Annotated in this window: 52 protein-coding genes (1 of these 52 running past the window's edge); 45 read left to right on the top strand and 7 right to left on the bottom strand. The window is 71.5% G+C overall.

Annotated features, from left to right (window positions below):
• The 9 genes from ACH427_RS25365 to ACH427_RS25325 form a co-directional block, all read left to right on the top strand.
• Nucleotides 1-331 carry the final stretch of a YebC/PmpR family DNA-binding transcriptional regulator gene (locus tag ACH427_RS25365; RefSeq protein WP_398872844.1) on the top strand. Its footprint begins 422 nt before the window's first position, so only the last 331 of its 753 coding nucleotides appear in the window; the start codon falls outside the window, past its left edge; the stop codon is at nucleotides 329-331.
• Between the two features lie 147 nt (nucleotides 332-478).
• Nucleotides 479-1,042 (top strand): crossover junction endodeoxyribonuclease RuvC, encoded by a 564-nt coding sequence (gene ruvC / locus ACH427_RS25360; RefSeq protein ID WP_398872842.1) that lies wholly within the window; start codon nucleotides 479-481, stop codon nucleotides 1,040-1,042.
• Entirely contained in the window at nucleotides 1,039-1,668 is a 630-nt protein-coding gene (gene ruvA, locus ACH427_RS25355) for a Holliday junction branch migration protein RuvA (protein ID WP_398872840.1), read from the top strand. The genes ruvC and ruvA overlap by 4 nt, the downstream gene beginning before the upstream one ends.
• A gap of 79 nt (nucleotides 1,669-1,747) precedes the next feature.
• Nucleotides 1,748-2,818 carry a Holliday junction branch migration DNA helicase RuvB gene (gene ruvB / locus ACH427_RS25350; RefSeq protein WP_398872838.1) on the top strand — a complete coding sequence of 357 codons (1,071 nt, stop codon included), beginning with the start codon at nucleotides 1,748-1,750 and terminating at the stop codon, nucleotides 2,816-2,818.
• Nucleotides 2,819-2,981: 163 nt separating this feature from the next.
• Nucleotides 2,982-3,467 (top strand): preprotein translocase subunit YajC, encoded by a 486-nt coding sequence (gene yajC / locus ACH427_RS25345; RefSeq protein ID WP_398872836.1) that lies wholly within the window; start codon nucleotides 2,982-2,984, stop codon nucleotides 3,465-3,467.
• Nucleotides 3,468-3,615: 148 nt separating this feature from the next.
• Nucleotides 3,616-5,415 carry a protein translocase subunit SecD gene (gene secD / locus ACH427_RS25340; RefSeq protein ID WP_398872834.1) on the top strand — a complete coding sequence of 600 codons (1,800 nt, stop codon included), beginning with the start codon at nucleotides 3,616-3,618 and terminating at the stop codon, nucleotides 5,413-5,415.
• A 1-nt stretch (nucleotide 5,416) separates the two neighbouring features.
• Nucleotides 5,417-6,532, top strand: a complete 1,116-nt coding sequence (gene secF, locus ACH427_RS25335; RefSeq protein WP_398872832.1) for a protein translocase subunit SecF — start codon at nucleotides 5,417-5,419, stop codon at nucleotides 6,530-6,532.
• Nucleotides 6,529-7,095 (top strand): adenine phosphoribosyltransferase, encoded by a 567-nt coding sequence (locus ACH427_RS25330; RefSeq protein ID WP_398872830.1) that lies wholly within the window; start codon nucleotides 6,529-6,531, stop codon nucleotides 7,093-7,095. The genes secF and ACH427_RS25330 overlap by 4 nt, the downstream gene beginning before the upstream one ends.
• Nucleotides 7,096-7,272: 177 nt before the next feature.
• Entirely contained in the window at nucleotides 7,273-9,831 is a 2,559-nt protein-coding gene (locus ACH427_RS25325; protein WP_398872828.1) for a RelA/SpoT family protein, read from the top strand.
• A gap of 87 nt (nucleotides 9,832-9,918) precedes the next feature.
• On the opposite strand, the gene ACH427_RS25320 is transcribed toward ACH427_RS25325, so the two are convergent.
• Nucleotides 9,919-11,148 carry a DUF349 domain-containing protein gene (locus tag ACH427_RS25320; protein WP_398872826.1) on the bottom strand — a complete coding sequence of 410 codons (1,230 nt, stop codon included), beginning with the start codon at nucleotides 11,146-11,148 and terminating at the stop codon, nucleotides 9,919-9,921.
• Between the two features lie 272 nt (nucleotides 11,149-11,420).
• Nucleotides 11,421-12,242 carry a peptidylprolyl isomerase gene (locus ACH427_RS25315; RefSeq protein WP_398872824.1) on the bottom strand — a complete coding sequence of 274 codons (822 nt, stop codon included), beginning with the start codon at nucleotides 12,240-12,242 and terminating at the stop codon, nucleotides 11,421-11,423.
• Between the two features lie 183 nt (nucleotides 12,243-12,425).
• Here ACH427_RS25315 and ACH427_RS25310 point away from each other — a divergent pair, with 183 nt between their 5' ends.
• From ACH427_RS25310 to ACH427_RS25295, 4 genes are all read left to right on the top strand, one after another.
• Entirely contained in the window at nucleotides 12,426-13,148 is a 723-nt protein-coding gene (locus tag ACH427_RS25310) for an MBL fold metallo-hydrolase (protein ID WP_398872822.1), read from the top strand.
• An 11-nt stretch (nucleotides 13,149-13,159) separates the two neighbouring features.
• Entirely contained in the window at nucleotides 13,160-14,422 is a 1,263-nt protein-coding gene (gene hisS, locus ACH427_RS25305) for a histidine--tRNA ligase (RefSeq protein ID WP_398872820.1), read from the top strand.
• 59 nt (nucleotides 14,423-14,481) lie between these two features.
• Nucleotides 14,482-15,123 (top strand): vitamin K epoxide reductase family protein, encoded by a 642-nt coding sequence (locus ACH427_RS25300; protein WP_398872818.1) that lies wholly within the window; start codon nucleotides 14,482-14,484, stop codon nucleotides 15,121-15,123.
• Nucleotides 15,124-15,205: 82 nt separating this feature from the next.
• Nucleotides 15,206-16,564 carry a replication-associated recombination protein A gene (locus tag ACH427_RS25295; protein WP_398872816.1) on the top strand — a complete coding sequence of 453 codons (1,359 nt, stop codon included), beginning with the start codon at nucleotides 15,206-15,208 and terminating at the stop codon, nucleotides 16,562-16,564.
• Between the two features lie 30 nt (nucleotides 16,565-16,594).
• Here ACH427_RS25295 and ACH427_RS25290 read toward each other — a convergent pair whose 3' ends face one another.
• The gene (locus ACH427_RS25290; protein WP_398872814.1) at nucleotides 16,595-17,326 is read right to left on the bottom strand and encodes a DUF2470 domain-containing protein; all 732 of its coding nucleotides are present in this window, start codon (nucleotides 17,324-17,326) and stop codon (nucleotides 16,595-16,597) included.
• Nucleotides 17,327-17,514: 188 nt separating this feature from the next.
• Here ACH427_RS25290 and rpsD point away from each other — a divergent pair, with 188 nt between their 5' ends.
• Nucleotides 17,515-18,129, top strand: a complete 615-nt coding sequence (rpsD, locus tag ACH427_RS25285; RefSeq protein ID WP_398872812.1) for a 30S ribosomal protein S4 — start codon at nucleotides 17,515-17,517, stop codon at nucleotides 18,127-18,129.
• Nucleotides 18,130-18,164: 35 nt separating this feature from the next.
• Here rpsD and ACH427_RS25280 read toward each other — a convergent pair whose 3' ends face one another.
• Complete coding sequence (locus ACH427_RS25280) at nucleotides 18,165-20,393, bottom strand: ATP-binding protein (protein WP_398872810.1); 2,229 nt, start codon at nucleotides 20,391-20,393, stop codon at nucleotides 18,165-18,167.
• A gap of 193 nt (nucleotides 20,394-20,586) precedes the next feature.
• On the opposite strand from ACH427_RS25280, the gene ACH427_RS25275 reads away from it, so the two are divergent.
• The 14 genes from ACH427_RS25275 (at nucleotide 20,587) to nusB (ending at nucleotide 33,642) form a co-directional block, all read left to right on the top strand.
• Nucleotides 20,587-21,039, top strand: coding sequence for a DUF948 domain-containing protein (locus tag ACH427_RS25275; protein WP_398872808.1), 453 nt, complete (start codon nucleotides 20,587-20,589; stop codon nucleotides 21,037-21,039).
• 8 nt (nucleotides 21,040-21,047) lie between these two features.
• Complete coding sequence (locus ACH427_RS25270) at nucleotides 21,048-21,374, top strand: DUF6167 family protein (RefSeq protein WP_361522377.1); 327 nt, start codon at nucleotides 21,048-21,050, stop codon at nucleotides 21,372-21,374.
• Nucleotides 21,374-24,043, top strand: coding sequence for an alanine--tRNA ligase (gene alaS, locus ACH427_RS25265; RefSeq protein ID WP_398872806.1), 2,670 nt, complete (start codon nucleotides 21,374-21,376; stop codon nucleotides 24,041-24,043). The genes ACH427_RS25270 and alaS overlap by 1 nt, the downstream gene beginning before the upstream one ends.
• A 5-nt stretch (nucleotides 24,044-24,048) precedes the next feature.
• The gene (ruvX, locus tag ACH427_RS25260; protein WP_398872804.1) at nucleotides 24,049-24,513 is read left to right on the top strand and encodes a Holliday junction resolvase RuvX; all 465 of its coding nucleotides are present in this window, start codon (nucleotides 24,049-24,051) and stop codon (nucleotides 24,511-24,513) included.
• Between the two features lie 128 nt (nucleotides 24,514-24,641).
• Nucleotides 24,642-26,276, top strand: a complete 1,635-nt coding sequence (gene mltG / locus ACH427_RS25255; RefSeq protein WP_398872802.1) for an endolytic transglycosylase MltG — start codon at nucleotides 24,642-24,644, stop codon at nucleotides 26,274-26,276.
• On the top strand, nucleotides 26,273-27,118 hold the full coding sequence (locus tag ACH427_RS25250) for a shikimate dehydrogenase (RefSeq protein WP_398872800.1): 846 nt from the start codon (nucleotides 26,273-26,275) through the stop codon (nucleotides 27,116-27,118). Before mltG ends, ACH427_RS25250 begins: the two co-directional genes overlap by 4 nt.
• Nucleotides 27,119-27,284: 166 nt before the next feature.
• Nucleotides 27,285-28,469: a chorismate synthase gene (gene aroC, locus ACH427_RS25245; RefSeq protein ID WP_398872798.1), complete on the top strand. Its 1,185-nt coding sequence runs from the start codon at nucleotides 27,285-27,287 to the stop codon at nucleotides 28,467-28,469.
• Complete coding sequence (locus tag ACH427_RS25240) at nucleotides 28,466-29,002, top strand: shikimate kinase (RefSeq protein WP_398872796.1); 537 nt, start codon at nucleotides 28,466-28,468, stop codon at nucleotides 29,000-29,002. Before aroC ends, ACH427_RS25240 begins: the two co-directional genes overlap by 4 nt.
• Nucleotides 29,003-29,009: 7 nt before the next feature.
• Nucleotides 29,010-30,098, top strand: coding sequence for a 3-dehydroquinate synthase (aroB, locus tag ACH427_RS25235; RefSeq protein WP_398872794.1), 1,089 nt, complete (start codon nucleotides 29,010-29,012; stop codon nucleotides 30,096-30,098).
• Complete coding sequence (gene aroQ / locus ACH427_RS25230) at nucleotides 30,095-30,547, top strand: type II 3-dehydroquinate dehydratase (RefSeq protein WP_398872792.1); 453 nt, start codon at nucleotides 30,095-30,097, stop codon at nucleotides 30,545-30,547. The genes aroB and aroQ overlap by 4 nt, the downstream gene beginning before the upstream one ends.
• 174 nt (nucleotides 30,548-30,721) lie before the next feature.
• Nucleotides 30,722-31,426, top strand: coding sequence for an AAA family ATPase (locus tag ACH427_RS25225; protein WP_398872790.1), 705 nt, complete (start codon nucleotides 30,722-30,724; stop codon nucleotides 31,424-31,426).
• Nucleotides 31,427-31,485: 59 nt separating this feature from the next.
• Complete coding sequence (locus ACH427_RS25220; protein ID WP_398872788.1) at nucleotides 31,486-32,592, top strand: M24 family metallopeptidase; 1,107 nt, start codon at nucleotides 31,486-31,488, stop codon at nucleotides 32,590-32,592.
• Between the two features lie 46 nt (nucleotides 32,593-32,638).
• The gene (gene efp / locus ACH427_RS25215) at nucleotides 32,639-33,205 is read left to right on the top strand and encodes an elongation factor P (protein ID WP_398872786.1); all 567 of its coding nucleotides are present in this window, start codon (nucleotides 32,639-32,641) and stop codon (nucleotides 33,203-33,205) included.
• A 2-nt stretch (nucleotides 33,206-33,207) separates the two neighbouring features.
• Nucleotides 33,208-33,642 carry a transcription antitermination factor NusB gene (gene nusB / locus ACH427_RS25210; protein ID WP_398872784.1) on the top strand — a complete coding sequence of 145 codons (435 nt, stop codon included), beginning with the start codon at nucleotides 33,208-33,210 and terminating at the stop codon, nucleotides 33,640-33,642.
• Between the two features lie 98 nt (nucleotides 33,643-33,740).
• Here the strand turns inward: nusB and bldD are convergent, their stop codons facing one another.
• Entirely contained in the window at nucleotides 33,741-34,241 is a 501-nt protein-coding gene (gene bldD, locus ACH427_RS25205) for a transcriptional regulator BldD (RefSeq protein ID WP_004948690.1), read from the bottom strand.
• Between the two features lie 222 nt (nucleotides 34,242-34,463).
• Between bldD and pyrR the strand changes: the two genes are divergently transcribed.
• The 14 genes from pyrR (at nucleotide 34,464) to ACH427_RS25135 (ending at nucleotide 51,040) form a co-directional block, all read left to right on the top strand.
• Nucleotides 34,464-35,051, top strand: coding sequence for a bifunctional pyr operon transcriptional regulator/uracil phosphoribosyltransferase PyrR (gene pyrR / locus ACH427_RS25200; protein WP_398872781.1), 588 nt, complete (start codon nucleotides 34,464-34,466; stop codon nucleotides 35,049-35,051).
• A 108-nt stretch (nucleotides 35,052-35,159) separates the two neighbouring features.
• The gene (locus ACH427_RS25195; RefSeq protein ID WP_398872779.1) at nucleotides 35,160-36,191 is read left to right on the top strand and encodes an aspartate carbamoyltransferase catalytic subunit; all 1,032 of its coding nucleotides are present in this window, start codon (nucleotides 35,160-35,162) and stop codon (nucleotides 36,189-36,191) included.
• Nucleotides 36,192-36,193: 2 nt separating this feature from the next.
• On the top strand, nucleotides 36,194-37,480 hold the full coding sequence (locus ACH427_RS25190; protein ID WP_398872777.1) for a dihydroorotase: 1,287 nt from the start codon (nucleotides 36,194-36,196) through the stop codon (nucleotides 37,478-37,480).
• Complete coding sequence (locus ACH427_RS25185; RefSeq protein ID WP_398872775.1) at nucleotides 37,477-38,049, top strand: hypothetical protein; 573 nt, start codon at nucleotides 37,477-37,479, stop codon at nucleotides 38,047-38,049. Before ACH427_RS25190 ends, ACH427_RS25185 begins: the two co-directional genes overlap by 4 nt.
• Nucleotides 38,046-39,188, top strand: a complete 1,143-nt coding sequence (gene carA / locus ACH427_RS25180; RefSeq protein ID WP_398872773.1) for a glutamine-hydrolyzing carbamoyl-phosphate synthase small subunit — start codon at nucleotides 38,046-38,048, stop codon at nucleotides 39,186-39,188. The genes ACH427_RS25185 and carA overlap by 4 nt, the downstream gene beginning before the upstream one ends.
• Nucleotides 39,181-42,492 (top strand): carbamoyl-phosphate synthase large subunit, encoded by a 3,312-nt coding sequence (gene carB, locus ACH427_RS25175; protein ID WP_398872771.1) that lies wholly within the window; start codon nucleotides 39,181-39,183, stop codon nucleotides 42,490-42,492. The genes carA and carB overlap by 8 nt, the downstream gene beginning before the upstream one ends.
• Nucleotides 42,493-42,567: 75 nt before the next feature.
• On the top strand, nucleotides 42,568-43,686 hold the full coding sequence (locus ACH427_RS25170) for a quinone-dependent dihydroorotate dehydrogenase (RefSeq protein ID WP_398872769.1): 1,119 nt from the start codon (nucleotides 42,568-42,570) through the stop codon (nucleotides 43,684-43,686).
• Nucleotides 43,683-44,549, top strand: a complete 867-nt coding sequence (gene pyrF / locus ACH427_RS25165; RefSeq protein ID WP_398872767.1) for an orotidine-5'-phosphate decarboxylase — start codon at nucleotides 43,683-43,685, stop codon at nucleotides 44,547-44,549. Before ACH427_RS25170 ends, pyrF begins: the two co-directional genes overlap by 4 nt.
• Before the next feature lie 236 nt (nucleotides 44,550-44,785).
• Nucleotides 44,786-45,109 (top strand): integration host factor, encoded by a 324-nt coding sequence (locus ACH427_RS25160; RefSeq protein ID WP_398872765.1) that lies wholly within the window; start codon nucleotides 44,786-44,788, stop codon nucleotides 45,107-45,109.
• Between the two features lie 38 nt (nucleotides 45,110-45,147).
• Entirely contained in the window at nucleotides 45,148-45,738 is a 591-nt protein-coding gene (gene gmk, locus ACH427_RS25155; protein ID WP_398872763.1) for a guanylate kinase, read from the top strand.
• Nucleotides 45,739-45,797: 59 nt separating this feature from the next.
• Nucleotides 45,798-46,070 (top strand): DNA-directed RNA polymerase subunit omega, encoded by a 273-nt coding sequence (gene rpoZ, locus ACH427_RS25150; protein WP_004948662.1) that lies wholly within the window; start codon nucleotides 45,798-45,800, stop codon nucleotides 46,068-46,070.
• Nucleotides 46,071-46,184: 114 nt separating this feature from the next.
• A complete protein-coding gene (gene coaBC / locus ACH427_RS25145) occupies nucleotides 46,185-47,393 on the top strand; it encodes a bifunctional phosphopantothenoylcysteine decarboxylase/phosphopantothenate--cysteine ligase CoaBC (RefSeq protein WP_398872760.1) in 1,209 nt (402 codons plus the stop codon).
• Between the two features lie 175 nt (nucleotides 47,394-47,568).
• A complete protein-coding gene (metK, locus tag ACH427_RS25140) occupies nucleotides 47,569-48,777 on the top strand; it encodes a methionine adenosyltransferase (protein ID WP_398872758.1) in 1,209 nt (402 codons plus the stop codon).
• Between the two features lie 106 nt (nucleotides 48,778-48,883).
• Complete coding sequence (locus ACH427_RS25135) at nucleotides 48,884-51,040, top strand: primosomal protein N' (protein WP_398872756.1); 2,157 nt, start codon at nucleotides 48,884-48,886, stop codon at nucleotides 51,038-51,040.
• An 18-nt stretch (nucleotides 51,041-51,058) separates the two neighbouring features.
• On the opposite strand, the gene ACH427_RS25130 is transcribed toward ACH427_RS25135, so the two are convergent.
• Nucleotides 51,059-51,562, bottom strand: coding sequence for a hypothetical protein (locus ACH427_RS25130; RefSeq protein WP_398872754.1), 504 nt, complete (start codon nucleotides 51,560-51,562; stop codon nucleotides 51,059-51,061).
• A 258-nt stretch (nucleotides 51,563-51,820) separates the two neighbouring features.
• On the opposite strand from ACH427_RS25130, the gene fmt reads away from it, so the two are divergent.
• From fmt to ACH427_RS25115, 3 genes are all read left to right on the top strand, one after another.
• Nucleotides 51,821-52,759, top strand: a complete 939-nt coding sequence (fmt, locus tag ACH427_RS25125; protein ID WP_398872752.1) for a methionyl-tRNA formyltransferase — start codon at nucleotides 51,821-51,823, stop codon at nucleotides 52,757-52,759.
• A 173-nt stretch (nucleotides 52,760-52,932) separates the two neighbouring features.
• Nucleotides 52,933-54,369 carry an RsmB/NOP family class I SAM-dependent RNA methyltransferase gene (locus ACH427_RS25120; RefSeq protein ID WP_398872750.1) on the top strand — a complete coding sequence of 479 codons (1,437 nt, stop codon included), beginning with the start codon at nucleotides 52,933-52,935 and terminating at the stop codon, nucleotides 54,367-54,369.
• A 353-nt stretch (nucleotides 54,370-54,722) separates the two neighbouring features.
• The gene (locus ACH427_RS25115; RefSeq protein WP_398872748.1) at nucleotides 54,723-56,417 is read left to right on the top strand and encodes a recombinase family protein; all 1,695 of its coding nucleotides are present in this window, start codon (nucleotides 54,723-54,725) and stop codon (nucleotides 56,415-56,417) included.
• Between the two features lie 287 nt (nucleotides 56,418-56,704).
• On the opposite strand, the gene ACH427_RS25110 is transcribed toward ACH427_RS25115, so the two are convergent.
• Nucleotides 56,705-57,325 (bottom strand): hypothetical protein, encoded by a 621-nt coding sequence (locus tag ACH427_RS25110; RefSeq protein ID WP_398872746.1) that lies wholly within the window; start codon nucleotides 57,323-57,325, stop codon nucleotides 56,705-56,707.
• Nucleotides 57,326-57,671 lie beyond the last annotated feature (346 nt).

The following is a 57,671-nucleotide window of genomic DNA, read 5'->3' as shown; positions in this document are numbered from 1 at the left end:
CATCGTCCCCAAGGGCGAGCTCAGCGAGGACGACGTCCTGGGCGCGGTCCTGGACGCGGGTGCCGAGGAGGTCAACGACCTCGGCGAGACCTTTGAGGTCCTCAGCGAGGCCACCGACCTGGTCGCGGTCCGCAGCGCGCTCCAGGAGCAGGGCATCGACTACGACTCCGCCGAGGCCAACTTCGTCCCCACCATGCAGGTGGAGCTCGACGAGGAAGGCGCGCGCAAGATCTTCAAGCTGATCGACGCGCTGGAGGACAGCGACGACGTGCAGAACGTCTTCGCCAACTTCGACGTCTCCGACGAGGTCATGGCCAAGGTCGACGCCTGACGCACGGGCACGCGCGACGGGCTCACCGACGGGCCGACGGGACATCACCCGTCGGCCCGTCGGCGTGATCCGCCGTTGTCAGTGGCAGCCGATAGCCTGCGACGGCAGCGGGAACACACGGCCGTACGGCGAAGGGGAGGGCACGCGATGCGGGTGCTGGGGGTCGACCCGGGGCTGACCCGGTGCGGTGTCGGCGTGGTCGACGGCGTGGCCGGGCGGCCGCTGCGCATGCTCGGCGTCGGTGTCGTACGCACGCCCGCCGACGCCCCGGTCGCCGACCGCCTCGTCCTCATCGAGCGCGGCATGGAGCAGTGGCTGGACGAGCACCGCCCCGAATTCGTGGCCGTGGAGCGGGTCTTCAGCCAGCACAACGTGAGCACCGTGATGGGCACCGCGCAGGCCAGCGCCGTGGCCATGCTCTGCGCGGCCCGCCGCGGCCTGCCCGTCGCCCTGCACACCCCCAGCGAGGTCAAGGCCGCCGTCACCGGCTCGGGCCGGGCCGACAAGGCGCAGGTCGGCGCGATGGTCACCCGCCTGCTCCGGCTCGGCGCGCCGCCCAGGCCGGCCGACGCCGCCGACGCCCTCGCTCTCGCCATCTGTCATATCTGGCGGGCCCCCGCGACCAACCGCCTCCAGGAGGCCGTCGCCGCCCACCGCCGCACCACGCGCCCGCGGGACGCGGCCGTACGCAACCTGAAGGGCACCGCATGATCGCCTTCGTCTCCGGGCCGGTCGCGGCCCTGGCCCCCGACACCGCCGTCGTCCAGGTCGGCGGCATCGGCATGGCCGTCCTGTGCACCCCGAACACCCTCTCCGGCCTGCGCGTCGGCCAGGAGGCCAAGCTCGCGACCTCCCTCGTGGTGCGCGAGGACTCCCTCACGCTCTACGGCTTCGCGGACGACGACGAGCGGCAGGTCTTCGAGCTGCTCCAGACCGCCAGCGGTGTCGGCCCGCGGCTGGCCCAGGCCATGCTCGCCGTGCACTCCCCGGACGCCCTGCGCCGCGCCGTCTCCACCGGTGACGAGAAGGCGCTCACCGCCGTGCCCGGCATCGGCAAGAAGGGTGCGCAGAAGCTGCTCCTGGAGCTCAAGGACCGCCTCGGCGAGCCGATCGGCTCCGGCACGGCCGCGGTGCCGGGTCCGGCCGGCCCGGGCGCCGCCGGCTGGCGCGAGCAGTTGCACGCCGCGCTCGTCGGCCTGGGCTACGCCGCGCGCGAGGCGGACGAGGCCGTGTCGGCCGTGGCACCGCAGGCCGAGGCCACGGTGGCCACGGGCGCCGTGCCCCAGGTCGGGCAGCTGCTGCGCGCGGCCCTCCAGACCCTGAACCGGGCCCGGTGACCGGCCGCCGGGGCCCACGCGCCGCCTGGGCCCGGACGAACGCCGCACCCCGACCGTCACGAATCGCGAGGCACCACCCGTGAACTGGGAAGACGACCCCGAATCCGCCGCGGCCGACCGGCTGGTCGGCACCACCGCCGACGGCGAGGACCAGGCCGTCGAGGCCGCCCTGCGCCCGAAGGACCTCGGCGAGTTCGTCGGCCAGGAGCGCGTGCGGGAGCAGCTCGACCTCGTCCTGAAGGCCGCGCGCGCCCGTAACGCCACGGCCGACCACGTCCTGCTCTCCGGCGCTCCCGGGCTCGGCAAGACCACCCTCTCGATGATCATCGCGGCCGAGATGGGCGCCCCCATCCGCATCACCTCCGGCCCCGCCATCCAGCACGCCGGTGATCTCGCGGCCATCCTGTCCTCCCTCACCGAGGGCGAGGTCCTCTTCCTCGACGAGATCCACCGCATGTCCCGGCCCGCCGAGGAGATGCTCTACATGGCGATGGAGGACTTCCGGGTCGACGTCATCGTCGGCAAGGGCCCCGGCGCCACCGCCATCCCGCTGGAGCTGCCGCCCTTCACCCTCGTCGGCGCGACCACCCGGGCCGGGCTGCTGCCGCCCCCGCTGCGCGACCGCTTCGGCTTCACCGGGCACATGGAGTTCTACGCCCCCGCCGAGCTGGAGCGGGTCATCCACCGCTCCGCGCGCCTGCTCGACGTGGAGACCGACGCGGAGGGCGCCGCCGAGATCGCCGGCCGCTCCCGGGGCACGCCCCGCATCGCCAACCGCCTCCTGCGCCGCGTCCGTGACTTCGCCCAGGTCAAGGCCGACGGTGTCATCACCCGGGAGGTCGCCGCACAGGCGCTCGATGTCTACGAGGTCGACGCCCGCGGCCTCGACCGGCTGGACCGTGCCGTGCTGACGGCGCTGCTCAAGCTCTTCGGCGGCGGCCCCGTCGGCCTCTCCACCCTGGCCGTCGCCGTGGGGGAGGAGCGAGAGACGGTCGAGGAGGTCGCCGAGCCCTTCCTCGTACGGGAAGGACTGCTGGCCCGTACGCCCAGGGGCCGCGTCGCCACGCCCGCGGCCTGGGCACACCTCGGTCTCGAGGCGCCGGGGCGGCCGGCGGGCGGGGCCGGGGGACCGGGGCTGTTCGACGCGTGACGGCGCGTGGGCTGGTCCGGTCAGGAACCCCGGTGCCATGCTGAGCGTTGTTCCCTAGGCGCGGACTCGCTTAGACTCCGCCGATGCCGTCCGTATCGGTGCGGCATACCACCCCCGTAGACCAGGCCGCGCCTCCGTGGTCGTGTGAAGGAAACCCCGTCCCGTGAATATCATGACTCTCCTGCCGTTCATCGTGCTTATCGGGGCCATGTTCCTGATGACCCGGTCGGCCAAGAACAAGCAGCGCCAGGCGGCCCAGATGCGCGACCAGATGCAGCCGGGCACCGGCGTGCGGACGATCGGCGGCATGTACGCCACCGTCAAGGAGGTCAACGACGACTCGGTCCTCCTCGAGATCGCCCCCGGTGTGCACGCCATCTACGCGAAGAACTCCATCGGCGCCGTTCTCCAGGACGACGAGTACAACCGCATCGTCCACGGCATCGAGCCCGACGAGTCCGAGACCCCTGTCGTCCCGGACGACGCCTCGTCGCTGACCGACACCCCGGCCGAGAAGAAGATCGACCTCGGCAAGGAGACCCCCGCCGAGGACAAGGCCGACAAGGGCGAGAAGGCCGCCGGGACGGACACGGCCGAGGCGAAGGACGCCGAGCGGGACGGCAAGCCGGGCGACACCGACGCCAAGTAGCACCACCCGGGAACCGCGGAGCACTCACCGATCAGTGCGCCGCGGTTCCCTTTCGGTCTAGGCTCCGGCGGGGGCAGGTCCCCACAACACTTCGTGGCCGTCCGGGAAACCTCCGACGCCGGGCGGTTGGACAGGGAGAAACGACAAGGTGGCAGCACCGAAGAAGGGCCGCAGGTCCCCGGGCGGCCAGGGCAGGCCGGGCCGTGTCCTGGCCCTGATCCTGATCGCCATGGTGGCGCTCACCGGGGGAATGTTCGCCTCCGGGCGCACCACTCCGCGGCTGGGTATCGACCTCGCTGGTGGCACCAGCTTCACGCTGAAGGCCAAGAACGAACCCGGCAAGCCCAATGCGATCAACGACACCAATATGAACACGGCCGTGGGCATCATCGAGCGGCGTGTCAACGGCCTCGGTGTCACCGAGGCCGAGGTTCAGACGCAGGGCCGCGACCACATCGTCGTGAACATCCCCAAGGGGACGAACGCCGAGCAGGCCCGGCAGCAGGTCGGCACGACCGCCAAGCTGGGCTTCCGGCCCGTGCTGAGCGTGGCCCCCGGTGCCAAGACGCCCGAGCAGCCCGGCTCCAGCCCCTCCGCCGCGGGCAAGGACAAGGGCGGTGACAAGAGCGGTGACAAGAGCAAGGACGACAAGAACAAGCCGTCCGGCTCCCCGTCCGCGAACGCCAGCCCGCAGGGCCGCGCCGTCACCGACGCCCTGAAGGCCGACGCCGCCACGACCCCGAGCGCCTCCGCCTCCGCGGGCACGGACGACAAGGGGGCCAAGAAGGACGACAAGTCCAAGCAGGACAACAACCCCTCGCCGGCCCCCGCCGACGTCGCCGCGCTCCAGAAGAAGCTCGACGCGCTGGACTGCTCCACCAAGGAAGGCCGCTCCAACGCGAGCGAGGCCGCCGCGCGCTCCGCGGCGACCGACATGATCGCCGCGTGCAAGAAGGACGGCTCCGCCAAGGAGATCCTCGGCCCGGTGTCCGTGGAGGGCACCGGCGTCAGCAGCGCCTCGGCCGTCTTCGACAGCCAGCAGGGCCGCGGCTGGCTCGTCCAGCTGAAGTTCACCTCCGGCGGCTCCAAGAAGTTCGCCGACGTGACCGGCCAGCTGGCCACCAAGCAGTCCCCGCAGAACCAGTTCGCGATCGTCCTGGACGGCGAGGTCGTCTCCGACCCCTCCGTCTCCAGCTCGATCAACGGCGGCCAGGCGGAGATCTCCGGCGGCTTCACCCAGCAGAGCGCCCAGGACCTGGCCAACGTGCTGTCCTACGGTGCCCTGCCGCTGTCCTTCAGCGTCGAGACCGAGACGACCGTCACCGCGGCGCTCGGCGGCGAGCAGCTGCGCGCCGGTCTCATCGCCGGTGCCATCGGCCTCGCCCTGGTGATCATCTACCTGGTGGCGTACTACCGCGGGCTCGCGCTCGTCGCCCTCGCCAGCCTCCTGTGCTCCGCGATCCTCACCTACGTGATCATGGTGCTGCTGGGGCAGGCCATCGGCTTCGCGCTCAACCTGCCGGCCGTCTGCGGTGCGATCGTCGCGATCGGTATCACCGCCGACTCCTTCATCGTCTACTTCGAACGCATCCGGGACGAGATCCGCGAGGGCCGTTCACTGCGCCCGGCCGTCGAGCGGGGCTGGCCGCGCGCCCGCCGCACGATCCTGGTCTCCGACTTCGTGTCCTTCCTCGCCGCCGCGGTGCTCTTCATCGTCACCGTCGGCAAGGTCCAGGGCTTCGCGTTCACCCTCGGCCTGACCACCCTCCTCGACGTCGTCGTGGTCTTCCTCTTCACCAAGCCGCTCATGACGCTTCTCGCGCGCCGCAAGTTCTTCGCCAGCGGCCATCCGTGGTCCGGGCTCGACCCCAAGCGGCTCGGCGCCAAGCCGCCGCTGCGGTCGTCCCGCCGCCGCCCCTCCGCCCCCGTCGACCCCAAGGAGGCGTGAGATGTCGAAACTCGGCAACCTCGGCGCCCGGCTCTACCGCGGTGAGGTCGGTTACGACTTCGTCGGCAAGCGGAAGATCTGGTACGGCATCTCGATCCTCATCACGATCACGGCCATCGTCGGCCTGGCCGTGCGCGGCCTGAACATGGGCATCGAGTTCTCCGGCGGCGCGGTCTTCACCACGCCCACCACCTCCGTCTCGGCCGAGCAGGCCCAGCGGACCGCGCAGGACGCCTCCGGCCACCCCGCCATCGTCCAGAAGCTCGGCAACAAGACGCTGCGCGTTCAGGTCAGCGAGCTGTCCACCGAGCAGTCGCGGACGACCCAGGCGGCACTGGCCAAGAAGCTCGACGTCCCGCTGAACAAGATCAACGCCGATATCGTCGGCCCCAGCTGGGGCGACCAGATCGCCAACAAGGCATGGACGGGCCTGGCGGTCTTCATGATCCTTGTGGTGATCTACCTCGCGATCGCCTTCGAGTGGCGGATGGCCATCGCCGCCCTCATCGCCCTGATCCACGACCTCACCATCACCGTCGGGGTGTACGCCCTGGTGGGCTTCGAGGTCACCCCGGGCACGGTGATCGGTCTGCTGACCATCCTCGGTTACTCCCTCTACGACACCGTCGTCGTCTTCGACGGTCTGAAGGAGAGCTCGAAGGACCTCACCAAGCAGACCCGCTGGACCTACAGCGAGATCGCCAACCGCAGCCTCAACGGCACCCTGGTGCGCTCCATCAACACCACCGTCGTGGCGCTGCTGCCGGTCGCCGGCCTGCTCTTCATCGGCGGCGGCTTCCTGGGCGCGGGCATGCTCAACGACATCTCCCTCGCCCTCTTCGTCGGCCTCGCGGCCGGCGCGTACTCCTCGATCTTCATCGCCACCCCGCTGGTCGCCGACCTCAAGGAGCGCGACCCGCAGATGCGGGCCCTGGCCAAGCGGGTGGCGGCCAAGCGCGCCGCCGCGACGGCCAAGGCCGAGTCCGGCGAGGGCGAGCCGCAGGACGCCGAGCCCGTCGGCGAGGAGCCCGAGGACGCGGCCCCGGCCGGCATCGTCCGCCAGGCCACGCCCCGCAACCGCGGTGGCCGCGGCCGTCCCTCGGGGAAGCGCCGATGAGCGCCGTGGAGGTCGGCATGACCGACGAGAAGCTGCGTGAGGCGCTGCTGGCGCACATCCACGACGTCCCGGACTATCCGAAGCCGGGCGTGATGTTCAAGGACATCACCCCGCTGCTCGCGGACGCCGAGGCGTTCGGCCTGCTCACCGACACCTTCGCCGGGCTCTGCGAGCGCCTGGGCGCGACCAAGGTCGTCGGCCTGGAGGCCCGCGGGTTCATCCTGGGCGCCCCGGTCGCCGTCCGCGCGGGCGTCGGCTTCATCCCCGTGCGCAAGGCCGGCAAGCTCCCCGGAGCCTGCCTGGCGCAGTCGTACGAGCTGGAGTACGGCACCGCCGAGATCGAGATGCACGCCGACGCGGTGGGCCCGGGCGACCGGGTGCTCGTCATCGACGACGTGCTGGCCACCGGTGGCACGGCGGAGGCGGCGCTCCAGCTGATCCACCGGGCCGGTGCCGAGGTCGCGGGCGTCGCCGTGCTGATGGAGCTCGGCTTCCTCGACGGCCGGCAGCGGCTGGCCGAGGGCCTCGGCGAAGCGCCGCTGGAGGCGCTGATCACGCTCTGACCCGTCGAGGGACAGCGGCGTCGCACACGGCGACGCGGGGCGGGCACCGGGAGGATCCGGTGCCCGCCCCGCGTTTTCGCCCGGCACCGACCCGGCCGCGCGGCAGTCACGCCGCCCGGCTCGATACCATGGCAGTCCGGACCTGAACGGGGGGCCGGACCCGCATGAGGAGTGCTCTTGCCAGACGAGGCCCAGCCGCTCACCGCCGCACAGCCGGACAAGCCGTCTCCCGAGGCCGCGGCGGCCACGGGCACGCCCCAGGGCCGCCCCGACAGCGCGGCCGAGCCCGTGGACCGCACGGCTCCCACGGGACCCAAGGCCCCCAAGCCCTCCGAGGTCATGCCCGGCGCGCAGTCGGCCGACGGCGCGGGCAAGGCGGCCGTCGTGCCCACGGGCACGTCACCCGTCCGGCCCACCGCTCCGCAGGGACCCGCCCCGCGCCCCGGCTCCTCCAGCCGCGTCCGGGCCCGCCTCGCCCGCCTGGGCGTCCAGCGCTCCAGCCCGTACAACCCGGTGCTCGAGCCGCTGCTGCGCGTCGTCCGCGGCAACGACCCCAAGGCCGACACCGCGACGCTGCGGCAGATCGAGCGGGCCTATCAGGTGGCCGAGCGCTGGCACCGCGGGCAGAAGCGCAAGAGCGGCGACCCGTATATCACGCACCCCCTCGCGGTGACCACGATCCTCGCCGAGCTGGGCATGGACCCGGCCACGCTGATGGCGGGCCTGCTGCACGACACCGTCGAGGACACCGAGTACGGCCTGGACACCCTGCGCCGTGACTTCGGCGACCAGGTCGCCCTGCTGGTGGACGGCGTCACCAAGCTCGACCGGGTCAAGTTCGGCGAGGCCGCGCAGGCCGAGACCGTGCGCAAGATGGTCGTCGCCATGGCCAAGGACCCGCGTGTCCTGGTCATCAAGCTCGCCGACCGCCTGCACAACATGCGCACCATGCGCTACCTCAAGCGGGAGAAGCAGGAGAAGAAGGCCCGCGAGACGCTGGAGATCTACGCCCCGCTGGCGCACCGGCTGGGCATGAACACCATCAAGTGGGAGCTGGAGGACCTCGCCTTCGCGATCCTCTACCCCAAGATGTACGACGAGATCGTCCGCCTCGTCGCCGAGCGTGCCCCCAAGCGGGACGAATACCTGGCGATCGTCACCGACGAGGTCCAGGCCGACCTGCGCGCCGCCCGGATCAAGGCCACCGTCACCGGCCGCCCGAAGCACTACTACAGCGTCTACCAGAAGATGATCGTGCGGGGCCGTGACTTCGCCGAGATCTACGACCTGGTGGGCATCCGCGTCCTCGTCGACACCGTCCGCGACTGCTATGCGGCGCTCGGCACCGTCCACGCCCGGTGGAACCCGGTCCCGGGGCGGTTCAAGGACTACATCGCGATGCCGAAGTTCAACATGTACCAGTCGCTGCACACGACGGTCATAGGCCCCAGCGGCAAGCCCGTCGAGCTGCAGATCCGCACCTTCGACATGCACCGGCGCGCGGAGTACGGCATCGCCGCGCACTGGAAGTACAAGCAGGAAGCCGTCGCCGGGGCCTCCAAGGTCCGCACCGACGTGCCGAAGAACGCCGGGAAGAACCAGGACACCGTCAATGACATGGCCTGGCTGCGGCAGTTGCTGGACTGGCAGAAGGAGACCGAGGACCCGGGGGAGTTCCTGGAGTCCCTGCGCTTCGACCTCTCGCGCAACGAGGTCTTCGTCTTCACGCCCAAGGGCGATGTCATAGCGCTCCCGGCCGGGGCCACCCCGGTCGACTTCGCCTACGCCGTGCACACCGAGGTCGGCCACCGCACCATAGGCGCCCGGGTCAACGGCCGGCTCGTCCCCCTCGAATCGACCCTGGACAACGGCGACCTGGTCGAGGTCTTCACCTCCAAGGCCGCCGGCGCCGCCCCGTCCCGCGACTGGCTCGGCTTCGTCAAGTCACCCCGTGCCCGCAACAAGATCCGCGCCTGGTTCTCCAAGGAGCGCCGCGACGAGGCCATCGAGCAGGGCAAGGACGCCATCGCGCGCGCCATGCGCAAGCAGAACCTGCCGATCCAGCGGATCCTCACCGGCGACTCGCTGGTCACCCTCGCGCACGAGATGCGCTACCCCGACATCTCCTCCCTCTACGCCGCCATCGGCGAGGGCCACGTCGCCGCGCAGGGCGTCGTGCAGAAGCTGGTCCAGGCCCTCGGCGGGGAGGACGCGGCCACCGAGGACATCGAGGAGTCGGCGCCCATCCGCAGCCGCTCCAAGCGGCGTTCCAGCGCGGACCCGGGCGTGGTGGTCAAGGGTGTCGACGACGTGTGGGTGAAGCTGGCCCGCTGTTGTACGCCGGTGCCGGGCGACCCGATCATCGGCTTCGTCACCCGGGGCAACGGCATCTCGGTGCACCGCGCCGACTGCGTCAACGTCGACTCGCTCTCGCAGCAGCCCGAGCGGATCCTCGAGGTCGAGTGGGCGCCCACCCAGTCGTCGGTCTTCCTCGTCGCCATCCAGGTCGAGGCGCTGGACCGGTCCCGGCTGCTGTCGGACGTCACCCGCGTCCTGTCCGACCAGCACGTCAACATCCTCTCGGCGGCGGTGCAGACCTCCCGCGACCGGGTGGCCACCTCGCGCTTCACCTTCGAGATGGGCGACCCCAAGCACCTCGGTCATGTCCTCAAGGCGGTGCGGGGCGTGGAGGGCGTCTACGACGTCTACCGCGTGACCTCGGCTCGCAGGCCGTAGCCGCACACCGAGTTGTCAGCGCCCATGAGTAAGGGGCTCCGGCCATAGCCGGAGCCCCTTACCTCACGCGTCAGGCGTACGGCCCGATCAGCCGCCGAACTCCTCCAGGCCCTTCAGGGCCTGGTCCAGCAGCGCCTTGCGGCCCTCCAGCTCCTTGGCGAGCTTGTCGGCCTTGGCGTCGTTGCCCGCGGCACGCGCCTTGTCCGCCTGCTCCTGGAGCTTGTCGACCGCGGCCTGCAACTGCCCGGTCAGACCGGCCGCACGCGCCCGGGCCTCCGGGTTGGTGCGCCGCCACTCGCTCTCCTCGGCCTCCTGGAGCGCGCGCTCGACGGTGTGCATCCGGCCCTCGATCTTCGGCCGGGCGTCCCGCGGCACATGACCCACGGCCTCCCAGCGCTCGTTGATCGAACGGAACGCCGCCCGCGCCGCCTTGAGGTCCGTCACCGGGAGCAGCTTCTCGGCCTCGGCGACCAGCTCCTCCTTGCGGGTGAGGTTGACCTGCTGCTCGGCGTCGCGCTCGGCGAACACCTCGCTGCGCGCCTGGAAGAAGACGTCCTGCGCGCCGCGGAAGCGGGCCCACAGCTCGTCCTCCGCCTCGCGCTGGGCACGGCCGACGGCCTTCCAGTCGGCCATCAGATCGCGGTAACGCGCGGCCGTCGGGCCCCAGTCGGTGGACCCGGAGAGCGACTCGGCCTCGGCGACCAGCTTCTCCTTGGCCTTGCGGGCCTCCTCGCGCTGGGCGTCCAGCGACGCGAAGTGCGCCTTGCGCCGCTTGGAGAACGCCGAGCGCGCGTGCGAGAAGCGGTGCCACAGCTCGTCGTCCGCCTTGCGGTCCAGCCGCGGGAGGCCCTTCCAGGTCTCGACCAGGGCGCGCAGCCGCTCGCCGGCCGACCGCCACTGCTCGCTCGCGGCCAGCTCCTCGGCCTCGGCGACCAGCGCCTCCTTCGCCGTACGGGCCTCGTCGGACTGCTTCGCCTTGGCGGCCTTGCGCTCCTCGCGGCGCTTCTCGACCGTGGCCACGAGCTTGTCGAGCCGGACGCGCAGCGCGTCCAGATCGCCGACCGCGTGGTGCTCGTCGACCTGCGTCCGCAGGTGGTCGATCGCGGTCATCGCGTCCTTGGCCGACAGGTCGGTGGTCCTGACCCGGCGCTCGAGGAGGCCGATCTCGACGACCAGGCCCTCGTACTTGCGCTCGAAGTAGGCGAGTGCCTCGTCGGGGGAACCCGCCTGCCACGAGCCGACGACCTGCTCGCCGTCGGCGGTACGCACGTACACAGTCCCCGTCTCATCGACGCGGCCCCATGGGTCGCTGCTCACAGCGCCTCCTCCACATGATGCCGGGGCCGGTGCGCGGCCCCTCGGGCATCGTCCACAGTTGTTCCGGCAGGGCCGCGCCCTGACCGGTCCGACGGCTTGATCGATTGGGTGCGGGCAGCCGTCGGATCAGGCACCCTACACAACGCCAACATAGGCGACCGGTGGCCCGGCTGTCCGTATCCCGCGCGACCGAAATTTCGCCGTACGGAACGGATATCGGGCCCCGTGGCACGCCGGGAGGCGCGGCGGACGGCGGAAGACCCGGGCGGGCCTCAGGACTTGGTCACCGTCGCCTTGTCGATGACGACGGTCGCGTTGGGTGCGCCGTCGGGTGCACCGCCCTGCACACCGGCGTCGGCGATCTTCTTGAGCACCTTCATGCCCTCGGCGCCGATGGTGCCGACGGGGGTGTACTTCGGGTCCAGCTTGCTGTCCTGGTAGACCAGGAAGAACTGGCTGCCGCCGGAGTCGGGCTGGCCGGTGTTGGCCATCGCGAGGGTGCCGGCCGGATAGATGCCGTCCTTGATCCGGGGGTCCTTGAGGTTCTCGTCCGGGATCGTGTAGCCCGAACCGCCCATGCCGGTGCCCTTGGGGTCGCCGCACTGGAGCACGTAGATGCCGGCGCTGGTGAGCCGGTGGCACGGGCTGTGGTCGTAGAAACCCTCGCCGGCCAGGAAGTTGAACGAGTTCACCGTGTGCGGCGCCTTCTCGGCGTCGAGCTTGATGTCGATGGAGCCACAGGTCGTCTTCAGATCCATCGTGTACGAGGCCGACTTGTCGACGGCCATCGCGGGCTCGGACTTCCACGACTTGGCGGAGGGGGAGCCGGGGGCCGCCTTGGCGCACGGGTCCGGGCCCTTGCTCGGCGGCGTGGAGCTGTCCGGTGCCGCCGCGTCCGTGGTGTCCTTCTTGCCGTCGCCGGACAGCGCGCCCGTGGCATAGGCGGTCGCGCCCGCCGCGAGCACCACGGCGAGGCCCGCGGCGATCACCGCGTTACGGCGGCGCGCCTTGCGCCGGGCCGCCTCTCGGCGCTCCTGCTGCCGCTCGAACTTCTCCCGGGCGAGCTGCCGCCGCCGCTGCTCGTTACTGACCACCGGGTCGTCTCCTCGTGCCGTCTGGTCCATGGCGGACCGGGGTTGCGGGGTGTGCCCGTACCGTATACGGGTTCGCTGTGACCGGAGTGCCGCCGGTAGGCTCTGTACCGGCCGAGGTTTCCCACCGGGGAGCCCCCGCCGGTCCACTGCTGGAATTCTGCTGGTCGATCTTTAAGGACGAATGTGCTTATTGCCGGGTTCCCCGCCGGGGCCTGGGGCACCAATTGCTATCTGGTCGCCCCGGCCGCGGGTGAGGAGTGTGTGATCGTCGACCCGGGCCACCAGGCGGCCCCGGGTGTCGAGGAAGCGCTCAGGAAGCATCGGCTCAAGCCCGTCGCCGTCGTTCTCACCCATGGGCACATCGACCATGTCGCCTCGGTCGTCCCGGTGTGCGGCGCCCACGACGTCCCCGCCTGGATCCACCCCGCGGACCGCTACATGATGAGCGACCCGGAGAAGGGCCTCGGCCGCTCCATCGGGCAGCGCCTCATGGGCGAGCTGACCGTGGGCGAGCCGGACGACGTCAAGGAGCTCACCGACGGCGCCCGGCTGGACCTCGCCGGGCTGGAGTTCTCCGTCGCGCACGCGCCCGGCCATACCAAGGGGTCGGTGACCTTCCGGCTGCCCGAGACCGCCGACGTGCCGTCGGTGTTCTTCGCGGGTGACCTGTTGTTCGCCGGCTCCATCGGACGCACCGACCTGCCCGGCGGCGACCACGCCGAGATACTCCGGTCGCTGGCACGTGTGTGCCTGCCCCTGGACGACTCGACCGTGGTGCTGTCCGGCCACGGCCCCCAGACCAGCATCGGCCGCGAGCGCGCCACCAACCCGTACCTGCGGGATCTGGCAGAAGCGCGGCACGGCCTCGGAGAGGGCGCCACCGCCCCTCCGCGACGAGGAATGTGACGATTTTTCCCGTGAGTACGTTCAAGGCCCCCAAGGGCACCTACGACCTGACCCCGCCCGACTCCGCGGTCTACCTCGCGGTGCGCGAGGCCATCGCGGCGCCGCTCAAGCGCTCCGGCTACGGCTATATCGAGACCCCCGGCTTCGAGCAGGTCGAGCTCTTCTCCCGCGGTGTGGGCGAGTCCACCGACATCGTGACCAAGGAGATGTACACCCTCACCACGCGCGGCGGTGACCAGCTCGCGCTGCGCCCCGAGGGCACCGCCTCCGTGCTGCGCGCGGCCCTGGAGGCGAACCTGCACAAGACCGGCAACCTCCCGGTCAAGCTCTGGTACGCCGGCTCGTACTACCGCTACGAGCGCCCGCAGGCCGGCCGCTACCGCCACTTCTCGCAGGTCGGCGCGGAGGCCATCGGCGCGGAGGACCCGGCGCTCGACGCCGAGCTGATCATCCTGGCCGTCGACGCCTACAAGTCGCTGGGCCTGACGAACTTCCGCCTGCTGCTCAACTCCCTCGGCGACAAGGAGTGCCGTCCGGCCTACCGCGACGCGCTCCAGTCCTTCCTGCGCGGCCTCGACCTCGACGAGGACACCCGCCGCCGCATCGAGATCAACCCGCTGCGCGTCCTCGACGACAAGCGCGAGGCCGTGCAGAAGCAGCTCGTCGGCGCCCCGATGCTCCGTGACCACCTCTGCGAGGCGTGCAAGGAGTACCACGAGCAGGTGCGCGAGCTGCTGACCGCGGCGGGCGTCGCCTTCGAGGACGACGAGAAGCTGGTCCGCGGCCTGGACTACTACACCCGCACCACCTTCGAGTTCGTCCACGACGGCCTGGGCTCGCAGTCCGCGGTGGGCGGCGGCGGCCGCTACGACGGCCTGTCCGAGATGATCGGCGGACCGGCGCTGCCGTCGGTGGGCTGGGCGCTCGGCGTCGACCGCACGGTCCTGGCGCTCAAGGCGGAGGGCATCGAGCTCGACCTGCCCGCCGCGACGCGGGTCTTCGCCGTGCCGCTGGGCGACGAGGCCCGCCGGGTGCTCTTCGGTCTCGTGACCGAGCTGCGCCGGGCCGGTGTCGCCACCGACTTCGCCTTCGGCGGCAAGGGCCTGAAGAACGCCATGAAATCGGCCAACCGCTCGGGCGCCCGCTTCGCGCTCGTGGCGGGTGAGCGGGATCTCGCGGAGGGCGTCGTGCAGCTCAAGGACCTCGAGTCCGGCGAGCAGACACCTGTCGCATGCGACACCGTGGTGAGCGAACTCCTCTCCCGGCAGGGCTGATTGCCTGGCGGCTCGTGCAGAATGGGCCGCAAGGACCGACAGATGGGATCAAGGGCGCTATGACCACTTCGGCACTCGACCGCTCCGACACCGACGGCGACGAGCGGGACGGCCCTGCCACGGGACCCGTGGGTGGCGGCCGGGCGTTCGCCCTGCTGCTGGTCGTCACCGGTGCCATGGGACTGCTCGCGGCCTGGGTCATCACCCTCGACAAGTTCAAGCTGCTCGAGGACCCGAACTACGTCCCGGGGTGCAGCCTCAACCCCATCGTCTCCTGCGGCAACATCATGCAGAGCAAGCAGGCCGCGGCCTTCGGGTTCCCCAACCCGATGCTCGGCCTGGTCTGCTACGGCATCATCATCGCGATCGGCCTGGCGCTGCTCTCCGGCGCCCGCTTCCCGCGGTGGTACTGGCTGGGCATGGAGGCGGGCTGCCTCTTCGGCGTCGGCTTCGTGAGCTGGCTGCAGTACGAGTCGCTGTATGTGATCGGCTCGCTGTGTCTGTGGTGCTGCCTCGCCTGGGTCGGCACGATCGTCATGTTCTGGTATGTGACCGTGCAGAACGTCCGCCATGGGTTCATCCCCGCCCCGCGGGCGCTGCGCAACGCGGTGCTGGAGTTCCACTGGGTGATCCCGGTGATCCACATCGGCATCATCGGCATGCTGATCCTCACCAAGTGGTGGAGCTTCTGGACCGGCTGACCGGCCCGTGAGCGCCTGACCGACGCCGTCGGACCCCTCGGGTCCGGCGGCGTTGTCAGTGGCGTGGCATAGGGTTTTCGACGTGGAACCCGACCTCTTCATCGCAGCCGCCGAGGACCGCCAGGAGAAAGACCCGGCGAGCAGTCCGCTGGCCGTCCGCATGCGCCCGCGGACCCTCGACGAAGTCGTCGGCCAGGGCCATCTCCTCAAGCAGGGTTCACCGCTGCGCAGGCTGGTGGGGGAGGGGAGCGGCGGCCCGGCCGGGCCGTCCTCGGTGATCCTCTGGGGCCCGCCCGGCATCGGCAAGACGACCTTGGCCTACGTCGTCAGCCAGGCCACCAACAAGCGCTTCGTGGAGCTGTCCGCGATCACCGCCGGGGTCAAGGAGGTGCGGGCCGTCATCGACGGCGCCCGCCGCGCCTCGGGCGGTTACGGCAAGGAGACCGTCCTCTTCCTGGACGAGATCCACCGCTTCAGCAAGGCCCAGCAGGACTCCCTGCTGCCCGCCGTCGAGAATCGCTGGGTCACCCTGATCGCGGCCACCACGGAGAACCCGTACTTCTCGATCATCTCCCCCCTGCTGTCCCGCTCCCTGCTGCTGACCCTCCAGGCCCTCACCGACGACGACCTGCGCGGCCTGCTGCACCGCGCGCTCACCGACGAGCGCGGCCTCGGCGGCGCGGTGACGCTGCCGGAGGACGCGGAGGGGCATCTGCTGAGGATCGCCGGGGGCGACGCGCGGCGCGCGCTGACGGCCCTGGAGGCGGGCGCGGGCTCGGCCATCGCCAAGGGCGAGGCCGAGATCACCCTGGAGACGCTGGAGGAGGCCGTCGACCGCGCGGCCGTGCGCTACGACCGCGCCGGCGACCAGCACTACGACGTGGCCAGCGCTCTCATCAAGTCCATCCGCGGCTCCGACGTGGACGCCACCCTGCACTACCTGGCCCGGATGATCGAGGCCGGGGAGGATCCGCGGTTCATCGCCCGGCGGCTGATGATCTCCGCGAGCGAGGACGTCGGCATGGCCGACCCCACCGCGCTCCAGACGGCGGTGGCCGGTGCGCAGGCCGTCGCGCTGATCGGTTTCCCGGAGGCCCGGATCGTGCTCGGCCAGGTGGCCGTGGCGCTCGCCCTGGCCCCGAAGTCCAACGCGGCGTATCTGGCGATCGACGCGGCCCTCGCGGACGTCCGGGCGGGCCTCGCCGGGCCCGTGCCCCCGCACCTGCGCGACGGGCACTACAAGGGCGCCGAGAAGCTCGGCCACGCGCAGGGCTATCTCTATCCCCACGACCTGCCCGGCGGCATCGCCGCCCAGCAGTACGCGCCGGACGCGGTCCACGGCAAGCGTTACTACGAACCCACGCGCTACGGGGCGGAGGCGCGCTACGCGGACGTGGTGGAGCGGGTGCGCAAGCGGTTGCGGGGCGAGTCCGAGGGCTGAGCCCCGGCTCACCCCCGCGGCCGGGCCGGCTCAGTCCTCCGTGGCGTCGAAGAGCGCGTGCATCGCCTGCCGCAGGCCGGTGATGTCCCGCACCGGCCGCGGGAATTCGAAGCGCACGTCGAAGGACCGGTCGGCCGGGGTGCCCTCGCCGTGCGCGGTGGTGAACCGCACGCGCAGCCCGAAGCGGTCCAGCGAGAGCGGCACGGCCCGGTCGCGGGCGCAGCGCGGCCGCCGCTCGCCGAGCAGCGAGCTGAGGGCGCGCACCTGGTCGCCGTGCGAGGCGTGCAGGTGCTGGAGCAGCTCCGCCTCGTGCTCGATCAGCGGGTCGGGCTCGGCGCGGGCGAAGTCGTCCGCCTCGACGCTCTCCGCGCCCCACAGGTCGTCGACGCTGCTCTCGCCGACCTCCAGCCGCAGCATCATCCGGCCGGGCCCGGTCATCCCGGGCACCGAGGTCAGCCAGCCGGAGAGCCAGGCGCGGCCGCGGATCCGGTTGGGCACGGCGACCGGTGCGACGTCGGTGAGTTCCAGCACGGCGGCCAGCTCGTCGTCCTGGGCGTGTGTGGCGGCGCGTACGGCCGGGGAATCCGCGGGGAAGACCAGGAACACCTCGCCGTCGGGCCCCACGCTGCGGGCCTCGGGCGCGAGCAGTTCGGCGGGCAGCGCGGCGCCCGCGCCGGTCCCGCCGGTCAGCCCGGGAATGAGCAGTACCGCGGAGCATGTACTCTGTACGAGAGTTCGTGTGCGCTCGGCTGCTGACGGCATCCGCGCGATTTCAAGTCCGCTGGGACGCGGCTGACCACGATCTGATCGGACCTCCGTCGCGTCGACGCCATCAGTTGCGTCGGCCTCTTTCGTGCTGTCCGTGATGTGACTGGTGTTCCCCGGACGAGACATGCGATCTCCTTGAGTAAGGTGAGCCTAACCTAACCTACAACGGAGGTCTGGAGAACGTGCCTAACCAGTCGCGTCCCAAGGTCAAGAAGTCTCGTGCGCTCGGCATCGCGCTGACGCCGAAGGCCGTCAAGTACTTCGAGGCCCGCCCCTACCCGCCGGGCGAGCACGGCCGTGGCCGCAAGCAGAACTCGGACTACAAGGTCCGTCTGCTCGAGAAGCAGCGTCTGCGCGCCCAGTACGACATCAGCGAGCGCCAGATGGCCCGCGCCTACGACCGTGCCAAGAAGGCCGAGGGCAAGACGGGCGAGGCGCTGGTCGTCGAGCTCGAGCGCCGCCTCGACGCACTGGTCCTGCGTTCGGGCATCGCCCGCACCATCTACCAGGCCCGCCAGATGGTCGTCCACGGCCACATCCAGGTCAACGGTGGCAAGGTCGACAAGCCGTCGTTCCGCGTCCGTCCCGACGACGTCGTGACGGTCCGCGAGCGCAGCCGCTCCAAGCACCCCTTCCAGGTCGCGATGGCCGGTGGCTACGACACCGAGGGCGAGACCCCGCGCTACCTCCAGGTCAACCTGGCCGCGCTGGCCTTCCGCCTGGACCGTGAGCCGAACCGCAAGGAGATCCCCGTGATCTGCGACGAGCAGCTCGTCGTCGAGTACTACGCCCGCTGATCCGGCGGTAGTAGCGGCTCTTCCGAGCTCCTCGCTCAGCCCGTCGTCTCCCCGGCCCCCGTGGCCGGTGAGACGGCGGGCTCGCGCGTTTCCGGCGGGCGTACGGGCCCCCGGGCCACCGGCACCGCCGGAGGCAGCTCCGGTCCGCAGCCCACCCGGGCCACCACCGCGTCGAGGTCCAGCCCGGCCCCCTCGCGCACGCACGCCTCGTACCGGCGCGTGCCCAGCAGCTCCCGGAGCCGGCGCTCGCACAGCGCGTGCGGGGCGTTGAAGTGCCGCGAACCGGACAGCGGCAGTCCCACCGACCGCCGCAGCCGCCCGGCCGCCCCCTGGAGCACCGCGGCCTCCTCGGCGCCGCCGGCACCCCCCGCCTCCTCCAGCGTCACCAGCGCCAGCAGTTCCACCGCGAGCACCGCGCCCCCCAGGTCGCGGAAGGCGTGGGCGGTGGCCAGGCACTCCCGGAGCAGCGGCCGGGCCCGTACGGCGTCCCCGCCGCTCCAGGCCGCGAGGGCCAGGATGTACAGCGCGTACGCCAGCGCCCGGCGCTCGCCGTGGGCCGCGCAGACCTCCCGCACCTCCTCGCACAGCGCCACCGCGCCCGGCAGGTCGCCCTGGAAGGCGACGGCCGTCGCCAGCTCCGCCTGGGCCGCGAGGACGTCGCTGTTCAGCTCGCCGGTCTCCTGATAGCGCGCCAGCGCCGACCGCAGCAGCTCCTCGGCGCGCGGCAGGTCGTCCGAGACCAGGGCCAGCAGGCCCGCCCGGTGCTCGGCGTAGGCCAGCGCCCGGGTGTGGCCGCCGTGCAGGGCCGTCTCACGGCACTCCGCCAGCGCCCCCACCGCGCGGGCCGGATCGCCCTGGAGCACCGCCACGTGACCCAGCACCCACAGGGCCTTCAGCCGGGTCTCCTCGTTGTCGGCCTCGGCCTCCAGCGCGCGGTCCAGCCAGTAGCGCCCCTCCGCGAGACGGCCGCAGCCGGTCCAGTGGAACCACAGCGTCGCCGCCAGGTACTGGCCGATGTGGGCCTCGCCCTTCTCCTCCAGGCTGTAGTCCAGCGCGAGCCGCAGATTAGGCAGCTCCGCCTCGATCCGGGCCGCCACCTCCGCCTGCCGGGGACTGAACCAGTCCAGCTCGCACCAGGTGACCAGGCCCATGTACCAGTCACGGTGCCTGCGCCGCATCCGCTCGCCGTCCGCCAGCGCGTCCAGCCAGCCCGCCCCGTACATCCGCACCGGGTCCAGCAGCCGGTAGCGCGGCCCCAGCGGGGTGTCCTCCCGCACCACCACGGACCGCGCCACCAGTTCCGCCAGCACGTCGAGCAGGCTCTCGGCGGGCAGCTCGGGGCCGGAGCAGACATACTCCGCCGCCTCCAGGTCGAACAGGCCCGCGAAGACCGTCAGCCGCGCCCACAGCAGCCGTTCGGCGGGCGTGCACAGCTCGTGGCTCCAGCCGATGGCCGTGCGCAGCGTCTGGTGGCGGGGCAGCGGGCCCGGCGCGCCCCCCGCCAGCAGCCGGAACCGGTCGTCCAGCCGCTCCAGCACCTGCGTCACCGACAGCGTGCCCAGCCGCGCCGCCGCGAGCTCCAGGGCCAGCGGGATGCCGTCGAGTCTGCGGCACAGCTCGTCCGCGGTGGCGCGCTCCGCCTCCCCGGCGCCGGCCCACGCGCCCCCCGCGCGGTCCTCGAAGAGCTCGGAGGACTCCGGGCCGGACAGCGGCGGCAGCGCGAAGACCTGCTCGCCCGCGACCCCCAGCGGCCGCCGGGACACCGCGAGCACCCGCAGCCCCGGCACCCCGCGCAACAGCGCCTTGACCAGGGCCGCACACGCCTCCGTCACCTGCTCGCACCCGTCCAGGACGAGCAGCGTCCGCCGCCCGGCGAGCTGCTCCAGCAGCCACGCGCGCGGCGGCCGGTCCGTGTGATCGGTCAGCCCCAGGGCCTCGGCGACCGTGTGGTCCAGCAGGGCCGGGTCGCTGAGCGAGGAGAGCTCGGCCAGCCAGGCCCCGTCGCAGAAGCGATCCTGCAAAGCGGTCGCGAGCCGGAGCGCCACGCGGGTCTTGCCCACGCCCCCGATCCCGGTCACCGTCACCAGCCGGGCCCGCTCCACCAGCGCGGCGAGCGCGTCCAGTTCGCGACCGCGGCCGATGAAGCGCGTGGGCCCGGCGGGCAGATTGCCCGGCGGATCCGGCCGGTGACAGCCCCGCGCGGCGACGCCGTGGACGCGGGAGGAGGGGGTGCCGGGAAGCGGTGAGCCGGAGAGTGGGGGCATGGCACACAGAGCGTACTGGTGAGTGTGCGCACCGTAAACTCCGGCAGGTGGGCAGGGCTGGCGCGGTGACAATCCGGTACGGGCGCGGAGGCCCGGCGCGATAAGGTCGTACAGGACGTCAAGAGGCGTCCGAAGACGTCCGAAGACAGCAAGCGGCGGGTCGGCGACGACGACCAGCAGGGAGCGGTGCAGCGTGTCCGGTGGAGAGGTGGCCGGGATCCTCGTGGCCGTCTTCTGGGCGATCCTCGTGTCGTTCATGGCCCTGGTCCTGGTGCGGCTCGCGCAGACGCTCAAGGCCGCCACCAAGCTGGTGGCCGACGTCAGTGAGCAGGCCGTGCCGCTGCTCGCCGACGCCTCCGCGACCGTGCGCTCGGCCAACACCCAGCTCGCCCGCGTCGACTCGATCGCAGCGGACGTCCAGGAGGTCACGGCGAACGCCTCCGCGCTCTCCTCGACCGTCTCCTCCGCCTTCGGCGGGCCCCTGGTCAAGGTCGCGGCGTTCGGCTACGGCGTGCGCCGCGCGATCGGCCGCAAGGCCGCGCCCGCCGAGCCGGCGCCGCGGCACTCCGTTTTCGCCGGCCGGACCGTCGGCCGGAAACCGCCGTCCGCCCGGCGCGGCAGCCGCCGTACCCGTGGGAAGGGTTGACCCCAGGAATGTTCCGCCGCACCTTCTGGTTCACGACCGGTGTAGCCGCCGGTGTCTGGGCCACGACCAAGGTCAACCGCAAGCTGGCCCAGCTCACCCCGGAGAGCCTGGCTCTCCAGGCGGCGGACCGCGCGGTCGTCGCGGGCCGCCGGGTCAAGCTCTTCGCCCTGGACGTCCGCGACGGCATGGCGCACCGCGAGGCGGCGCTCAAGGACGCGCTCGGCCTCACCGCCGTACCCGACCCCGAGCGCCGGGAGCTTCCCGAGCAGCGCCGGCTGGTCGCACTCGAACAGCAGCACACCTACCACTCGTTCACCCGGAAAGAGGACCACTGATGGAGTCGGCTGAAATCCGCCGCCGCTGGCTGCGCTTCTTCGAGGAGCGCGGGCACACCGTCGTCCCCTCGGCGTCAGTCATCGCGGACGACCCGACCCTGTTGCTGGTCAACGCGGGCATGGTCCCCTTCAAGCCGTACTTCCTCGGCGAGGTCAAGCCGCCCTTCCCGCGCGCCACCAGCGTGCAGAAGTGCATCCGCACGCCGGACATCGAAGAGGTGGGCAAGACCACCCGCCACGGCACGTTCTTCCAGATGTGCGGCAACTTCTCCTTCGGCGACTACTTCAAGGAAGGCGCCATCAAGCTCGCCTGGGAGCTGCTGACCACCCCGGTGGCGGACGGCGGCTTCGGGCTGGAGCCCGAGAAGCTCTGGATCACCGTCTACAAGGACGACGACGAGGCCGAGCAGATCTGGCGTGACGTCGTCGGCGTCCCCGCCGAGCGCATCCAGCGCCTGGGCAAGAAGGACAACTTCTGGTCCATGGGCGTCCCCGGCCCCTGCGGTCCCTGCTCCGAGATCAACTACGACCGCGGCCCGGAGTTCGGCGCCGAGGGCGGCCCCGCCGTCAACGACGAGCGCTACGTGGAGATCTGGAACCTGGTCTTCATGCAGTACGAGCGCGGCGCCGGTGACGGCAAGGAGGACTTCCCGATCCTCGGGGACCTGCCGTCCAAGAACATCGACACCGGTCTCGGCCTCGAGCGCCTCGCCATGATCCTGCAGGGCGTGCAGAACATGTACGAGACCGACACCCTGCGCGTCGTCATGGACAAGGCCACCGAGCTGACCGGCGTCCGCTACGGCGACAAGCACGAGTCGGACGTCTCCATGCGCGTGGTCGCCGACCACATCCGCACCTCCGTGATGCTCATCGGAGACGGCGTCACCCCCGGCAACGAGGGCCGCGGTTATGTGCTGCGCCGCATCATGCGCCGCGCCATCCGCAACATGCGCCTGATGGGTGCCACCGGCCCGGTCGTCAAGGACCTGATCGGCGTCGTGATCGACACGATGGGGCAGCAGTACCCCGAGCTCGTCACCGACCGCAAGCGCGTCGAGACCGTCGCCCTCGCCGAGGAGGCCGCCTTCCTCAAGGCCCTCAAGGGCGGCACCAACATCCTCGACACCGCCGTGACCGAGACCAAGGCCGCCGGCGGCACGGTCCTCTCCGGCGACAAGGCGTTCCTGCTCCACGACACCTGGGGCTTCCCGATCGACCTCACCCTGGAGATGGCCGCCGAGCAGGGGCTGTCCGTGGACCAGGACGGCTTCCGCCGCCTGATGAAGGAGCAGCGCGAGCGGGCCAAGGCCGATGCCAAGGCCAAGAAGACCGGTCACGCCGACCTGTCCGCCTACCGCGAGGTCGCCGACACCACCGGCGAGAGCGACTTCACGGGCTACACCCTCACCGAGAACGAGTCGACGGTCGTCGGCCTGCTCGTCGACGGCGTGCCCTCGCCCGCCGCCACCGAGGGCGACGAGGTCGAGGTCGTCCTCGACCGCACCCCCTTCTACGCCGAGGGCGGCGGCCAGCTCGCCGACACCGGCCGCATCCGGCTGGACAACGGCGCCGTCATCGAGATCCGCGATGTGCAGAAGCCCGTCCCGGGCGTCCACGTCCACAAGGGCGTCGTCCAGGTCGGCGAGGTCACCGTCGGTGCCTCCGCCCACGCCGCCATCGATGTGACGCGCCGTCGGGCCATCGCCCGTGCCCACAGCGCCACCCACCTCACCCACCAGGCGCTGCGCGACGCCCTGGGCCCGACGGCCGCCCAGGCCGGCTCGGAGAACTCGCCCGGCCGCTTCCGCTTCGACTTCGGCTCCCCTGCCGCCGTGCCCGGCAGCGTCCTCACGGACGTCGAGCAGCGGATCAACGAGGTCCTCTCCCGTGAACTCGACGTCCAGGCCGAGGTCATGAGCATCGACGACGCCAAGAAGCAGGGCGCCATCGCGGAGTTCGGCGAGAAGTACGGCGAGCGGGTGCGCGTCGTGACCATCGGCGACTTCTCCAAGGAGCTGTGCGGCGGTACGCACGTCGCCAACACCGCCCAGCTGGGCCTGGTGAAGCTGCTCGGCGAGTCCTCGATCGGCTCCGGTGTGCGCCGTGTCGAGGCCCTGGTCGGCGCCGACGCCTATCACTTCCTCGCCAAGGAGCACACGGTCGTCGCCCAGCTCCAGGAGCTGGTCAAGGGCCGTCCGGAGGAGCTGCCGGAGAAGATCTCCGGGATGCTCGCCAAGCTCAAGGACGCCGAGAAGGAGATCGAGCGTTTCCGCGCCGAGAAGGTGCTCCAGGCCGCCGCCGGTCTCGCCGAGGGCGCCAAGGACATCCGCGGTGTGGCGCTGGCCATCGGCCGGGTGCCGGACGGCACCGGCGCCGACGACCTGCGCAAGCTCGTCCTCGACGTCCGCGGCCGGATCCAGGGCGGCCGGGCCGCCGTCGTGGCGCTGTTCACCGTCGTGAACGGCCGTCCGCTGACCGTCATCGCCACCAACGAGGCCGCCCGCGAGCGCGGTCTCAAGGCCGGTGACCTGGTGCGTACGGCCGCCAAGACGCTCGGTGGCGGTGGCGGCGGCAAGCCGGACGTCGCCCAGGGCGGCGGTCAGAACCCGGACGCCGTCGACGAGGCCGTCGCCGCCGTCGAGCGCCTCGTCGCCGAAGCGGCCTGATCGCCGTGCGACGTGGCAGGCGCATCGCCGTCGATGTGGGGGACGCCCGGATCGGGGTCGCCTCGTGCGACCCCGACGGGATCCTCGCGACCCCGGTCGAGACCGTGCCGGGGCGGGACATCCCGCAGGCCCACAAGCGGCTGGCGGCGATCGTCGCGGAGTACGAGCCGGTCGAGGTCGTCGTCGGTCTGCCCCGCTCCCTCAAGGGGGGAGAGGGGCCGGCCGCGGCCAAGGTGCGGACCTTCGCCAAGGAGATGGCCCGGCGGGTGGCGCCCGTACCGGTGCGGCTGGTCGACGAGCGCATGACGACCGTCACAGCCGCGCAGGGGCTGCGGGCCTCCGGCGTCAACACCAGGAAGGGGCGCTCGGTCGTCGACCAGGCGGCAGCCGTGGTCATTCTGCAGAACGCGCTGGAGATCGAGAAGGTCTCCGGCCGGCCTCCCGGCGAGGCCGTCGACGTGGTCATCTGATCGCAGTACGGTAACGTTCCGCGCTGACATGGCAGCCGTTCGAACGTCTCCCGTACAGGACCGGACGATTCGGAACCCGCGCTCCACGGAGTGCCGACCGGCTGCCGCTGTGCGGCTCTAGGGGATTGATGACTGAGTATGGCCGGGGCTCCGGCTCCCAACCGTGGCATCCCGAGGACCCTCTGTACGGGGACCCGGGATACGACGGTCAACAGCATCCGCAGCATCAGCACCCCCAGCAGCCGTCACAGCCTCAGTACGGTCAACAGCAGTACGGCTGGGACCCCTCGCAGAGCGCGGGGGGTCCCTACGGCACCGGGGAGCAGTACGGGCAGCAGCCCGTCGACCCCTACACCGGCGCGCCGCCGGACTACTACGGCACGCAGGACGCCTATCCGCAGCCCCAGCACCAGCACCAGCGCGAGCCGCAGGCGCAGCAGCACGCGCCCCAGCAGCCCCAGCAGTACGAACAGCAGGTGCCGCGCCAGGCTCAGCACGAGACGCAGCAGCACCACACGCAGGAGTTCGCGCAGCCCGCGGAGTGGCGTTCCGAGCCCGCCGAGGAGAAGCTGTCGTTCTTCGACGGCCTCTCCGGTCCGGCCGCCCCGGAGCCGGAGGAGGACGCGCCGGCCGAGGAGCGCTCCCGCGGCCGTGACCGGCGGGGCAAGGCGCCCAAGAAGGCCAAGCGCCGCAGCGGCACCGCCTGCCTCCTCGTCGCCGTGGTGCTCGTCGGCGTCGTGGGCGGCGGTGGCTATCTCGCCTACGACTACTGGCAGACCCACTTCGGGGCCGCGCCCGACTACGACGGCGAGGGCACCGGCCAGGTCCAGGTCGAGATCCCCAAGGGCTACGGCATCAGCCAGATGGGTGAGGTCCTCCAGAAGGCCGGCGTGGTCAAGAGCGTCGGAGCCTTCACCGAGGCCGCGGGCAAGGACCCCAAGGGCAAGGCCATCCAGCCCGGCTCCTACACCCTCCACAAGGAGATGTCCGGTGCCGCGGCCGTGTCGATGATGACCAACGCCGCGAACTTCCTCACCATCGGCGAGGGCCGGCGCGCGGTGGGGATCTACGCCGCGATCGACGAGAAGCTCGGCCTGCCGAAGGGCACGACCCAGGGCGTCGCCAAGGACCAGGTGAAGAACCTCGGGCTGCCCGACTGGGCCAACAGCGACCCCAAGATCAAGGACCCGCTGGAGGGCTTCCTCTTCCCCTCGCAGTACAACGCGGGCAAGGGCACCAAGCCCGAGGAGATCCTCAAGCAGATGGTCGCGCGGGCGAAGGAGACCTACGCCAAGCAGGATCTGGAGGGCAAGGCGAAGGAACTCGGCCTGAAGTCCCCGCTCCAGCTGATCACCGTGGCGAGCATGGTCAACGCCGAGGGCATGACCCACGACGACTTCCGCAAGATGGCGCGCGTCATCTACAACCGCCTCAAGCCCACCAACGTCGAGACGAACGGCAAGCTCGAGTTCGACTCGACGTACAACTACATCAAGAACCAGAGCACCCTGGACCTCAGCCCCAAGCAGCTGCGGTCCTACGACGACCCGTACAACACGTACTTCTACAAGGGCCTGACGCCCGGCCCCATCGGCAATCCGGGAGAGCTCGCGCTCAAGGCCGCGATGGATCCCGAGCCCGGTGACTGGTACTACTTCGTCTCCATCGACGGCAAGACGCAGTTCGCCAAGAACCTGCAGGAGCACGAGAAGCTCGTGCAGGAGTTCAACGAGAGCCAGAAGAACAAGAAGAAGAGCGGATGAGTGAACTGAAGGGGCACCGCCGCCGCGCGGCCGTGCTCGGATCGCCGATCGACCACTCGCTCTCCCCGGTCCTGCACCGGGCCGCCTACGCGGAGCTGGGCCTGGGGGAGTGGACGTACGACCGCTTCGAGATCGACGAGGCCGCGCTGCCCGGCTTCCTCGCGGGGCTGGACGGCACCTGGGCGGGGTTCTCGCTCACCATGCCGCTCAAGCGCGCGGTGATGCCGCTGCTGGACGAGGTCAGCGACACCGCGGCCTCGGTCGAGGCCGTCAACACCGTCGTCCTCACCGAGGACGGCCGCCGCCTCGGTGACAACACCGACATCCCCGGCATCGAGGCCGCCCTGCGCGAGCGCGGCGTCGAGAAGGTCGAGTCCGCCGCCGTCCTCGGCGCCGGGGCCACGGCCTCCTCCGCCCTCGCGGCCCTCGCCCGGATCTGCACCGGCGAGGTCACCGCCTATGTGCGCAGCGAGGCGCGGGCCGCCGAGATGCGTCAGTGGGGCGAACGGCTCGGCGTGGCCGTCACCGTCGCCGACTGGTCCCGCGCCGCCGAGGCCCTCACCGCGCCCCTGGTCGTCGCCACCACCCCGGCCGGCGCCACCGACGCCCTCGCCGCCGCGGTCCCCGAGCGCCCCGGCACCCTCTTCGACGTGCTCTACGAGCCATGGCCGACCCCGCTGGCCGCCGCCTGGACGGACCGCGGCGGGGCCGTGCTCAGCGGCCTGGACCTCCTGGTGCATCAGGCCGTGCTCCAGGTCGAGCAGATGACCGGCTGCAGGCCGGGCCCCCTCGCGGCGATGCGCGCGGCGGGCGAGGCGGCCCTCGCGGCACGCGCCCGCTGACCACGACCTGACCGAGTCCGTCCACAACCCGGACCTGAGGCCGGGAAAGGCCCCGGGACGTGGGAGGATCGAGGACGGCGGGCCAGGGCCGCGCGCCCCCAGCCACCGCTGGGAGGTACCCCCGGGTCGCGCCGCAGCAAGATCAGGCGCGAGCAGAGGAGTCCCGTTGAGCAGGTTGCGCTGGCTGACGGCCGGAGAGTCCCATGGTCCGGCACTGGTGGCGACGCTGGAGGGGCTGCCCGCCGGTGTGCCGATCACCACGGAGATGGTGGCGGACCACCTGGCCAGGCGGCGCCTCGGCTACGGCCGCGGCGCGCGCATGAAGTTCGAGCGCGACGAGGTCACCTTCCTCGGCGGTGTGCGCCACGGTCTGACCATGGGTTCCCCGGTGGCCGTCATGGTCGGCAACACCGAGTGGCCCAAGTGGGAAAAGGTCATGTCCGCCGACCCCGTCGACGCCGACGAGCTCGCCGCGCTGGCCCGTAACGCCCCGCTGACCCGCCCCCGCCCCGGCCACGCCGACCTCGCGGGCATGCAGAAGTACGGCTTCGACGAGGCCCGTCCGGTGCTGGAGCGCGCCTCCGCCCGGGAGACCGCGGCCCGCGTGGCGCTGGGCGCCGTCGCCCGCTCCTACCTCAAGGAGACGGCCGGCATCGAGATCGTCTCCCACGTCGTGGAGCTGGCCGCGGCCAAGGCGCCGTACGGCGTCTACCCCCGGCCCTCCGACGTCGAGCGCCTCGACGCCGACCCGGTGCGCTGCCTGGACCAGGACGCGAGCAAGGCGATGGTCGCCGAGATCGACCAGGCCCACAAGGACGGCGACACGCTCGGCGGCATCGTCGAGGTGCTCGCGTACGGCGTCCCGGTCGGCCTCGGCTCGCACGTGCACTGGGACCGCCGCCTCGACGCGCGCCTCGCGGCCGCGCTGATGGGCATTCAGGCGATCAAGGGCGTGGAGGTCGGCGACGGCTTCGACCTGGCCCGGGTGCCCGGCTCGCAGGCGCACGACGAGATCGTCGCCACCGGCGACGGCATCCGCCGCACCTCCGGCCGCTCCGGCGGCACCGAGGGCGGCCTGACCACCGGCGAGCTGCTGCGGGTGCGGGCGGCGATGAAGCCCATCGCGACCGTGCCGCACGCGCTGGCCACGGTCGACGTGAGCACCGGTGAGGCCGCGCAGGCGCACCACCAGCGCTCCGACGTCTGTGCCGTCCCGGCCGCGGGCATCGTGGCGGAGGCCATGGTGGCGCTGGTGCTGGCGGACGCGGTGGCGGAGAAGTTCGGCGGCGACAGCGTCGCCGAGACCCGTCGCAACGTCCGCGGCTACCTCGACAACCTGGCCATCAAGTGACCCCTCCCGCTGTCGTGCTGGTGGGCCCGCCCGGAGCGGGCAAGTCCACCATCGGTGCCCTGCTCGCCCAGCGGCTGGGCACCGGCTACCGCGACACCGACGCCGACATCGAGCGGACCGCGGGCAAGCCCATCCCGGAGATCTTCATCGACGAGGGCGAGCCGCACTTCCGCGAGCTGGAGCGGCAGGCCGTCCGCAGCGCCGTGGCCGAGCACCCCGGGGTGCTCGCCCTCGGCGGCGGGGCGGTGATGGACGACGGCACCCGCGCCCTGCTCAAGGGCCTCCCGGTGATCTTCCTCGACGTCGAACTCGCCGACGCCGTCCACCGGGTGGGCCTGGACGCCCCGCGCCCGCTGCTCGCGGTCAACCCGCGGCAGCGCTGGCGGGAGCTGATGGCGGCGCGCCGCCCGCTCTACACCGAGGTCGCCCGCGCCGTCGTCACCACCGGCGGCCGCACCCCGGAGGAGGTCGCCGACGCCGTGCTCGACGCGCTGGCGCTGCCCCGGGACCGTACCCCCGACACCACGCAATGAGGAACGCATGACCGACGCCCCCACCCGCATCCGGGTCGCCAGCGCGGGCTCCGAGCCGTACGAGGTCCTGGTCGGCCATCAGCTGCTGGGCGAGCTGCCCGGCCTGATCGGCACCGAGGCCAAGCGGGTCGCCGTGCTCCACCCGGAGGCGCTGGCCGAGACCGGCGAGGTGCTCCGCCAGGACCTGGCCGCGCAGGGCTACGAAGCGATCGCCATCCAGCTCCCCAACGCGGAGGAGTCCAAGACCGTCGAGGTGGCGGCCTACTGCTGGAAGGCGCTCGGCCAGACCGGCTTCACCCGCACCGATGTCATCGTCGGCGTGGGCGGCGGCGCCACCACCGACCTGGCCGGCTTCGTCGCCGCGACCTGGCTGCGCGGGGTGCGCTGGATCGCCGTGCCCACCACCGTGCTGGGCATGGTCGACGCCGCCGTCGGCGGCAAGACCGGCATCAACACCGCCGAGGGCAAGAACCTCGTCGGCGCCTTCCACCCCCCGGCCGGCGTCCTGTGCGACCTCGCCGCGCTGGAGTCGCTGCCGGTTCACGACTACGTCAGCGGGCTCGCCGAGGTCATCAAGGCGGGCTTCATCGCCGACCCGGTCATCCTCGACCTCGTCGAGGCGGACCCGGCGGCCGCCCGCACCCCGCGGGGCGCGCACACGGCGGAGCTGATCGAGCGCGCCATCCGGGTCAAGGCGGAGGTCGTCTCCGCCGACCTCAAGGAGTCGGGCCTGCGCGAGATCCTCAACTATGGGCACACCCTCGCCCACGCGATCGAGAAGAACGAGCGCTACAACTGGCGGCACGGCGCCGCGGTCTCCGTCGGCATGGTCTTCGCCGCCGAACTCGGCCGCATCGCAGGCCGCCTGGACGACGCGACCGCCGACCGGCACCGCGCCATCCTGGAGTCCGTGGGCCTGCCCGTGACCTACCGCGGCGACCAGTGGCCCAAGCTCGTCGAGACCATGAAGGTCGACAAGAAGTCCCGCGGCGACCGGCTGCGCTTCATCGTCCTCGACGGCCTCGCCAAGCCCACCGTCCTGGAATCCCCGGACCCGGCGATGCTCCTCGCCGCCCACGCGGAGATCGCCGCGTGAGCGCCGGCGAGCGCGCCCGGGTGCTCGTGCTCAACGGGCCCAACCTCGGCCGGCTCGGCTCGCGCGAGCCCGACGTCTACGGCTCGACCTCCTACAAGGGCCTGGTCGCGGCCTGCGCGGAGCTCGGCGCGGAGCTCGGCTTCGACGTCGAGGTCCGCGAGACCAACGACGAGGGCGAGCTGGTCCGCTGGCTGCACGAGGCGGCCGACGGGCGGATCCCGGTGGTCATCAACCCCGGTGCCTTCACGCACTACTCGTACGCCATGCGGGACGCCGCGGCCCAGCGCACCGCGCCGCTGGTCGAGGTGCACATCTCCAACCCTTACGCGCGCGAGGAGTTCCGCCACACGTCCGTGATCGCCGCGGTGGCCAGCGGCACGGTCGCCGGCTTCGGCATCGGGTCCTACCGGCTGGCGCTCCGCGCCCTGGCGGAGGAACTGCGGGACTGACCCAGGCGTCTTCACCGGGGGCCGGGGCTCCGCCCCGGCCCCCGCGAGGGACCCGGGGAACGGCGCGACCAGCTCCTACGGGACCGGCGGGCCCTACCCCCACACAGGGGACCGGGCCGGGCGGGGGATAGCCTCTGCCGCGCAAGTCGCCGCACGAGACGGAGTGCCAACCGCATGCAGCACCCTGGGGGACCGCCGGTGCCACCGCCCCACCCCCCGATGCCACCCGTACCACCCCCGCCCGGCCCGGACGCCACCGCCGCCTTCACCATGCCCGCGGCCTTCACCGTGCCCGCCGCCGAGGCCGCGCCCGCGACGCACGCCGCCGTGGCCCTGCTGCTCATCGGCCCGGCCGGCGCGGGCAAGACCACCGTGGCACGGCACTGGGCGGACACCCGCGCCGTGCCCACGGCGCACATCAGCCTCGACGACGTGCGCGAGTGGGTGCGCTCCGGCTTCGCGGACCCGCGGTCCGGGTGGAACGACCACTCCGAGGCGCAGTACCGCCTCGCCCGCCGCACCTGCGGCTTCGCCGCCCGCAACTTCCTCGCCAACGGCATCTCCTGCGTCCTGGACGACGCCGTCTTCCCCGACCGGCCCGTCGTCGGCCTCGGCGGCTGGAAGCGGCACGTGGGGCCGGGGCTGCTGCCCGTGGTCCTGCTGCCCGGCCTGGAGATCGTCCTGGAGCGCAACGCCGAGCGCACCGGCAACCGCCGGCTCGGCGACGAGGAAGTCGCCCGGATCCACGGCCGCATGGCCGGCTGGTACGGCTCCGGCCTGCCGATCATCGACAACTCCCAGCAGGACGTCGCCACCACGGCCCGCCTGCTGGACGACGTGGTCGCCCGCGCCCTGGCCGCGCCGCCCGGCTGTCCCTAGGCGCCCGGTCGGACGCGCTGGAACGGCCCGCCACGGCACTCCGCCGTACGCTCGGAGGCATGTCCGAGGTGTACGCGGCGCGCCGCGCGCGGCTGCGTGAGCGCTGCGAGGCGGCCGGGAGCGAGGCCGCCCTGGTATCCGGCGGCGCCAACGTCCGGTATCTGGCGGGCGGGGCGCCGGCGGGTGCCGCGCTGCTCGTCGGGCCCGTGGAGGACACCCTGCTGTGTCCGGGCGACCTCGCCGTGCGCGGCCCGGCCGACCGCCCGGCCGAGGGCCTGCGGATGGAGGCGTTGCCCCTGGCGGGCGGCGACCCGGCCGTCGCCGGGGCCGAGCGGGCCGCCGCGGCCGGTGCCCGCTCGCTGGCCGTCGAGGAGCACCACCTGACCGTCGCCCGGCACCGCGCCCTGCGCTCGGTCGCGCCCCGGCTGCGCCTGGACGACCTCGGCACGGCCGTGGAGCAGCAGCGGGTGGTCAAGGACAACGAGGAGATCTCCGCGCTGCGGATCGCCGCGGAGATCGCCGACCAGGCGCTGGGCGAGCTGCTGGAGTCGATCCTCGTCGGCCGCACGGAGCGGCATCTGGCGCTGGAGCTGGAGCGCCGCCTGATCGACCACGGCGCCTCGGGCCCGGCCTTCACCACCTCGGTCGGCGCGGGCCCGAATTCGGGGCTGGCCGGGCACGTGCCCACCGACCGGCGGGTGGAGGAGGGCGATTTCCTCTGTGTGTGCCTGGGCGCCGACTACCGTGGCTACCGCAGCGAGGTGGGCCGGACCTTCGTCATCGGCACCAGCCCGGCGGACTGGCAGATCGAGCTCTACGAGCAGGTGTTCGCCGCCCAGCGGGCGGGCCGGGAGAAGCTCGCGCCGGGCACTCCCTACCGCGATGTGGACCGCGCGGCACGGGTCGTGCTGGAGGCCGCGGGCCACGGTGAGAGGCTCGGACCGCGCATCGGACACGGCGTGGGACTCGAAAACGACGAGGACCCTCGGCTGACGCCCTCGGCAATGGGTAAACTGGACGCTTGCGTGCCGGTCACCGTAGATCCGGGGGTCAACCTCCCGGGGCGGGGCGGCGTCCGGATCGATGACACGCTCGTCGTCCGCCCCGAGGCGGATGGCGGACCCGAGCTACTCACCATTACGACCAAGGAGCTGCTCGCGCTCTAGCGCGTGCCTTCGGGGTCCCAGCTTCAGTCCAGGAGATTCCGCAACCGTGGCTTCCACGAACGACCTCAAGAACGGCATGGTGCTCAAGCTCGACGGAGGCCAGCTCTGGTCCGTCGTCGAGTTCCAGCACGTCAAGCCCGGCAAGGGCCCCGCCTTCGTCCGCACGAAGCTGAAGAACGTGCTCTCCGGCAAGGTGGTCGACAAGACCTTCAACGCCGGCGTGAAGGTCGAGACGGCCAACGTCGACAAGCGCGGTATGCAGTTCTCGTACATGGACGGCGAGTACTTCGTCTTCATGGACATGGACACGTACGACCAGCTGCACGTCGACCGCAAGACCGTCGGCGACGCCGCCAACTTCCTGCTCGAGGGCTTCGAGGCCGTCGTCGCGAAGCACGGCGACGAGGTGCTCTACGTCGAGCTGCCGGCCGCCGTCGAGCTGACCATCGAGCACACCGAGCCGGGCGTCCAGGGCGACCGCTCCACCGGTGGCTCCAAGCCCGCCAAGCTGGAGACCGGCTACGAGATCCAGGTCCCGCTCTTCATCACCACGGGTGAGAAGATCAAGGTCGACACGCGCACCGGTGATTACCTCGGTCGGGTGAACAGCTAACCGTGACCGCCCGCAGCAAGGCCCGTAAGCGCGCCTTCCAGATCCTCTTCGAGGCCGATCAGCGCGGCACCACCGTGCGACACGTCCTCGCCGACTGGGTCCGGCACTCGCGCTCCGACGACCGGCAGCCGCCGGTCAACGAATACACGATGCAGCTGGTCGAGGGGTACGCGGAGCATGTCTCCCGCATCGACGAGCTCATCGCCACCTACGCGGTCGACTGGGACCTGGACCGGATGCCGGTCGCGGACCGGAACATCGTGCGGCTCGGTGCCTACGAGCTGATCTGGGAGGACGAGACCCCGGACGCGGTGGCGATCGACGAGGCGGTCCAGCTCGCCAAGGAGTTCTCCACCGACGACTCGCCGTCCTTCGTGAACGGTCTGCTCGGCCGGTTCAAGGACCTCAAGCCGAGCCTTCGTCGCGACGAGAGCTGACAGACGTAAAAAGCCGTGGGGCGGGGAGAAACCTGGAAGGGTTTCTCCCCGCCCCACGGCTTTGGCCCGTCAGGGCGGGGACTTCACCGAGCCGAGGCTCAGGCGTCCTCGTGCTGGACGGCGCGGCGCGCGTCGGCGTCGAGCACACCCCAGCTGATCAGCTGCTCGGTGAGCACCGAGGGCGACTGGTCATAGATCACGGCAAGGGTGCGCAGGTCGTCCTGGCGGATCGACAGGACCTTGCCGTTGTAATCGCCGCGCTGGCTCTGGATGGTCGCGGCATAGCGCTGGAGCGGACCCGCCTTCTCGGCCGGCACGTGGGCCAGGCGCTCAAGGTCCAGAACCAGCTTCGGCGGCGGCTCGGCGGCCCCGCCCGGCGTGGTGCCCGGCAGCAGTTCCTGCACCGGAACGCCGTAGAAGTCGGCCAGCTCGGCCAGGCGCTGCACGGTCACGGCACGGTCGCCGCGCTCGTACGAGCCCACTACCACGGCCTTCCAGCGGCCCTGGGACTTCTCCTCGACGCCATGGAGGGAGAGGCCCTGCTGGGTGCGGATGGCGCGGAGTTTGGCCCCGAGCTGTTTGGCGTATTCGCTGGACATAAAGCTCCCCGGACGCGGTATCAATCTGCGGCTCTGCCGCGTGGCTGGTAACTCACTGTGAGGTTACGCAGCGTAATCTGACTTCGTCAAGCCGAATGGTCCACAGCATCCCCCGTGCGGGGCGGTGGCCGGTCCTGGTCCGGGACCCTGGTACGGTGAGAAAGGTAAATCCGACGTCCTTTAATGTCCGTCCCGTGAGGCGGAGAAGGGGGTCCGTTTCGTATGGACGCAAACCGTGACGTGAACCAGGCCGGTTCCGCCGCTCGTCCCGTGCTCGAAGCACCGGACATCGCCCGGGTCCTGACCCGGATCGCACACGAGATCGTCGAGCGCGCCAAGGGCGCCGACGACGTGGTGCTCCTCGGCATCCCGACGCGCGGGGTCTTCCTCGCCCGCCGGCTGGCCGCCAAGCTCGAGCAGATCACCGGAGGCAAGACCCCGGTCGGCTCCCTCGACATCACCATGTACCGCGACGACCTGCGGCTGCGCCCCGCCCGCGCGCTCGCCCGCACCGACATCCCCGGCCCCGGCATCGACGGCCGTCTGGTGATCCTGGTCGACGACGTGCTCTTCTCCGGCCGGACGATCCGCGCCGCGCTCGACGCGCTGAACGACATCGGCCGCCCCCGCGCCGTCCAGCTCGCGGTCCTCGTCGACCGCGGGCACCGAGAGCTGCCCATCCGCGCCGACTACGTCGGCAAGAACCTCCCCACGTCGCTGCGGGAGACGGTCAAGGTGCAGCTCACCGAGGAGGACGGCCGCGACAGCGTGCTCCTCGGCGTGCGCGAGAGTGCCCCGGCCCAGCAGTAGCGGTCGCCTCCGGCCCCGGCGACCGCCGGTTCCGCGCCCCCGCATGCCCGGACGCGGCCCCGCCGTTCGCCATCCCCACCCCCACCTCCTCGACCACGGAGCATCCGGATGAAGCGCCACCTCATCTCGGCCACCGACCTCACCCGCGACGACGCCGTCCTCATCCTCGACACCGCCGAGGAGATGGCCCGGGTCGCCGACCGGCCGATCAAAAAGCTGCCGACCCTGCGCGGCCGCACCGTCGTCAACCTCTTCTTCGAGGACTCGACGCGGACCCGCATCTCCTTCGAGGCCGCCGCCAAGCGGCTCTCCGCCGACGTCATCAACTTCTCCGCCAAGGGCTCCTCGGTCTCCAAGGGCGAGTCCCTCAAGGACACGGCCCTGACCCTGGAGGCCATGGGCGCCGACGCCGTCGTCATCCGCCACCACGCCTCCGGCGCCCCCTACCGGCTGGCGAACTCCGGCTGGATCGACGGCGCCGTGGTCAACGCCGGTGACGGCACCCACGAGCACCCCACGCAGGCGCTCCTGGACGCCTTCACCATGCGCCGCCGCCTGGTCGGGCGCGACGCCGGGCTCGGCCGGGACCTCGGCGGCCGCCGGATCACGATCGTCGGCGACGTCCTGCACAGCCGGGTGGCCCGCTCCAACGTCCACCTGCTGCACACCCTCGGCGCCCAGGTCACCCTGGTCGCGCCGCCCACCCTGGTGCCGATCGGCGTCGAGCAGTGGCCCTGCGAGGTCTCCTACGACCTGGACGCGGTGCTGCCGAAGTCCGACGCCGTCATGATGCTGCGCGTCCAGCGCGAGCGCATGAACGCCGCCTTCTTCCCCACCGAGCGCGAATACTCCCGCCGCTACGGCCTGACCGGCGACCGGATGGCCCGGATGCCGGAACACGCCATCGTGATGCACCCCGGCCCGATGAACCGGGGTATGGAGATCACCGCGGACGTCGCCGACTCCGACCGCTGCACCGCCGTCGAGCAGGTCGCCAACGGCGTGAGCATCCGCATGGCCGTCCTCTACCTCCTGCTCGGCGGCTCCGAGCCGGCCGTCACTTCCCCCCACCCGTCGTCCACCGCCACCCTTGATGGAGGCGCTTCGCGCCGGCCTCTTGATGCCGAGGAGAACAACTGACCATGAGCAAGATCCTGATCCGCGGTGCGAAGATCCTTGGCGGCGAGCCCCAGGACGTCCTCATCGACGGCGAGACCATCGCCGAGGTGGGCACCGGCATCGACGCGGGCGACGCCACCGTCATCGAGGCCGACGGCAAGATCCTGCTGCCCGGCCTGGTCGACCTCCACACCCACCTGCGCGAGCCGGGCCGGGAGGACTCCGAGACCGTCCTGACCGGCACCCGGGCCGCCGCGAGCGGCGGCTACACCGCCGTCTTCGCCATGGCGAACACCTTCCCCGTCGCCGACACCGCAGGCGTCGTCGAGCAGGTGTGGCGCCTGGGCAAGGAGTCCGGCTACTGCGACGTGCAGCCCATCGGCGCCGTCACCGTCGGCCTGGAGGGCAAGCAGCTCGCCGAGCTGGGCGCGATGCACGACTCCGCCGCCGGCGTCCGCGTCTTCTCCGACGACGGCAAGTGCGTCGACGACGCCGTGATCATGCGCCGCGCCCTGGAGTACGTGAAGGCGTTCGGCGGCGTCGTCGCCCAGCACGCCCAGGAGCCGCGGCTGACCGAGGGCGCCCAGATGAACGAGGGCGTCGTCTCCGCCGAGCTCGGCCTCGGCGGCTGGCCCGCCGTCGCCGAGGAGTCGATCATCGCCCGCGATGTCCTCCTCGCCGAGCACGTCGGCTCCCGGGTGCACATCTGCCACCTCTCCACGGCGGGCTCGGTGGAGATCGTCCGCTGGGCCAAGTCCCGCGGTATCGACGTCACCGCCGAGGTCACGCCGCACCACCTGCTCCTCACCGACGAGCTCGTACGGACCTACAACCCCGTCTACAAGGTGAACCCGCCGCTGCGCACCGAGCGCGACGTGCTGGCGCTGCGCGAGGCGCTGGCCGACGGCACGATCGACATCGTCGCCACCGACCACGCCCCGCACCCGCACGAGGACAAGGACTGCGAGTGGGGCGCCGCGGCCATGGGCATGGTCGGCCTGGAGACCGCTCTGTCGGTCGTCCAGCACACCATGGTCGACACCGGCCTGCTGGACTGGGCGGGCGTCGCCGCGCGGATGTCCGCCCGCCCGGCGGAGATCGGCCGCCTCGCCGGTCACGGCCGCCCGGTCGCCGCGGGAGAGCCTGCCAACCTCACCCTGGTCGATTCCGCTTACCGTGGACCCGTGGACCCCGCGGGCTTCGCCTCCCGCAGCCGCAACACCCCCTACGAGGGCCGTGAGCTGCCGGGACGCGTCACCCACACCTTCCTGCGGGGACGGGCGACGGTCGTGGACGGGAATCTCGCGTGACATCTGCACTGATCAATCTGGCGGTCGAGGAGAAGTCCCAGGCCGTCACGGACTGGGCCGCACGGATCGGCTGGGTCGTCGGGCTGCTGCTCTTCATCGCGCTGCTCTACTGGCTGATGCGCGAGGGCTGGAAGTGGCGCGGCACGCTCCAGGGCGACCTGCCCGAGCTGCCCGCGGCCCCGGCCACCGCCGCCGAGCCGCGGCTGACCATGGCGGGCCGCTACCACGGCTCCACCACCGCCGGGCAGTGGCTCGACCGGATCGTCGCGCGCGGCCTCGGCACCCGCAGCCGCGCCGAGCTCACCCTGACGGACCAGGGCGTCGCCGTCGTACGGCCCGGTGCCCAGGACTTCTTCATCCCCGCGGACCGGGTGCGCGGCGCCCGGCTCGACAAGGGCATCGCCGGCAAGGTCCTCACCGAGGGCGGCCTGCTGGTGATCACCTGGGAGCACGGCGACCGGCAGATCGACTCCGGCTTCCGCTCCGACCGGGCCGCCGAACACCCCGCCTGGGTCGAGGCACTCACCCGGCCGCACCACCCGAACCACGACATGGAAGGCGCACGATGACGACCTCCACCAGGGGGACCGCCAAGGTCCCCGCCGTACTCGTCCTGGAGGACGGCCGGACCTTCCGCGGCCGCGCCTACGGGGCCGTGGGGGTGACCTTCGGCGAGGCGGTGTTCTCCACCGGCATGACCGGCTACCAGGAGACCCTGACCGACCCGTCGTACCACCGCCAGGTGGTCGTCATGACCGCCCCGCACGTCGGCAACACCGGCGTGAACGACGAGGACCCCGAGTCGCGGCGGATCTGGGTCGCCGGCTACGTCGTCCGCGACCCCGCCCGGATCCCCTCCAACTGGCGCTCCCGCCGCTCCCTCGACGAGGAGCTGACCCACCAGGGCGTCGTCGGCATCAGCGGCATCGACACCCGCGCCCTCACCCGCCACCTGCGCGAGCGCGGCGCGATGCGGGTCGGCATCTTCTCCGGCAACAGCCTGCCCGACGAGGGCACGATGCTCGCCGAGGTCCGCCAGGCCCCCGAGATGCAGGGCGCCGACCTCTCCGCCGAGGTCGCCACCAAGGAGACCTACGTCGTCCCCGCGATCGGTGCGAAGCGCTTCACCGTCGCCGCGGTCGACCTCGGCATCAAGGGCATGACCCCGCACCGGATGGCCGAGCGCGGCATCGAGGTGCACGTCCTGCCCGCCACCGCCACCGCCGAGGATGTCTACGCCGTCGATCCGGACGGCGTGTTCTTCTCCAACGGCCCCGGCGACCCGTCGACCGCCGACGGCCCCGTCGCCGTGATGCGGGAGGTCCTCTCCCGGAAGACGCCGCTCTTCGGCATCTGCTTCGGCAACCAGATCCTCGGCCGCGCGCTCGGCTTCGGCACCTACAAGCTGAAGTACGGCCACCGCGGCATCAACCAGCCCGTGCAGGACCGCACGACCGGCAAGGTCGAGGTCACCGCGCACAACCACGGCTTCGCCGTCGACGCCCCGCTCGACGCGGCGACCGACACACCGTACGGCCGGGTCGAGGTCTCCCACGTCTGTCTGAACGACAACGTGGTGGAGGGCCTCCAGCTGCTCGACCAGCCGGCGTTCAGCGTCCAGTACCACCCCGAGGCAGCAGCAGGCCCGCACGACGCCGCGTACCTGTTCGACCGCTTCGTTTCCCTGATGGAGGGCCAGCGTGCCTAAGCGCACCGATATCCAGTCCGTCCTGGTCATCGGCTCCGGCCCGATCGTCATCGGCCAGGCCGCCGAATTCGACTACTCCGGCACCCAGGCGTGCCGGGTCCTCAAATCCGAGGGCCTGCGGGTCATCCTGGTCAACTCCAACCCGGCCACGATCATGACCGACCCGGAGATCGCCGACGCCACCTACGTCGAGCCGATCACCCCCGAGTTCGTCGAGAAGATCATCGCCAAGGAGCGCCCCGACGCCCTCCTGCCCACCCTCGGCGGCCAGACCGCGCTCAACACCGCGATCTCCATGCACGAGAACGGCGTGCTGGCGAAGTACGACGTCGAGCTCATCGGCGCCAACGTCGAGGCGATCCACAAGGGCGAGGACCGCGACCTGTTCAAGGGCGTCGTCGAGGCCGTCCGCGCGAAGATCGGCCACGGCGAGTCCGCCCGCTCGGTCATCTGCCACACCATGGACGAGGTCCTCGCGGGCGTCGAGGAGCTCGGCGGCTACCCCGTCGTCGTCCGCCCCTCCTTCACCATGGGCGGCGCCGGCTCCGGTTTCGCCCACGACGAGGACGAGCTGCGCCGCATCGCCGGCCAGGGCCTCACGCTCTCCCCGACCACCGAGGTGCTCCTGGAGGAGTCCATCCTCGGCTGGAAGGAGTACGAGCTGGAGCTGATGCGCGACCGCAACGACAACGTCGTGGTCGTCTGCTCCATCGAGAACTTCGACCCCATGGGCGTGCACACCGGTGACTCGATCACCGTCGCCCCGGCGATGACGCTCACCGACCGCGAGTACCAGCGGCTGCGCGACATCGGCATCGCGATCATCCGCGAGGTCGGCGTCGACACCGGCGGCTGCAACATCCAGTTCGCGGTCAACCCCGACGACGGCCGGATCATCGTCATCGAGATGAACCCCCGCGTCTCCCGCTCCTCGGCGCTCGCCTCCAAGGCCACCGGCTTCCCGATCGCGAAGATCGCGGCCCGGCTCGCCGTGGGCTACACCCTGGACGAGATCCCCAACGACATCACGGAGAAGACCCCGGCGTCCTTCGAGCCCACGCTCGACTACGTCGTGGTCAAGGCCCCGCGCTTCGCCTTCGAGAAGTTCCCGGCCGCCGACGCCACCCTCACCACCACCATGAAGTCGGTGGGCGAGGCCATGGCCATCGGCCGCAACTTCACCGAGGCGCTCCAGAAGGCCCTGCGCTCGCTGGAGAAGAAGGGCTCGCAGTTCGACTTCGTCTCCGCGCCCGGCGACAAGGCGGAGCTGCTGGCGAAGGCGGTCGTCCCCACCGACGGCCGGATCAACACGGTGATGGCCGCGATCCGCGCCGGGGCCACCCCGGAGGAGGTCTTCGACGCGACGAAGATCGACCCGTGGTTCGTCGACCAGCTCTTCCTGATCAAGGAGATCGCCGACGAGCTCGCCGCCGTCGCCGAGCTGGAGCCCGAGCTGCTCGCCGAGGCCAAGCGGCACGGCTTCTCCGACGCCCAGATCGCCGCCATCCGCGGCCTGCGCGAGGACGTCGTCCGCGAGGTCCGGCACGCCCTCGGCGTCCGCCCGGTCTACAAGACGGTCGACACCTGCGCCGCCGAGTTCGCCGCGAAGACGCCGTACTTCTACTCCTCCTACGACGAGGAGAGCGAGGTCGCGCCGCGCGAGAAGCCCGCCGTGATCATCCTCGGCTCCGGCCCCAACCGCATCGGCCAGGGCATCGAGTTCGACTACTCCTGCGTCCACGCCTCCTTCGCGCTCAGCGACGCGGGCTACGAGACCGTGATGGTCAACTGCAACCCCGAGACCGTCTCCACCGACTACGACACCTCCGACCGGCTCTACTTCGAGCCGCTCACCCTGGAGGACGTCCTGGAGATCGTCCACGCCGAGACCCTCGCCGGTCCCGTCGCGGGCGTCGTCGTCCAGCTCGGCGGCCAGACCCCGCTCGGCCTCGCCCAGGCGCTCAAGGACAACGGCGTGCCGATCGTCGGCACCTCGCCCGAGGCCATCGACCTCGCCGAGGAGCGCGGCGCCTTCGGCCGCGTGCTGACCGAGGCCGGGCTGCCCGCCCCGAAGTACGGCACCGCCTTCTCCTTCGACGAGGCCAAGGGCATCGCCGCCGAGATCGGCTACCCCGTCATGGTCCGCCCGTCCTATGTGCTCGGCGGCCGCGGCATGGAGATCGTCTACGACGAGCCGTCGCTGGGGGAGTACCTCACCCGGCACGCCGGTCTGATCTCCGAGCACCCGGTGCTCATCGACCGCTTCCTCGACGACGCCATCGAGATCGACGTCGACGCGCTCTACGACGGCCACGAGCTCTACCTCGGCGGCGTCATGGAGCACATCGAGGAGGCCGGCATCCACTCCGGCGACTCCGCCTGCGCGCTGCCCCCGATCACCCTCGGCGGCTTCGACATCAAGCGGCTGCGGGCCTCCACCGAGGCCATCGCCAAGGGCGTCGGCGTCCGCGGCCTGATCAACATCCAGTTCGCCATGGCCGGGGACATCCTCTACGTCCTGGAGGCCAACCCGCGCGCCTCCCGCACGGTCCCGTTCACCTCGAAGGCGACCGCCGTGCCGCTGGCCAAGGCCGCCGCCCGCATCTCGCTGGGCGCGACCGTCGCCCAGCTGCGCGCCGAGGGCATGCTGCCCAAGGAGGGCGACGGCGGCACGCTGCCGCTGGACGCGCCGATCTCCGTCAAGGAGGCCGTGATGCCGTGGAGCCGCTTCCGCGACGCCTCCGGCCGCGGCGTGGACACCGTCCTCGGCCCGGAGATGCGCTCCACCGGCGAGGTCATGGGCATCGACTCGGTCTTCGGCACGGCGTACGCCAAGTCGCAGGCCGGCGCGTACGGCGCGCTGCCCACCAAGGGCCGCGCGTTCGTCTCCGTCGCCAACCGCGACAAGCGCTCGATGATCTTCCCGGCGCGCGAGCTGGTCGCCCACGGCTTCGAGCTGCTCGCCACCTCCGGCACCGCCGAGGTCCTCAAGCGCAACGGCATCAACGCCACCGTCGTGCGCAAGCAGAGCGAGGGCGAGGGCCCGGCCGGCGAGAAGACCATCGTCCAGCTCATCCACGACGGCCAGGTCGACCTGATCGTCAACACCCCATACGGCACCGGCGGCCGGCTCGACGGCTACGAGATCCGTACGGCCGCGGTCGCCCGCGCCGTGCCCTGCCTGACCACGGTCCAGGCCCTCGCGGCCGCCGTCCAGGGCATCGAGGCGCTCACCCGCGGCGACGTCGGCGTGCGTTCCCTCCAGGAACACGCCACGGCGCTGATCGCCGCCCGCGAGGCGTAGCCACGGGAGGGGGACACCGGAAGGTGTCCCCCTCTTCGCGAGCCCCTCGCCCCTCCCCGCCCAAGAAGGCTTGAAATGTACCGTCTCCTCTTCGACCTGCTCTTCAAGCGCATGGACCCGGAGAAGGCCCACCACCTGGCCTTCGCCTGGATCCGCGCCGCCGCCCGCGTGCCGGTCCTGCGGACCTTCGTCGCGGCCGTCCTCGCCCCCCGCCACAAGGCGCTGCGCACCGAGGCCCTGGGCCTGCGGATGCACGGCCCCTTCGGGCTCGCCGCGGGCTTCGACAAGAACGCCGCCGCGATCGACGGCATGGCGATGCTCGGCTTCGACCACGTCGAGATCGGCACCGTCACCGCCCAGCCGCAGCCCGGCAACCCCAAGAAGCGCCTCTTCCGCCTCGTCGGGGACCGCGCGCTCATCAACCGCATGGGCTTCAACAACGACGGCTCGGCGGCCGTCGCGGAGCGCCTGGCGGCCCGGAACCCCGTCTTCCGTACGACGGTGGGCGTGAACATCGGCAAGACCAAGGCCGTCCCCGAGGAGGAGGCCGTCGCCGACTACGTCACGTCCACCGAGCGCCTCGCCGCCCACGCCGACTACCTCGTGGTCAACGTCTCCTCGCCGAACACGCCGGGCCTGCGCGACCTCCAGGCGGTCGACCACCTGCGCCCGCTGCTGGCCGCCGTCCGCGAGGCCGCCGACCGCACCGTGACCACCCGCCGGGTGCCGCTGCTGGTGAAGATCGCCCCCGACCTCGCCGACGAGGACGTCGACGCCGTCGCCGACCTCGCCGTCGAGCTCGGCCTGGACGGCATCATCGCCACCAACACCACCATCGCCCGTGACGGCCTCGGGCTCACGACCCCGAAGCGCACCGTCGAGGCCATCGGCGCGGGCGGCCTGTCCGGCGCCCCCCTCAAGGCCCGCTCGCTGGAGGTCCTGAGCCGCCTGTACGCCCGTGTGGGCGACCGGATCACGCTGGTGGGGGTCGGGGGCATCGAGACCGCCGACGACGCCTGGGAGCGCATCCTGGCGGGCGCGACCCTGGTCCAGGGCTACAGCGCCTTCATCTACGAGGGCCCGTTCTGGTGCCGGGAGATCCACCGGGGCCTGGCCGAGCGACTCGCCGCCAGCCCGTACGCCACCCTCGCCGAGGCCGTCGGCGCCGAGACCCGGAAGAAGGCAGCCGCATGACCCTCGAACCCTTCGGCACCCGGCTGCGCGGGGCCATGGACGAGCGTGGCCCGCTCTGCGTCGGCATCGACCCGCACGCCTCGCTCCTCGCGGACTGGGGCCTGACCGACGACATCGCCGGTCTGGAGCGCTTCACGCACACGGTCGTGGAGGCGCTGGCCGACCGCGTGGCCGTGCTCAAGCCGCAGTCCGCCTTCTTCGAGCGCTTCGGCTCGCGCGGCATCGCCGTCCTGGAGCGGGCCGTCGCCGAGGCCCGCGAGGCCGGCGCGCTGGTCCTCATGGACGCCAAGCGGGGCGACATCGGCTCCACCATGGCCGCGTACGCCGCCACCTACCTCGACCCCGCCTCGCCGCTCTTCTCCGACGCCGTCACGGTGAGCCCCTACCTCGGCTACGGCTCGCTGCGCCCGGCGCTGGACCTGGCGCGCGAGAGCGGCACCGGCGTCTTCGTCCTCGCGCTCACCTCGAACCCCGAGGGCGCGGAGGTGCAGCACGCGGTGCGGACCGGGGGCGCGAGCGTCGCGGCGACCATGCTGGACCACCTGCGGGACGAGAACGCGGGCGCCGCGCCCATGGGCTCGTACGGCGCGGTCGTCGGCGCGACGCTGAGCGGCTCGCTCGCCGCCGCCGGGGCCGACCTGGCGATCAACGGCCCGCTGCTCGCCCCCGGCATCGGCGCGCAGGGCGCGACCGCCGCCGACCTGCCGAAGGTCTTCGGCGCGGCCGTCCGCGACGTCGTCCCGAACGTCAGCCGGGGTGTCCTGCGCCACGGTCCGGACGTCGCCGCGCTGCGCGGGAGCGCCCTGCGGTTCGCCGACGAGGTGCGGGCCGCGGTGGAATCGGGCGGCCCGACGGCGGCTTAGTGCCGTTCCCGGACGAGCGTGGCAAAGAATTGTCGGCCAGTATGTCCGGAAAAGTCCTGGTCGAGCGAGTCTGACCAGGACTTTTCGTCTGTTCTCGCTGACTGGAGCGGGATCGGCCGCTAGTCTCCGACGAGAGCGAACGTGCAAGCGCGTTGCGCGTTGCTCCGCAGGTGTGGGCCGACTAGGTTCCACACCGGTCCGTTATCCGACAGTTCGATATCCGAGGTGACGTAGGCGTGGCTCTTCCGCCCCTTACCCCTGAACAGCGCGCAGCCGCGCTCGAAAAGGCCGCCGCGGCTCGCCGGGAGCGCGCCGAGGTCAAGAATCGGCTCAAGCACTCCGGCGCCTCGCTGCACGAGGTCATCGCACAGGGCCAGAAGAATGAAGTCATCGGCAAGATGAAGGTCAGCGCACTCCTGGAGAGCCTTCCCGGTGTGGGCAAGGTCCGCGCCAAGCAGATCATGGAGCGGCTCGGGATCTCCGAGAGCCGCCGGGTGCGCGGTCTCGGCTCCAACCAGATCGCCTCCCTGGAGCGCGAGTTCGGCAGCACGGCCGCCTGACGTTCCCAGGCACTCCCGGGAACCGGGATAATCACTGCATGAGTACTGCAGTCTCCCGGGGGACGTCCCCCGTATCCCCGGCCAGACAACCGCGGCTGACCGTGCTCTCCGGCCCCTCCGGGGTCGGTAAGAGCACGGTCGTCGCCCACATGCGCAAGGCACACCCCGAGGTGTGGCTCTCGGTCTCCGCCACCACCCGCAAGCCGCGCCCCGGCGAGCAGGACGGCGTCCAGTATTTCTTCGTCGACGACGAGCAGTTCGACAAGCTCGTCGCCAACGGGGAGCTGCTGGAGTGGGCCGAGTTCGCGGGCAACCGCTACGGCACCCCGCGTCAGCCGGTCCTGGACCGGCTGGCCGCGGGGCAGCCGGTGCTGCTGGAGATCGACCTCCAGGGCGCCCGGCAGGTCCGCGAGAGCATGGCGGACGCCCGGCTGGTCTTCCTCGCGCCGCCGAGCTGGGACGAGCTCGTCCGCCGGCTCACCGGCCGGGGCACGGAGTCGCCCGAGGTCATCGAGCGCCGCCTGGCCGCGGCCAAGGTCGAGCTGGCCGCCGAGGCGGAGTTCGATGTGACGCTCGTCAACACCTCCGTCGAGGACGTGGCGCGCGAGCTGCTAGCCTTGCTCCGTTGAACTGGGGGTATCCCCAGACCCCAGAGTTCTTGATCTCCACCCCCATCGGAAGGCAGACAGTGTCCTCTTCCATCACCGCGCCCGAGGGCATCATCAACCCGCCGATTGATGAGCTGCTCGAGGCAACCGACTCGAAGTACAGCCTGGTGATCTACGCCGCCAAGCGTGCCCGCCAGATCAACGCGTACTACTCGCAGCTCGGCGAGGGTCTGCTGGAGTACGTCGGCCCGCTGGTGGACACCCACGTCCACGAGAAGCCGCTCTCCATCGCGCTCCGCGAGATCAACGCCGGTCTGCTGACCTCCGAGGCCATCGAGGCCCCGGCGCAGTAGAGCGGCACCTTCGACGTCATCCAGGGCCCGGCAGAGCAGCTGCCGGGCCCTTGGTGTGTCATGGGGTAGGTAGAGGCCACGGAAGTGTGCGAGAGCGCGGGGAGAAGCGAAGCGATGGACAAGCCCAAGGTCGTCCTGGGGGTCAGCGGCGGGATTGCCGCCTACAAGGCGTGCGAGCTGCTGCGGCGCCTCACCGAATCGGGACACGACGTGCGCGTCGTGCCGACGGCCGCCTCCCTGCACTTCGTCGGCGAGGCCACCTGGTCCGCGCTCTCCGGCCACCCCGCGGCCACCCAGGTGTGGGACTCCGTCCACGAGGTGCCGCATGTGCGCATCGGCCAGGAGGCGCAGCTCGTCGTGGTCGCGCCCGCCACCGCCGACATGCTGGCCAAGGCCGCCCACGGCCTCGCCGACGACCTGCTGACCAACACGCTGCTCACCGCGCGCTGCCCCGTCGTCTTCGCGCCCGCCATGCACACCGAGATGTGGGAGAACCCGGCCACCCAGGAGAACGTGGCGACCCTGCGCCGCCGCGGCGCGATCGTCATCGAGCCCGCCGTCGGCCGCCTCACCGGTGTCGACACCGGCAAGGGCCGCCTCCCGGACCCCGAGGCGATCTTCGAGATCTGTCGCCGGGTGCTCGCCCGCGGCGCCCGCTCCCAGGCCGCCGACCTCGCCGGCCGCCACGTGGTCATCAGCGCGGGCGGCACCCGTGAGCCCCTGGACCCCGTCCGCTTCCTCGGCAACCGCTCCTCCGGCAAGCAGGGCTACGCCCTGGCCCGTACCGCCGTGGCCCGGGGCGCCCGCGTCACCCTCGTCGCCGCCAACACCGGCCTGCCGGACCCCGCCGGTGCCGACGTGGTCCAGGTGGGCACCGCGATACAGCTGCGCGAGGCCGTGCTCAAGGCCGCGGCCGACGCCGACGCCGTGGTCATGGCGGCCGCGGTCGCCGATTTCCGGCCCGCCCGCTACGCCGAGGGCAAAATCAAGAAGCGGGACGGGCAGGAGCCCGCGCCCGTCGAGCTGGTCCGCAACCCCGACGTGCTCGCCGAGCTCTCGGCCGGCCGCGCCCGCCCGGGACAGATCGTCGTCGGCTTCGCCGCCGAGACCGACGACGTGCTCGCCAACGGCCGCGCCAAGCTCGCCCGCAAGGGCTGTGACCTGCTGGTCGTCAATGAAGTGGGGGAGCGCAAGACCTTCGGCGCGGAGGCGAGCGAGGCCGTGGTCCTCGCCCCTGACGGCTCCGAGACCCCCGTCCCGTACGGGCCGAAGGAGGCCCTCGCCGAGGTGGTCTGGGACCTGGTGGCCGAGCGGCTCTCCTGATGCGCCGGGGTCCCCGCTGAGGCGGGGATCACAGGTCACGGCGTCGCGGATGTGCGACGGGATGTCCTAACGGCGGGATCGCCGGATAAACTGGCCTCTGGATCCGCGTCGAGCGCAGCTCTCGGCCGGGTCCGTCAATGATCAGCCAGCAGCCGCTGCAACCCCAGGGAGCGATGTGTCCCGCCGCCTGTTCACCTCGGAATCCGTGACCGAGGGTCACCCCGACAAGATCGCTGACCAGATCAGCGACACCATTCTCGACGCTCTCCTCAAAGAGGACCCGACCTCCCGTGTCGCCGTCGAGACCTTGATCACCACCGGCCTGGTGCACGTCGCCGGCGAGGTGACGACGAAGGCTTACGCCCCCATCGCCACGCTCGTCCGCAACAAGATCCTCGAGATCGGCTACGACTCCTCCAAGAAGGGCTTCGACGGCGCCTCCTGCGGCGTGTCGGTGTCCATCGGCGCGCAGTCCGCGGACATCGCGCAGGGCGTCGACACGGCGTACGAGAGCCGCGTCGAGGGCGACGAGGACGAGCTCGACAAGCAGGGCGCGGGCGACCAGGGCCTGATGTTCGGCTACGCGTGCGACGAGACGCCCGAGCTCATGCCGCTGCCGATCCACCTCGCGCACCGCCTGTCGCGCCGCCTGTCGGAGGTCCGCAAGAACGGGACCATCCCCTACCTGCGCCCTGACGGCAAGACCCAGGTCACCATCGAGTACGACGGCAACAAGGCCGTGCGCCTGGACACCGTGGTCGTCTCCTCCCAGCACGCGTCCGACATCGACCTGGACTCGCTGCTGGCGCCCGACATCCGCGAGTTCGTCGTCGAGCACGTCCTCAAGGAGCTCGTCGAGGACGGCATCAAGCTGGACACCGAGGGCTACCGCCTCCTGGTGAACCCGACCGGCCGCTTCGAGATCGGCGGCCCCATGGGCGACGCCGGCCTCACCGGCCGCAAGATCATCATCGACACCTACGGCGGCATGGCCCGCCACGGCGGCGGCGCCTTCTCCGGCAAGGACCCGTCCAAGGTCGACCGCTCCGCCGCGTACGCGATGCGCTGGGTCGCCAAGAACGTCGTCGCCGCCGGTCTGGCCACCCGCTGCGAGGTGCAGGTCGCGTACGCGATCGGCAAGGCCGAGCCGGTGGGCCTGTTCGTCGAGACCTTCGGCACCGCCACCGTCGACGTCGAGAAGATCGAGACGGCGATCTCCGAGGTCTTCGACCTCCGCCCGGCCGCGATCATCCGCGACCTGGACCTGCTGCGCCCGATCTACGCGCAGACCGCCGCGTACGGCCACTTCGGCCGCGAGCTCCCCGACTTCACGTGGGAGCGGACGGACCGTGTGGAGGCGCTGAAGAAGGCCGCGGGGCTGTAGGTCCCGCACCCGGGGCGACGCCCCGGTCACCGCTGTCCTCGACGCCGGGCGGACTGGATCCCCAGTCCGCCCGGCGTTGTCAGTGGGGTCTGGTAGGACTGTGGCTGTGAGCAGGGAGAACGGGCGGTCTCAGGGCGGTACCCCGGAGCAGGGCGAACAGCTCGCGCTGATCCGGGAGAGCGTGCGCGAAGCGAAGGCCAAGGCACCCAAGGCCAAGCCGCGCACGTGGCGCGGCGCGCCGCTCGCCAAGGAGCTGCCCATCGCCCGGGTGCTCGTCGACAAGGGCCCCGTCCACCTCGATCAGCTCTGGCACTATGCCGTGCCCGCGGAGCTCGATGCCGCCGCCCAGCCCGGCACGCGCGTCCGGGTCCGCTTCGGGGCCGGCACGCGCAATGTCCGGGAGGGGCGGCGGGAAGGCGGCGGGCTGCTCGACGGCTATATCGTCGAGCGGGTCGCCGAGTCCGCCTATCAGGGGCCGCTCGCCGCGCTCGCCCAGGTGCTCTCGCCTGAGCCGGTGCTCAGCCCCGCGCTCTACGAGCTCTGCCGGGCGGTCGCCGACCGGTACGCCGGCTCGCTCGCCGATGTGCTGCAGCTGGCCGTGCCGCCCCGGCATGCCCGCATCGAGGCGGAGCCCTCGCCCGCGCCGCTGCCCCCGCCGGGGATGCCGGAGGCCGGGAGCTGGGCGCGCTATCCCACCGGGCCCGCCTTCCTCGACGCCGTGGCCCGGGGGGACAGCCCACGGGCCGTGTGGACGGCACTGCCCGGCCCGCACTGGCCGCAGGAGCTCGCGCGGGCCGTGGCCGCGGCGCTGTCGACCGGGCGCGGCGCGCTGGTCGTCGTGCCGGACGGACGGGACGCCGCGCGCGTCGACGCCGCCCTCGGGGAGCTCCTGGGGGAGGGGCTGCACGTGCTGCTGACGGCCGAGCTCGGGCCTGAGGAGCGCTACCGCCGCTGGCTCGCGGTCAGCCGGGGCTCGGTGCGGGCCGTGGTCGGCACGCGTGCGGCGATGTTCGCGCCCGTGCGGGACCTCGGGCTCGTCGCCGTCTGGGACGACGGGGACGGCAGCCACAGCGCGCAGAACGCCCCCCACCCGCACTCCCGCGAGGTGCTCGTGCAGCGCGCGGTCCACGAGAAGGCGGCCTTCCTGCTCGGCGGCTTCGGCTGCACCGTGGAGGCCGCCCAGCTGGTCAACACGGGATGGGCCCTGCCGCTCGCCGCGGCCCGCGAGACCGTGCGGGCCGTCGCCCCGGCCGTGCGGACCGTCGGCGACACCGACGAGGCCCGCGACGCTGCCGCGCGGGCCGCCCGTTTGCCCAGCCACGCCTGGCAGGCCGCCCGCGAGGGGCTCAAGCACGGGCCGGTGCTGGTCCAGGTGCCGCGCCGCGGCTATGTGCCCCGCCTGGGCTGCGAGCGGTGCCGCGAGCCCGCCCGGTGCGGGCACTGCGCCGGCCCCCTGGAGGCCGGCGACGCCGACAGAGCGCTGCGCTGCGGCTGGTGCGGGCAGGAGGCCCCTCCGGGCTGGCACTGTGCGGAGTGCGGCGGCTCCCGGCTGCGGGCCCGGGTGGTAGGCGCGCGACGCACCGCCGAGGAGCTCGGCCGGGCCTTCCCGGCCGTGCCCGTACGGACGTCCGGCCGGGATCACATCCTCGACACGGTGCCCGACCGGCCCGCGATCGTCGTCTCCACGCCCGGCGCGGAGCCCGTCGCCGAAGGAGGTTACGCCGCGGCCCTGTTGCTCGACGGCTGGGCCCTGCTCGGCTTCCCCGATCTCCGGGCGGGGGAGGAGGCTCTGCGGCGCTGGCTGTCCGCCGCGGCGCTCGTCCGCGGGCAGGAGGACGGCGGGGTCGTCGTCGTGGTCGCGGAGCCCACGCTGCGGCCCGTGCAGGCGCTCGTGCGCTGGGATCCCGCCGGGCACGCGATGCGGGAGCTCGCCGACCGCGCCGAGCTCGGCTTCCCCCCGGTCTCCCGCATGGCATCGGTCTCCGGCCCGCCGGAGGACGTCGCCGACCTGCTCGCCGCGGCGGAGCTCCCCAAGGACGCGGAGGTGCTCGGGCCGGTGCCCCTGCCGGTCACGGCCGCGGGCCGCCCGCGGCGCCCCGGTGACCCGCCGCCGGGGGAGCGGTGGGAGAGGGCCCTGCTCCGGGTGCGCCCCGGCCGCGGCGCGGCGCTGGCCGCGGCCCTCAAGAGAGCCCAGGCGGCCCGGCTCGCTCGCCGGGACGGGGAGCCGGTGCGGTTGCGGATCGATCCGCCGGACATCGGCTGACGCGCCGCCGGGGCCCGCTCAGCCGTTGCGCGGGCCCGGGAAGGCCGGGGGGCGCGGCTCGTCGCGCGCTACGGTGGACTGGCCCGGCACGGTGCGGGCGGCGGGCACGACCGGCACGGCGGACGGCTCGGCCGTACGGACGGTCTCCGTGCCCTCGCCGGTGGCCTGCCCGCTGGAGCGGCGCGCGCCGTAACGCCGGTGCACCGCCTGCTTGGTGACCCCGAGCGCCGAACCCACCGCGTCCCACGAGAAGCCCAGCGAGCGGTCGAAGTCCACCGCCGCGGTCACCAGCGTCTCGACGCTGTCCCGCAGCTCCTGGGCCAGCCGGACGGTCGGTGCGGGTGCCCGCCCGTAGACGACGAAGCCGGCGGAGGGGCCGGTGCGTCGGGGGCGGTAGACATTGCCCAACTGGGCGGTGAGGGTGCGCAGGGCGTCCACCTGCCTGCGGACCCGCTCGATGTCCCGGACCAGAAGATGCAGGCTGGCCCGTGCCTGGGCGTCGTGGGTTGCGTGGTCGGCCATGAAGAAGCCTCTCGGACCGGCGGGGTAAAAGGACTAAAAAAGGGCGAGAGTTGACATCCAACGCAAGCGGGCCGCGGCAGCGGCCCGTTCCGGTCAATCTCTCTTGACCACAACGCGCCACGGCCCGCCGGGTCACGGTATGGGGGCGCACATCCGCCGGAATGGGGCGCGGCAGCGGCTCGTACGCCCCCTGATCCCGGGGCCTCTAGACTGGTGGGCTGTTCCGCTCGGCGCTCGAGGAGAGGTAGTTCGTCACCCATGAGGCTCGTCTTCGCCGGTACCCCCGAGGTCGCCGTCCCCGCCCTCGACGCCCTGATCGCCTCCGGCCGCCACGAGGTCGTCGCCGTCGTCACCCGGCCCGACGCCCCCGCCGGGCGCGGCCGCCGGCTGGTCGCCAGCCCCGTCGCCCAGCGGGCCGAGGAGGCGGGCATCGAGGTGCTCAAGCCCGCCCGGCCGCGCGAGCCGGACTTCCTCGCCCGGCTGCGGGAGATCGCCCCCGACTGCTGCCCCGTCGTCGCCTACGGCGCCCTGCTGCCCAAGGCCGCCCTGGAGATCCCCGCGCACGGCTGGGTCAACCTCCACTTCTCCCTGCTGCCCGCGTGGCGCGGCGCCGCCCCCGTCCAGCACTCGATCCTCGCGGGTGACGAGGTCACCGGGGCCTCCACCTTCCTGATCGAGGAGGGCCTGGACTCCGGGCCCGTCTTCGGCGTGCTCACCGAGGAGGTCCGGCCCACCGACACCAGCGGCGACCTGCTGACCCGGCTCGCCTTCGCGGGCGCCGGGCTGCTCAGCGCCACCATGGACGGCATCGAGGACGGCACGCTCGAGGCGGTCCCGCAGCCCGCCGAGGGCATCTCCCTCGCGCCGAAGATCCAGGTCGAGGACGCCCGGCTGGACTGGTCCGCGCCCGCGCTGCGCGTCGACCGCGTCGTGCGCGGGTGCGCGCCCGCGCCGGGCGCGTGGACGGTCTTCCGCGGCGAGCGGCTGAAGGTGATGGCCGTCTCGCCCACGCCCGACCGCGACGGCCTCGCGCCCGGGGAGATCGCGGCCGCGAAGAACTCGGTACACGTCGGCACGGGTTCGCACGCGGTGCAGCTGCTCTGGGTGCAGCCGCAGGGCAAGAAGCCGATGGCCGCCGCGGACTGGGCTCGTGGGGTTCGCATCGTGGAGGGCGAGCGGCTCGGCTCCGCCGGCTAGCGGGTTTCCGCAGCTTCACAGGCCGGGTGCGGGCAGGTCCGTCCGCACCACCGCCGCCGACGGTGTCCTCGGACGCCGGGCGAGCCGGACGCGGCCGACGCGGGCGCGCGAGGACGCCCACGCCGTACCGCGTACGCTGGACCCTTCACCACTTACGCCCCGGAGCACCTTTCGTGAACGATCAGGCCCCTCGCCGCCCCGCAAAACCGCACCGCCGGCCCAAGAAGGACCCGGTACGGATCCTCGCCTTCGAGGCGCTGCGGGCCGTGGACGAGCGGGACGCGTACGCGAACCTCGTGCTGCCGCCCCTGTTGCGCAAGGCCCGTGAGAAGGGCAAGGAGCAGGGCGGCCTCGACGCGCGCGACGCCGCGCTCGCCACCGAGCTGGTCTACGGGACGCTGCGCCGCCAGGGGACGTACGACGCGATCATCGCGTCCTGTGTCGACCGGCCGCTGCGCGAGGTCGACCCGCCGGTGCTGGACGTACTGAGCCTGGGCGCGCACCAGTTGCTCGGCACCCGCATCCCGGCCCACGCTGCGGTGTCGGCCAGTGTCGAGCTGGCACGGGTCGTGCTCGGCGACGGCCGGGCGAAGTTCGTCAACGCGGTCCTGCGCCGGATCACCGCCCACGACCTCGACGGCTGGCTGGAGAAGGTCGCCCCGCCCTACGAGGACGACCCCGAGGAGCACCTCGCCGTCGTGCACTCGCACCCGCGGTGGATCGTCTCCGCGCTGTGGGACGCGCTCGGTGGCGGCCGCGCGGGCATCGAGGACCTCCTCGACGCCGACAACGAACGGCCCGAGGTCACCCTTGTGGCCCGCCCGGGCCGGGCCACCCCCGAGGAGCTGCTGGCGGCGGTCGGCGAGGAGTCGGCGCTGCCCGGCCGCTGGTCGCCGTACGCGGTGCGGCTCGCCGAGGGCGGCGAGCCCGGCGCGCTGGACGCGGTGCGCGAGGGCCGGGCGGGCGTCCAGGACGAGGGCAGCCAGCTGGTCGCCCTCGCCCTCGCGAACGCTCCGCTGGAAGGCTCCGACGGCCGCTGGCTGGACGGCTGCGCGGGCCCGGGAGGCAAGGCCGCCATGCTCGGCGCGCTCGCCGCCCGGCGGGGCGCCGCGCTGCTGGCCTCCGAGAAGCAGCCGCACCGCGCGCGGCTCGTCGAGCGGGCCCTGGCCGGCAACCCCGGGCCGTACCAGGTCATCGCCGCCGACGGCACCCGCCCGCCGTGGCGGGAGGGCACCTTCGACCGCGTACTCGTCGATGTGCCCTGCACCGGGCTCGGCGCCCTGCGGCGGCGCCCGGAGGCGCGCTGGCGCCGCCGTCCCGAGGACCTCGCCGGCTTCGCGCCGCTCCAGCGCGACCTGCTGCGGGAGGCGCTGCGGGCCGTACGCGTCGGCGGCGTCGTCGGCTACGCGACCTGCTCGCCGCACCCCGCGGAGACACGCGCCGTCGTGGAGGACGTCCTCAAGCGGCAGGGCGTGGACGCGGAGTGGATCGACGCGCGGCCTCTGATGCACGGAGTCCCGGCGCTGGGCGAGGGCCCGGACGTCCAGCTGTGGCCCCACCTGCACGGCACGGACGCGATGTACCTCGCGCTGCTGCGCCGGGTGTCCTGACGGACGGTACGCCGGTGCGTGCGGGGCTCCTGCGGGTTTTCCCAGGCCCCCGCCCTTCCCGGCCGCGTCCGATTCGCGGCTCCGCTGCCTGTCCTCGAAGCGCCGGACGGGCTGAGGACGCTTGCTACGGTTCGCGGAACCCAGCCCGTCCGGCATTCGAGGACCACCCCCGGCGGCAGCTCCCGCCGTGGGCGGCAACGGACCCGCGGTGGACCCGGGCGATCTCCGCGCACGCGGCATGGCAAGCTAAACGCATGGCCGCGCAGATCAACCCGTTGATTCTGCGCTCTTCCCAACTGTGTGTACGGTCCCACCTGGGCACATGCCCACCTTGAGGGGGAGGACCGACCACTATGCGGGTACTGCCGGTCAAGCGCATCAGTCGCGATACCGAAGAGTCGTCGGCCCTGGAGCGCCAGGGCGTCGAACTGGAGGAAGCCTGCCGCGAAGGCGGCCACGAAATCGTTGAGTGGGTAGAGGACTCGTGTGTTTCCGGCGCGGTCAACCTGGACAAGCGAAAGTCTCTCGGCAAGTGGCTCAAGGAACCACTCGTGAACGAGTGGGAAGCGCTGATGGTGACGACCCAGGACCGAATAACCCGTGACGACATTCACTGGTGGCAATTCGTTGCCTGGGTGCTGGAGAACAAGAAGACGGTAATTGTTCTTGACGACCCGTCGTTGGATCTGACGACGGAAGACGGCAGAACCATTGCTGGTTTCAAGGCATCGGGTGCAGCTAAATACCGGAAGGCTGTCCAGACGAAGAAGCTCAATCAGACCAAGTACTACCGTTCGCAGAATCTATGGCCCGGTGGGAAGTGGCCCTACGGATACCGCACCACGCTGATTGAGCACAACGGTGCGATGCGGGAGAAGCTGGTTCTCGACCCCGTTTCTTCCGTCAGAGTTCGTGAAGCGTATGACCGCTTGGTCAACAAGGGGGAGTCCCTGCGGTCGATTGCCAATGGCTGGAACGCTGAAGGGGTTCATTCCCCTAGCGACCATCAGAGGTATGTGAACAAGAAAGCTGGGCGTTCTCAGTCGAAGACTGAGGTGCGCGGCATCAAGTGGACAACTACTTCTCTTCGTGGCGTGCTGACCAATCCGGCAATCCTTGGCTGTGCGATACACAAAGGTGAGATACGCAAGCAGACCAACGGCCTGCCCGTTGTATGGGCGGATCCGATCCTGACGCGTGCGGAGTTCGACAAGCTGCAAACCGTGTTGGAGAAGCGGAAAGGAAATGGTCGCACATCACAGAAGGCAGTAACCCCGTGGATCGGGGTCCTGTTCTGTAAATGTGGTGCGCCAATGTACCGCCACAACACCCGGAATCGGAACAGCGGCAAGCAGGAGTATCAATACTACGTGTGCCGTGACCGTAGCGGTACGTACAAGGCTAAAGCCTGCCAGCTTTCGAAGTCTTTTCCGGTGGAGCTTACGGACAAATTGATTACCTCAATATTCCTGGGATGGGTGGGGGACCTTGAGGTTGTTGAGCGGACCTTCGTTTCAGGAGTCGATCGCAGCTCGGAGATAGCAGAGCTAAAGACAGCTCTTGAGAATCTGACTCAGTCAATTGCTGTCGCTAAATCTCTGGCAGTAATCAATGCCTTGACTGCAAACATGGAAGAGCATGCAGCCAGCATCGCGAAGCTGGAGGCTGAACCTGTGATCCCCTCTGGATACTCCGAAATCCCGATGGGCGTGACCTATCGCCAGCAGTGGGAAAGTAAGGATCTGATGGACAGGGGAGATCTCCTTCGGAAGTCCGGTTTCCGAATTCACCTAGGAGGGTCGCATAAGGCCCCGGCCGTCATGGTTTATGTCGGAGATGATTTGAAAAAGCGTGTCAGGGATGTTTCTGCGGGCATGGTTGAGCCTGGTTGGCCGGAATGGGTGACGGCTGTGAGTCAAGCCTCCATGGCGAAGATGCGCGCCGAGGAGGCCGAAGTTGCTGCTTATGCGGCGGCCAAGGATATCTCTGCCAGCGCCTTCGCCGCTGATGGCTTCACGCTCCTGCGGAACCCCTCGCAGCCCTCCTGACGATGGCCCCCGGACTAGGTTTCCTAGACCCGGGGGCTTTCTGTGTCTCTGCGTCGCCTGCTAGCTCCCTCTCGGGGCTGGGTGCTTCAAGGGCCTGCGCGGGCCCTTCTGGGGCCTCGGCGGGCTGGGGACCCTTTGCGGCTGGTGGGCGCTCGGGCGCCTGAGACGCGCACAGGGCCCTTCGGTGACCCCTGGTGGAGCATGGACAGCCCAGGGCCCGAAGAGGCTTCCTGGGCTGTGTTGTGTCCTAGGTGCAACTCAGGCGGATACGCGCACTCAATGCGCCGTTAGAACGGCGCTTCTTCTTGTTGCCTGGGCCGTTCAGTGACGGCCCCATAGTCATAGTTATTAGGCATAATACTGACGTAGTCGGAACCTAGGCTATTAAGCTTTTTCTTAGCCCTACCTCTACTAATGGCGGGCTCGAGGCCCGCCTTATTAGAGTTTTGGATATTAGGGCTATCATTACTAGAGGGGGCTGAAGGCCCCCTAGTAGAAGAGTTAGGTATGTTGTATGTCGTCTGAGACATGCCCTCTTCGGGGATGCTCAGCCGGTAGATGACGGGACCGTCAGGGATCTTGCCGGTCTTGGTGAGCCAGCCTGCTTCCCGCAGCTTGCTCACCAGCCGGTTAACCCTCTGCTCCGGCGTCTTGCCGCCGTAGCTCAGGTGCTGGGCTATCAGCCCGTTCGACGGGCGTACGTTGGTGCCTGTGTCGTAGTCGCCGTAGAGCGACATGGTGACCCCGACAAGCTTTGCTTCCCTTGGCATGTCGGAGCGCAGCAATGCGCGCCGCCAGACGTGCTCTTCCATGTCCGGTCCCCCTCCTGTGGTTTTCCCTGTCATAGGCATGTACCTGAGATTGAGGCTGTTTGTGACGCCAGGTTCCTGAACAGTGATCAGGTTCACGGTGCTGGCGCTCGCTTCGCAGGGGCAGGGATGCGTCCAGGGCCCCTCCGGCGGCCTCCGCGTGTGCAGGATCCGAAGGAGCGTCGGAAGGCGTCTGGGGATTTCTCAAACCCGTACACGGTCCGAGGAAGGCACCCCCGGTGGGTCCTGGCGGGACCGACGCAGGCATTACCCCCAGGGGGAGCGCGCGAGCCGTGCCGACGCGGAGGCCGGGAACAGGTGCGCGTGGCGCAGCGTGAGCAAGCCGGGACGTCTCAGAAACCATCGTTAATGAGACGCCGGAGGTGAGACGCAGGCGTGTCCGTTTCACCCCTGCTTCACCGTCTCGAAACTCGTCTCAAAAGAT

This window comes from Streptomyces sp. NPDC020379, assembly GCF_044387105.1.
Classification (GTDB): domain Bacteria; phylum Actinomycetota; class Actinomycetes; order Streptomycetales; family Streptomycetaceae; genus Streptomyces.
Note: the sequence above shows the minus strand (reverse complement) of the source record. Positions and strands in the feature narration are given on the sequence as shown.

What these genes read in the sequence shown, in the direction of transcription:
- ACH427_RS25220 (WP_398872788.1), top strand. Translation starts at nt 31,486, where the DNA reads ATGTCCGAGGTGTACGCGGCGCGCCGCGCGCGGCTGCGTGAGCGCTGC.
- ACH427_RS25280 (WP_398872810.1), bottom strand. Translation starts at nt 20,393, where the DNA reads ATGCCCCCACTCTCCGGCTCACCGCTTCCCGGCACCCCCTCCTCCCGC.
- ACH427_RS25250 (WP_398872800.1), top strand. Translation starts at nt 26,273, where the DNA reads ATGAGTGAACTGAAGGGGCACCGCCGCCGCGCGGCCGTGCTCGGATCG.
- ACH427_RS25300 (WP_398872818.1), top strand. Translation starts at nt 14,482, where the DNA reads ATGACCACTTCGGCACTCGACCGCTCCGACACCGACGGCGACGAGCGG.
- ACH427_RS25270 (WP_361522377.1), top strand. Translation starts at nt 21,048, where the DNA reads ATGTTCCGCCGCACCTTCTGGTTCACGACCGGTGTAGCCGCCGGTGTC.
- bldD (WP_004948690.1), bottom strand. Translation starts at nt 34,241, where the DNA reads ATGTCCAGCGAATACGCCAAACAGCTCGGGGCCAAACTCCGCGCCATC.
- aroB (WP_398872794.1), top strand. Translation starts at nt 29,010, where the DNA reads ATGACCGACGCCCCCACCCGCATCCGGGTCGCCAGCGCGGGCTCCGAG.
- alaS (WP_398872806.1), top strand. Translation starts at nt 21,374, where the DNA reads ATGGAGTCGGCTGAAATCCGCCGCCGCTGGCTGCGCTTCTTCGAGGAG.
- secF (WP_398872832.1), top strand. Translation starts at nt 5,417, where the DNA reads ATGTCGAAACTCGGCAACCTCGGCGCCCGGCTCTACCGCGGTGAGGTC.
- ACH427_RS25290 (WP_398872814.1), bottom strand. Translation starts at nt 17,326, where the DNA reads ATGCCGTCAGCAGCCGAGCGCACACGAACTCTCGTACAGAGTACATGC.
- ACH427_RS25170 (WP_398872769.1), top strand. Translation starts at nt 42,568, where the DNA reads ATGTACCGTCTCCTCTTCGACCTGCTCTTCAAGCGCATGGACCCGGAG.
- mltG (WP_398872802.1), top strand. Translation starts at nt 24,642, where the DNA reads ATGACTGAGTATGGCCGGGGCTCCGGCTCCCAACCGTGGCATCCCGAG.
- ACH427_RS25225 (WP_398872790.1), top strand. Translation starts at nt 30,722, where the DNA reads ATGCAGCACCCTGGGGGACCGCCGGTGCCACCGCCCCACCCCCCGATG.
- ACH427_RS25195 (WP_398872779.1), top strand. Translation starts at nt 35,160, where the DNA reads ATGAAGCGCCACCTCATCTCGGCCACCGACCTCACCCGCGACGACGCC.
- pyrF (WP_398872767.1), top strand. Translation starts at nt 43,683, where the DNA reads ATGACCCTCGAACCCTTCGGCACCCGGCTGCGCGGGGCCATGGACGAG.
- coaBC (WP_398872760.1), top strand. Translation starts at nt 46,185, where the DNA reads ATGGACAAGCCCAAGGTCGTCCTGGGGGTCAGCGGCGGGATTGCCGCC.
- ACH427_RS25330 (WP_398872830.1), top strand. Translation starts at nt 6,529, where the DNA reads ATGAGCGCCGTGGAGGTCGGCATGACCGACGAGAAGCTGCGTGAGGCG.
- pyrR (WP_398872781.1), top strand. Translation starts at nt 34,464, where the DNA reads ATGGACGCAAACCGTGACGTGAACCAGGCCGGTTCCGCCGCTCGTCCC.
- ACH427_RS25130 (WP_398872754.1), bottom strand. Translation starts at nt 51,562, where the DNA reads ATGGCCGACCACGCAACCCACGACGCCCAGGCACGGGCCAGCCTGCAT.
- carA (WP_398872773.1), top strand. Translation starts at nt 38,046, where the DNA reads ATGACGACCTCCACCAGGGGGACCGCCAAGGTCCCCGCCGTACTCGTC.
- fmt (WP_398872752.1), top strand. Translation starts at nt 51,821, where the DNA reads ATGAGGCTCGTCTTCGCCGGTACCCCCGAGGTCGCCGTCCCCGCCCTC.
- ruvC (WP_398872842.1), top strand. Translation starts at nt 479, where the DNA reads ATGCGGGTGCTGGGGGTCGACCCGGGGCTGACCCGGTGCGGTGTCGGC.
- gmk (WP_398872763.1), top strand. Translation starts at nt 45,148, where the DNA reads ATGAGTACTGCAGTCTCCCGGGGGACGTCCCCCGTATCCCCGGCCAGA.
- ruvA (WP_398872840.1), top strand. Translation starts at nt 1,039, where the DNA reads ATGATCGCCTTCGTCTCCGGGCCGGTCGCGGCCCTGGCCCCCGACACC.
- ACH427_RS25115 (WP_398872748.1), top strand. Translation starts at nt 54,723, where the DNA reads ATGCGGGTACTGCCGGTCAAGCGCATCAGTCGCGATACCGAAGAGTCG.
- ACH427_RS25190 (WP_398872777.1), top strand. Translation starts at nt 36,194, where the DNA reads ATGAGCAAGATCCTGATCCGCGGTGCGAAGATCCTTGGCGGCGAGCCC.